This is a genomic window from Micromonospora sp. MW-13 (assembly GCF_003434305.1).
Lineage (GTDB): Bacteria > Actinomycetota > Actinomycetes > Mycobacteriales > Micromonosporaceae > Micromonospora.
The window spans coordinates 56,555-113,117 of record NZ_QKKX01000002.1; the positions used below are offsets into that span (position 1 = coordinate 56,555).

Annotated in this window: 52 protein-coding genes (2 of these 52 cut by a window edge); 36 read left to right on the plus strand and 16 right to left on the minus strand. The window is 74.7% G+C overall.

What is annotated here, in order from left to right; all coding sequences use genetic code 11:
* Window positions 1-103 carry the 5' end (the start) of a glycoside hydrolase family 10 protein gene (locus C5N14_RS01495; RefSeq protein WP_117664992.1) on the minus strand. It extends 1,562 nt beyond the left edge of the window, so 103 of the gene's 1,665 nt are visible here — the first part of the coding sequence; its start codon is at window positions 101-103; its stop codon lies off the left edge, out of view.
* 3 nt (window positions 104-106) lie between these two features.
* On the opposite strand from C5N14_RS01495, the gene C5N14_RS31640 reads away from it, so the two are divergent.
* Window positions 107-400: a hypothetical protein gene (locus tag C5N14_RS31640; protein WP_128763500.1), complete on the plus strand. Its 294-nt coding sequence runs from the start codon at window positions 107-109 to the stop codon at window positions 398-400.
* A 29-nt stretch (window positions 401-429) separates the two neighbouring features.
* Here C5N14_RS31640 and C5N14_RS01500 read toward each other — a convergent pair whose 3' ends face one another.
* The 3 genes from C5N14_RS01500 to C5N14_RS01510 all read right to left on the minus strand — a co-directional run bounded on the left by C5N14_RS01500 (window position 430) and on the right by C5N14_RS01510 (window position 3,223).
* Entirely contained in the window at window positions 430-1,155 is a 726-nt protein-coding gene (locus tag C5N14_RS01500; RefSeq protein WP_117664993.1) for a methyltransferase domain-containing protein, read from the minus strand.
* Window positions 1,156-1,228: 73 nt separating this feature from the next.
* Window positions 1,229-1,546, minus strand: a complete 318-nt coding sequence (locus C5N14_RS01505) for a hypothetical protein (RefSeq protein ID WP_117664994.1) — start codon at window positions 1,544-1,546, stop codon at window positions 1,229-1,231.
* Between the two features lie 39 nt (window positions 1,547-1,585).
* Complete coding sequence (locus tag C5N14_RS01510; RefSeq protein WP_117664995.1) at window positions 1,586-3,223, minus strand: ABC-F family ATP-binding cassette domain-containing protein; 1,638 nt, start codon at window positions 3,221-3,223, stop codon at window positions 1,586-1,588.
* 108 nt (window positions 3,224-3,331) lie between these two features.
* Here C5N14_RS01510 and C5N14_RS01515 point away from each other — a divergent pair, with 108 nt between their 5' ends.
* The 4 genes from C5N14_RS01515 (at window position 3,332) to C5N14_RS01530 (ending at window position 5,525) form a co-directional block, all read left to right on the plus strand.
* Window positions 3,332-4,096, plus strand: coding sequence for an ROK family protein (locus tag C5N14_RS01515; RefSeq protein ID WP_117664996.1), 765 nt, complete (start codon window positions 3,332-3,334; stop codon window positions 4,094-4,096).
* Between the two features lie 112 nt (window positions 4,097-4,208).
* On the plus strand, window positions 4,209-4,577 hold the full coding sequence (locus tag C5N14_RS01520; protein WP_117664997.1) for a M48 family metallopeptidase: 369 nt from the start codon (window positions 4,209-4,211) through the stop codon (window positions 4,575-4,577).
* Window positions 4,578-4,704: 127 nt separating this feature from the next.
* Window positions 4,705-4,959, plus strand: a complete 255-nt coding sequence (locus C5N14_RS01525; protein WP_117664998.1) for a Smr/MutS family protein — start codon at window positions 4,705-4,707, stop codon at window positions 4,957-4,959.
* A 71-nt stretch (window positions 4,960-5,030) separates the two neighbouring features.
* Window positions 5,031-5,525: a GNAT family N-acetyltransferase gene (locus tag C5N14_RS01530; RefSeq protein ID WP_117664999.1), complete on the plus strand. Its 495-nt coding sequence runs from the start codon at window positions 5,031-5,033 to the stop codon at window positions 5,523-5,525.
* Between the two features lie 117 nt (window positions 5,526-5,642).
* Here C5N14_RS01530 and C5N14_RS01535 read toward each other — a convergent pair whose 3' ends face one another.
* The gene (locus C5N14_RS01535) at window positions 5,643-8,027 is read right to left on the minus strand and encodes a M28 family peptidase (protein WP_117665000.1); all 2,385 of its coding nucleotides are present in this window, start codon (window positions 8,025-8,027) and stop codon (window positions 5,643-5,645) included.
* Window positions 8,028-8,299: 272 nt separating this feature from the next.
* Here C5N14_RS01535 and C5N14_RS01540 point away from each other — a divergent pair, with 272 nt between their 5' ends.
* The 7 genes from C5N14_RS01540 to C5N14_RS01570 all read left to right on the plus strand — a co-directional run bounded on the left by C5N14_RS01540 (window position 8,300) and on the right by C5N14_RS01570 (window position 17,071).
* Window positions 8,300-9,499, plus strand: coding sequence for a PP2C family protein-serine/threonine phosphatase (locus C5N14_RS01540; RefSeq protein ID WP_117665071.1), 1,200 nt, complete (start codon window positions 8,300-8,302; stop codon window positions 9,497-9,499).
* Complete coding sequence (locus tag C5N14_RS01545; protein ID WP_243639046.1) at window positions 9,496-11,247, plus strand: ATP-binding protein; 1,752 nt, start codon at window positions 9,496-9,498, stop codon at window positions 11,245-11,247. The genes C5N14_RS01540 and C5N14_RS01545 overlap by 4 nt, the downstream gene beginning before the upstream one ends.
* A complete protein-coding gene (locus tag C5N14_RS01550) occupies window positions 11,244-11,696 on the plus strand; it encodes a response regulator (RefSeq protein ID WP_117665002.1) in 453 nt (150 codons plus the stop codon). Before C5N14_RS01545 ends, C5N14_RS01550 begins: the two co-directional genes overlap by 4 nt.
* Entirely contained in the window at window positions 11,689-12,498 is an 810-nt protein-coding gene (locus tag C5N14_RS01555) for an inositol monophosphatase (protein ID WP_117665003.1), read from the plus strand. The genes C5N14_RS01550 and C5N14_RS01555 overlap by 8 nt, the downstream gene beginning before the upstream one ends.
* 279 nt (window positions 12,499-12,777) lie before the next feature.
* On the plus strand, window positions 12,778-13,740 hold the full coding sequence (locus C5N14_RS01560) for a hypothetical protein (protein WP_207892588.1): 963 nt from the start codon (window positions 12,778-12,780) through the stop codon (window positions 13,738-13,740).
* 36 nt (window positions 13,741-13,776) lie between these two features.
* Entirely contained in the window at window positions 13,777-15,330 is a 1,554-nt protein-coding gene (locus tag C5N14_RS01565; protein WP_117665004.1) for a fused MFS/spermidine synthase, read from the plus strand.
* A 70-nt stretch (window positions 15,331-15,400) separates the two neighbouring features.
* Window positions 15,401-17,071, plus strand: a complete 1,671-nt coding sequence (locus C5N14_RS01570; RefSeq protein ID WP_117665005.1) for a serine/threonine-protein kinase — start codon at window positions 15,401-15,403, stop codon at window positions 17,069-17,071.
* Window positions 17,072-17,087: 16 nt separating this feature from the next.
* On the opposite strand, the gene C5N14_RS01575 is transcribed toward C5N14_RS01570, so the two are convergent.
* Complete coding sequence (locus tag C5N14_RS01575; RefSeq protein WP_117665006.1) at window positions 17,088-17,756, minus strand: TrkA family potassium uptake protein; 669 nt, start codon at window positions 17,754-17,756, stop codon at window positions 17,088-17,090.
* Window positions 17,746-19,080 carry a TrkH family potassium uptake protein gene (locus C5N14_RS01580; protein WP_117665007.1) on the minus strand — a complete coding sequence of 445 codons (1,335 nt, stop codon included), beginning with the start codon at window positions 19,078-19,080 and terminating at the stop codon, window positions 17,746-17,748. Before C5N14_RS01580 ends, C5N14_RS01575 begins: the two co-directional genes overlap by 11 nt.
* A 140-nt stretch (window positions 19,081-19,220) precedes the next feature.
* On the opposite strand from C5N14_RS01580, the gene C5N14_RS01585 reads away from it, so the two are divergent.
* From C5N14_RS01585 to C5N14_RS01620, 8 genes are all read left to right on the plus strand, one after another.
* Window positions 19,221-19,952, plus strand: a complete 732-nt coding sequence (locus C5N14_RS01585) for a glycerophosphodiester phosphodiesterase family protein (RefSeq protein WP_371685782.1) — start codon at window positions 19,221-19,223, stop codon at window positions 19,950-19,952.
* An 867-nt stretch (window positions 19,953-20,819) separates the two neighbouring features.
* Window positions 20,820-22,025: a substrate-binding domain-containing protein gene (locus tag C5N14_RS01590; RefSeq protein WP_117665008.1), complete on the plus strand. Its 1,206-nt coding sequence runs from the start codon at window positions 20,820-20,822 to the stop codon at window positions 22,023-22,025.
* Between the two features lie 3 nt (window positions 22,026-22,028).
* Window positions 22,029-22,772, plus strand: coding sequence for an ABC transporter ATP-binding protein (locus tag C5N14_RS01595; RefSeq protein WP_117665009.1), 744 nt, complete (start codon window positions 22,029-22,031; stop codon window positions 22,770-22,772).
* On the plus strand, window positions 22,769-23,503 hold the full coding sequence (locus C5N14_RS01600; RefSeq protein WP_117665010.1) for an ABC transporter ATP-binding protein: 735 nt from the start codon (window positions 22,769-22,771) through the stop codon (window positions 23,501-23,503). Before C5N14_RS01595 ends, C5N14_RS01600 begins: the two co-directional genes overlap by 4 nt.
* Window positions 23,500-24,390 carry a branched-chain amino acid ABC transporter permease gene (locus C5N14_RS01605; RefSeq protein WP_117665011.1) on the plus strand — a complete coding sequence of 297 codons (891 nt, stop codon included), beginning with the start codon at window positions 23,500-23,502 and terminating at the stop codon, window positions 24,388-24,390. Before C5N14_RS01600 ends, C5N14_RS01605 begins: the two co-directional genes overlap by 4 nt.
* The gene (locus tag C5N14_RS01610) at window positions 24,387-25,523 is read left to right on the plus strand and encodes a branched-chain amino acid ABC transporter permease (protein WP_117665012.1); all 1,137 of its coding nucleotides are present in this window, start codon (window positions 24,387-24,389) and stop codon (window positions 25,521-25,523) included. The genes C5N14_RS01605 and C5N14_RS01610 overlap by 4 nt, the downstream gene beginning before the upstream one ends.
* A gap of 9 nt (window positions 25,524-25,532) precedes the next feature.
* Window positions 25,533-27,689 carry a RecQ family ATP-dependent DNA helicase gene (locus tag C5N14_RS01615; RefSeq protein WP_117665013.1) on the plus strand — a complete coding sequence of 719 codons (2,157 nt, stop codon included), beginning with the start codon at window positions 25,533-25,535 and terminating at the stop codon, window positions 27,687-27,689.
* Window positions 27,690-27,870: 181 nt separating this feature from the next.
* Window positions 27,871-28,905 carry a hypothetical protein gene (locus C5N14_RS01620; protein ID WP_243639049.1) on the plus strand — a complete coding sequence of 345 codons (1,035 nt, stop codon included), beginning with the start codon at window positions 27,871-27,873 and terminating at the stop codon, window positions 28,903-28,905.
* Between the two features lie 60 nt (window positions 28,906-28,965).
* Here C5N14_RS01620 and C5N14_RS01625 read toward each other — a convergent pair whose 3' ends face one another.
* Window positions 28,966-29,382, minus strand: a complete 417-nt coding sequence (locus C5N14_RS01625) for a helix-turn-helix domain-containing protein (protein ID WP_117665014.1) — start codon at window positions 29,380-29,382, stop codon at window positions 28,966-28,968.
* A gap of 287 nt (window positions 29,383-29,669) precedes the next feature.
* Here C5N14_RS01625 and C5N14_RS01630 point away from each other — a divergent pair, with 287 nt between their 5' ends.
* Window positions 29,670-30,128, plus strand: a complete 459-nt coding sequence (locus C5N14_RS01630) for a hypothetical protein (RefSeq protein WP_117665015.1) — start codon at window positions 29,670-29,672, stop codon at window positions 30,126-30,128.
* A gap of 27 nt (window positions 30,129-30,155) precedes the next feature.
* On the opposite strand, the gene C5N14_RS01635 is transcribed toward C5N14_RS01630, so the two are convergent.
* Together C5N14_RS01635 and C5N14_RS01640 are read right to left on the minus strand one after the other, a co-directional pair.
* Window positions 30,156-31,307, minus strand: coding sequence for an SAM-dependent methyltransferase (locus C5N14_RS01635; RefSeq protein WP_117665016.1), 1,152 nt, complete (start codon window positions 31,305-31,307; stop codon window positions 30,156-30,158).
* A 131-nt stretch (window positions 31,308-31,438) separates the two neighbouring features.
* A complete protein-coding gene (locus C5N14_RS01640; protein WP_117665017.1) occupies window positions 31,439-33,142 on the minus strand; it encodes a DEAD/DEAH box helicase in 1,704 nt (567 codons plus the stop codon).
* Between the two features lie 386 nt (window positions 33,143-33,528).
* On the opposite strand from C5N14_RS01640, the gene C5N14_RS01645 reads away from it, so the two are divergent.
* Window positions 33,529-33,756: a hypothetical protein gene (locus tag C5N14_RS01645; protein WP_117665018.1), complete on the plus strand. Its 228-nt coding sequence runs from the start codon at window positions 33,529-33,531 to the stop codon at window positions 33,754-33,756.
* A gap of 152 nt (window positions 33,757-33,908) precedes the next feature.
* On the opposite strand, the gene C5N14_RS01650 is transcribed toward C5N14_RS01645, so the two are convergent.
* A complete protein-coding gene (locus tag C5N14_RS01650; RefSeq protein ID WP_117665019.1) occupies window positions 33,909-34,136 on the minus strand; it encodes a DUF3107 domain-containing protein in 228 nt (75 codons plus the stop codon).
* A gap of 65 nt (window positions 34,137-34,201) precedes the next feature.
* On the minus strand, window positions 34,202-34,840 hold the full coding sequence (locus C5N14_RS01655) for a TetR/AcrR family transcriptional regulator (protein ID WP_117665020.1): 639 nt from the start codon (window positions 34,838-34,840) through the stop codon (window positions 34,202-34,204).
* 932 nt (window positions 34,841-35,772) lie between these two features.
* Between C5N14_RS01655 and C5N14_RS01660 the strand changes: the two genes are divergently transcribed.
* The 6 genes from C5N14_RS01660 (at window position 35,773) to C5N14_RS01690 (ending at window position 43,338) form a co-directional block, all read left to right on the plus strand.
* The gene (locus C5N14_RS01660; RefSeq protein ID WP_371685786.1) at window positions 35,773-37,953 is read left to right on the plus strand and encodes a hypothetical protein; all 2,181 of its coding nucleotides are present in this window, start codon (window positions 35,773-35,775) and stop codon (window positions 37,951-37,953) included.
* A gap of 172 nt (window positions 37,954-38,125) precedes the next feature.
* On the plus strand, window positions 38,126-39,100 hold the full coding sequence (locus tag C5N14_RS01665; RefSeq protein WP_117665022.1) for an alpha/beta fold hydrolase: 975 nt from the start codon (window positions 38,126-38,128) through the stop codon (window positions 39,098-39,100).
* Window positions 39,101-39,162: 62 nt separating this feature from the next.
* Entirely contained in the window at window positions 39,163-40,062 is a 900-nt protein-coding gene (locus tag C5N14_RS01670) for a DUF3152 domain-containing protein (protein WP_243639051.1), read from the plus strand.
* 212 nt (window positions 40,063-40,274) lie between these two features.
* Window positions 40,275-41,099, plus strand: a complete 825-nt coding sequence (locus C5N14_RS01680) for a DUF3152 domain-containing protein (protein ID WP_117665025.1) — start codon at window positions 40,275-40,277, stop codon at window positions 41,097-41,099.
* A gap of 108 nt (window positions 41,100-41,207) precedes the next feature.
* Window positions 41,208-42,389, plus strand: a complete 1,182-nt coding sequence (moeZ, locus tag C5N14_RS01685) for an adenylyltransferase/sulfurtransferase MoeZ (RefSeq protein ID WP_117665026.1) — start codon at window positions 41,208-41,210, stop codon at window positions 42,387-42,389.
* A 127-nt stretch (window positions 42,390-42,516) separates the two neighbouring features.
* A complete protein-coding gene (locus C5N14_RS01690; RefSeq protein ID WP_117665074.1) occupies window positions 42,517-43,338 on the plus strand; it encodes a prenyltransferase/squalene oxidase repeat-containing protein in 822 nt (273 codons plus the stop codon).
* Window positions 43,339-43,353: 15 nt separating this feature from the next.
* On the opposite strand, the gene C5N14_RS01695 is transcribed toward C5N14_RS01690, so the two are convergent.
* On the minus strand, window positions 43,354-44,598 hold the full coding sequence (locus C5N14_RS01695) for a glutamate-5-semialdehyde dehydrogenase (protein ID WP_117665027.1): 1,245 nt from the start codon (window positions 44,596-44,598) through the stop codon (window positions 43,354-43,356).
* A 36-nt stretch (window positions 44,599-44,634) separates the two neighbouring features.
* Window positions 44,635-45,792 (minus strand): glutamate 5-kinase, encoded by a 1,158-nt coding sequence (proB, locus tag C5N14_RS01700; protein WP_117665028.1) that lies wholly within the window; start codon window positions 45,790-45,792, stop codon window positions 44,635-44,637.
* A 37-nt stretch (window positions 45,793-45,829) separates the two neighbouring features.
* On the opposite strand from proB, the gene C5N14_RS01705 reads away from it, so the two are divergent.
* The 5 genes from C5N14_RS01705 (at window position 45,830) to C5N14_RS01725 (ending at window position 51,913) form a co-directional block, all read left to right on the plus strand.
* Complete coding sequence (locus tag C5N14_RS01705) at window positions 45,830-46,144, plus strand: MGMT family protein (protein ID WP_117665075.1); 315 nt, start codon at window positions 45,830-45,832, stop codon at window positions 46,142-46,144.
* Window positions 46,145-46,176: 32 nt separating this feature from the next.
* The gene (locus C5N14_RS01710; protein ID WP_117665029.1) at window positions 46,177-47,586 is read left to right on the plus strand and encodes an MFS transporter; all 1,410 of its coding nucleotides are present in this window, start codon (window positions 46,177-46,179) and stop codon (window positions 47,584-47,586) included.
* Window positions 47,587-47,613: 27 nt separating this feature from the next.
* Window positions 47,614-49,161: an aminotransferase class V-fold PLP-dependent enzyme gene (locus C5N14_RS01715; RefSeq protein WP_117665030.1), complete on the plus strand. Its 1,548-nt coding sequence runs from the start codon at window positions 47,614-47,616 to the stop codon at window positions 49,159-49,161.
* A 566-nt stretch (window positions 49,162-49,727) separates the two neighbouring features.
* Window positions 49,728-50,312, plus strand: coding sequence for an NADH-quinone oxidoreductase subunit B (locus tag C5N14_RS01720; protein WP_117665031.1), 585 nt, complete (start codon window positions 49,728-49,730; stop codon window positions 50,310-50,312).
* 284 nt (window positions 50,313-50,596) lie between these two features.
* Window positions 50,597-51,913 (plus strand): DUF2252 domain-containing protein, encoded by a 1,317-nt coding sequence (locus tag C5N14_RS01725; RefSeq protein ID WP_117665032.1) that lies wholly within the window; start codon window positions 50,597-50,599, stop codon window positions 51,911-51,913.
* A 47-nt stretch (window positions 51,914-51,960) separates the two neighbouring features.
* Here C5N14_RS01725 and C5N14_RS01730 read toward each other — a convergent pair whose 3' ends face one another.
* Window positions 51,961-53,007 carry a glucose 1-dehydrogenase gene (locus tag C5N14_RS01730; RefSeq protein ID WP_207892585.1) on the minus strand — a complete coding sequence of 349 codons (1,047 nt, stop codon included), beginning with the start codon at window positions 53,005-53,007 and terminating at the stop codon, window positions 51,961-51,963.
* Between the two features lie 136 nt (window positions 53,008-53,143).
* On the opposite strand from C5N14_RS01730, the gene C5N14_RS01735 reads away from it, so the two are divergent.
* Window positions 53,144-53,905, plus strand: a complete 762-nt coding sequence (locus C5N14_RS01735; RefSeq protein ID WP_117665034.1) for an NADH-quinone oxidoreductase subunit C — start codon at window positions 53,144-53,146, stop codon at window positions 53,903-53,905.
* Window positions 53,905-54,867: a complex I subunit 1 family protein gene (locus C5N14_RS01740; RefSeq protein ID WP_117665035.1), complete on the plus strand. Its 963-nt coding sequence runs from the start codon at window positions 53,905-53,907 to the stop codon at window positions 54,865-54,867. The genes C5N14_RS01735 and C5N14_RS01740 overlap by 1 nt, the downstream gene beginning before the upstream one ends.
* A gap of 117 nt (window positions 54,868-54,984) precedes the next feature.
* On the opposite strand, the gene C5N14_RS01745 is transcribed toward C5N14_RS01740, so the two are convergent.
* On the minus strand, window positions 54,985-56,022 hold the full coding sequence (locus C5N14_RS01745; protein WP_117665036.1) for a glutathione S-transferase family protein: 1,038 nt from the start codon (window positions 56,020-56,022) through the stop codon (window positions 54,985-54,987).
* A 180-nt stretch (window positions 56,023-56,202) separates the two neighbouring features.
* On the opposite strand from C5N14_RS01745, the gene C5N14_RS01750 reads away from it, so the two are divergent.
* Window positions 56,203-56,563, plus strand: partial view of an ester cyclase gene (locus C5N14_RS01750; RefSeq protein WP_117665037.1) — the 5' portion only. 62 nt of this gene lie beyond the right edge of the window; 361 of the gene's 423 nt are visible here — the first part of the coding sequence; it begins with the start codon at window positions 56,203-56,205; its stop codon lies off the right edge, out of view.

Sequence of the window (56,563 nt, forward strand, 5' to 3'; positions counted from 1 at the left end):
TCGCGTCGGTCCCCGCCGCGCTGGCGGCCGTGGGGGAGACGGCGACGAGCGCCCCGAGCAGGGCTACGGCCAGCCCGGCGGCTCTGAGCCGAGTTGCCTTCATCCGGTGCGTCCCTTCGTTGGGCTCGGCGTGGCGGGGTCGGGTGGCGACGGACGCCGCGCGGCCGACCCCGGCCGCTCCGCGTGGCACGCGCTCTCGGCAAGATTCGCCGAGGGCTATCTGTCGCTGGTAGGAAATTTTCACACCGGGTGGGGGTGGCGCAAGACCTCCGGCCAGATCCGCACCGACCGGCCGCGCGAATCGTTCCGGCGTGACCCGTCCCACCCGCCGGACCGTGACCGCACCGACACCGATGGTCGTGGCTCGCCGCCCGGCCGGCTGATCAGCATCGGCCCGTGAGGGGGTGGGGGAGGGGGTGGGGGTGGAGGTTAGGTGAAGAAGCGGGCCAGGTGGGGGGTGGGCGGTGGGGTGGTGTTCGGGGGGAGGGGGGTGAGGTCGGCGAAGATGCTGGCGCCGTCGCAGCCCGCGTGCAGGGGGTACCAGCGCGGGGTGCCCGGTGGGCGCTGGAGGCAGATGCCCTTGAATGTCTGCACGTCGAGCAGCCGGACGTGGGTCGGGTCGGCCACCGCGTTCACGTGCCCCCACCAGGGGCTCATCACGTGCAGCACGCCGCCCGGCCGGAGCACCCGGTGACACTCGTCCACCAGGGGCAGGAAGTCGATCAGGTGCTCCAGGATGTGCACCGCGAAGAGCACGTCCACCGAGTTGTCGGCCAGCGGCAGCGAACCGGAGAGGTCGGCCAACGCGTCCACCCCCGGGGCGGGGAAGAGATCCAGCCCCAGGTTGCCCGGGTACTGCTTGGTGCCGCCGCAGCCCAGGTCGACCACGACCGGGTCCCGGCCGGCCACCCGGACCCGGCACCAGACCCCGAACACCCCGGCGAGCCGGCCGACCAGGTCCCGGACCAGCCGTAGCCGCGCCGCGTCGTCGACCTCGCCGGTCAGGTGGGCCACCCCCCGGTCGAAGCGCACCCGCACCGCGAGGTCGCGCAGCCGGTCGTCGTGGGACGACTGATCCGCCCATGCCTCGGCGAGGAAGTCGTCGACCGCCCGCAGCCGCTCGGCCGAGGGCGGGGTCAGGGCCAGCGCGACCATGGGCCACCTCCGCCGGGCGCGTTACCCGGATCCGCCGGCGGTATGCCCGCCGAGGCGGACCGATCCGGGCGGGTCAGCCGGAGATGCGGCGGGCCGGCCGGCCGGGGCCCCGGATGCGCTGCCGGGGCGACAGGGAGGCCGCCTTCGGCCGCTTGAGGTGGTACCGGTGCAGTTCGCTGCTGCCCGGCATGGACGGGTCCTCGCTCATCGCCACCAGTTCCCAGCCCTGGTCGCCGGCCCGGTTCAGGTGGGCCAGCGCGGTGTCGCCGTACGGGGTGACGTCGACCATCGAGCCGTCCGGGCCGTACCAGACGAAGACGATCTCCCAACCGGTGTCGGTGCTGGCTGCCTGGCGGCGGCGGACCAACAGCGCGTACTCCCACTTGAGCATGGAGTCATTGTCACCCCGGAACCGCCGGTCGGCACGCCGTCAGTCCTCGGCGATCCGTCCCGCGTCCACCCGTACCCGGCGGTTGACGGCCACCGCGTCGAGCATCCGACGGTCGTGGGTGACCAGCAGCAGCGTACCCGGGTAGGTGGCCAGCGCCGACTCCAGCTGCTCGATGGCCGCCAGGTCGAGGTGGTTGGTCGGCTCGTCGAGCACCAGCAGGTTCACCCCGCGCCCCTGGAGCAGCGCCAGCGCGGCCCGGGTCCGCTCGCCGGGTGACAGCGACGCCGCCGGCCGCAGCACGTGCTCGGCCCGCAGGCCGAACTTGGCCAGCAGCGTCCGCGCGTCCGCCGGCGCCAGCTCCGGTACGGCCAGCCGGAACGCGTCCAGCAGGGGCTGGCCGCCGAGGAACAGCCCCCGGGCCTGGTCGACCTCGCCGACCACCACGCCGGGGCCCAGCGCGGCGTGCCCGGCGTCCAGCGGAAGCCGGCCCAGCAACGCGCCGAGCAGGGTGGTCTTGCCGGACCCGTTCGCCCCGGTGATCGCCATCCGGTCGGCCCAGTCGACCTGGAGGGTCACCGGGCCGAGGGTGAAGTCTCCCCGGCGTACCACGGCGTCGCGGAGCGAGGCCACGACGGCGCCGGCGCGGGGCGCGGCGGCGATCTCCATCCGCAGCTCCCACTCCCTGCGTGGCTCCTCCACCACGTCCAGCCGCTCGATCAGCCGCTCGGTCTGCTTGGCCTTCGCCGCCTGCTTCTCGGTCGCCTCGGAGCGGAACTTGCGGCCGATCTTGTCGTTGTCGGTGGCCTTGCGCCGGGCGTTCTTCACGCCCTTCTCCATCCAGGCCCGCTGGGTGCGGGCCCGGGCCTCCAGCCCGGCCCGGGTGTCGGCGTACTCCTCGTACTCGTCGCGGGCGTGCCGGCGGGCCACCTCCCGCTCCTCCAGGTACGCCGCGTAGCCGCCCCCGTAGTGCCGGACCTGCTGCTGGTGCAGGTCCAGCTCCAGCACCCGGGTCACCGTGCGGGTGAGGAACTCCCGGTCGTGGCTGACCAGCACCGTGCCGGCGCGCAGCCCGGTGACGAAGCGCTCCAACCGGTCCAGCCCGGCCAGGTCGAGGTCGTTGGTGGGCTCGTCGAGCAGGAAGACGTCGTACCGGCTGAGCAGCAGCGAGGCCAGCCCGGCGCGGGCCGCTTGCCCGCCGGAGAGGCCGGTCATCGGGTGGTCCAGGTCGACGGCGAGGCCCAGCTCGGCGGCCACCTGCTCGGCCCGCTCCTCCAGGTCCGCCCCGCCGAGGCCCAGCCAGCGCTCCAGCGCCTCGGCGTACGCGTCGTCGGCCCCCGCCGCCCCGGCGGTCAGCGCCTCGGCGGCGGCGTCCAGCGCCGCCTGGGCGACCGTCACCCCGGTCCGCCGGGCCAGGAAGTCCCGGACCGTCTCGTCCGGCCGGCGCTCCGGCTCCTGCGGCAGGTGCCCGACCGCCGCGGTGGGCGGGCTCAGCGTGACGCTGCCGGCCTCGACCGGCAGCAGCCCGGCAAGGGTACGCAGCAGCGTCGACTTGCCCGCCCCGTTCACCCCCACCAGGCCGACCACGTCGCCCGGGGCGACCACCAGGTCCAGCCCGGCGAAGAGCAGCCGCTCCCCGTGCCCGGCGGCGAGATCCTTGACCACCATCGTCGCGCTCATGAGGAAGCGAGCCTATCGGTCGCGTCACCAGGATCCGGTGGCCGGTCCGGCGGGCCGGTTCGGGCACCCGGCACGCGCGCCCGCAGTACGCGGGGCAGACTCACCGGCGTGGTGACGACTCTGGCGATCGACTGCGGCGGCGGCGGGATCAAGGCGTCGGTGCTCGACGGGGCCGGCACGATGCGGGCCCGGCCGCTGCGGGTGCCCACCCCGTACCCCCTGCCGCCCACGCTGTTCGTGAAGACGCTGCTCGACCTCGGTGGCCGGCTGCCCACGGCGGAGCGGGTGACCGTCGGGATGCCCGGCATGCTCCGGCACGGCGTGGTGGTAGCCACCCCGCACTACGTGACCCGCTCCGGCCCCCGCAGCCGGGTCGATCCCGACCTGCTGACCGAGTGGTCCGGCTTCGACGCGCGCACGGCGCTCGCCGACGCCTTCGGGGTGCCCGCCCTGGTGCTCAACGACGCCGAGGTGCACGGCGCCGGGGTGGTCGCCGGCACCGGCCTGGAACTGGTGCTGACCCTCGGCACCGGGCTGGGCAGCGCCGTCTTCGACGGCGGCGTGCTCGCCCCGCACCTGGAGCTGTCCCACGCCCCGGTGCGCTGGGGCACCACCTACGACACGTACGTGGGGGAGCCGGAGCGCCGTCGCCTCGGCGACGCGTTCTGGTCCCGCCGGATCCGGCAGGTGGTGGACGGGCTGCGCCCGGTGTTCCGCTGGGACCGGCTCTACCTGGGCGGGGGCAACTCCCGGCTGATCCGGCCCGAGCAGCTCGCCCGGATGGGCGAGGACGTGGTGGTGGTGCCGAACACCGCCGGCATCGTCGGCGGCGTCCGCGCCTGGGACCTGCAAAGGGGAAGAACTTCGGCCTGACCGTGCCCTCGTCGACCCGGTCCGGCGGGTTTTCGTCGCAGGAACACTCGCGGTCCGCGCGGTGTTGTGCCAGCGTCGGATCAGTGGCGGCGCGAGACGAGGAGGTGGGTCGATGGACCTTCTGGCGGAGTACCGACGGGCGACCATGTTCTTCGAGATGGGTGACGCTTCCGGAGCGGTCCGGCTGCTGGAGCCGATCGTCGAGGCAGAACCCGGCAACTCCTCCGTACGGCAGTTGCTGGCCCGGGCGTACTTCCAGACCGCCCAGCTCAACCGCGCCGAGGAGCAACTGCGCGAGCTGGTCGACCGGGACCCCAGCGATCACTACGCGCACCACGTGCTCGGCCGGACGCTGGAGCGGATGAACCGCCCCGCGGACGCGCTGCGGCACCTGCGCATCGCCGCCGCGATGCACTCGACGAACACCGACTACGCGACCGCGCTGCGCCGGGTGGAGAGCCGGGTCAACAGCGACCGCTGACCGAGCCGGGCAAGGGGAAGGGGAACTCACTCTTCCCCTTGCCCGGGGCCCGAAGCCCGAGGCCTCTCCCGGCGACTGCGGGCCTACCATGGGCTGCCATGGGACGTGCACAGGTGGTGGAGGCGGAATGAAGCTCAAGCTGGACCTGCACGACATCTTCAACAAGGGCCAGGACATCGACCGCGCGCTGCGCGGGATCATGGACGAGGCGGTGGCGAAGAAGGCCACCCTCGTCGAGATCATCCCCGGCAAGGGCTCCGGCCAGCTCAAGAAGCGGGTGCTGCGCTTCCTCGACCAGAAGGACGTCAAGCAGCTCTACCACCGCGTGGAGAAGGACTCGAAGAACTTCGGCCGCCTCTTCATCCACTTCCGCTGGAAGTAAGAGCCTCAGCCTCCCGACCTCCCGCGCGATACCGGGTTGCCCGCTGCCCAACCGTGCGCGACCCTTTCGGGATGATCCGGACGCGGGTGCTCACCGAGGGCGATTGGCAGTTGTGGCGGGAACTGCGGCTCGCCGCGCTGGCGGAGGCGGCGTACGCCTTCGGTTCCCGGCTGGCGGACTGGCAGGGCGACGGCGACCGGGAGGAACGCTGGCGCGGGCGGCTGGCCATCCCCGGCTCGTACAACATCCTGGCGCTGCGCGACGGGCAGCCCGTCGGGGTGGTCAGCGGGGTGCCGACCGATCGGGACGGCGTCGTGGAGTTGATCTCCATGTACGTGTCGCCGGTCGGACGGGGCCGGGGCGTGGGCGACCACCTTGTGCGGGCGGTCGAGCGGTGGGCCAGGCAGGTGGGCGCGGGGACGCTGCGGCTGGCCGTGACGGAGGGCAACGAGAACGCCTGGGCGCTCTACCGGCGCAACGGCTTCCGCGACACGGGCGAGCCGGGCGACCTCATGCCCGACAACGTGCGCCGGGAGCACGTCATGGCCAAGAGTCTCGTGGATTAACGGCCAACCGGCCCGGGTGAGAACCCCGTAGAAGGCGCCCCGCGCCAAATTCACGGAAAGAGTGGCCATTCCGCGCGGAATAGCCACTCTTTCCGTGAATTTGCGCGGCTGCCCAGGTTAGACGGGGTAGGTGCGGGCGACCGCCAGCATTTCCGAGCTGTGGGAGCCGACCACGCCGACGGTCGGGGGGCGGGGGCGGAATCCGGGGATACCGTCCAGGCCGTCGCTGGCGTCCATGGCCCGCAGCATGGTCGGCCGGGAGACCCCCGCGAGCACCAGCGTGATCTCGATGCCCTCGGGCGGCGGGGCGTGGAAGACCACCCCGAAGCCCCAGTCCGCGCCGTCGGCGGGTCGGCCGCCGGCCACCCGCCGCCCGTTCACGGTCGCCGACTCCACCACGGTCGCGCCGTCGACGTGCAGGGTGGCGAGCCGGACCGGCCGCTGCGGGGTGAGCCGCACCCGCAGGATGCGCTGCTCGCCGGAGCGGGTGTCGGCGAGGATCTCCAGCCTCGGCGCGGGCAGGTTCGCCGCCTGGGCCGGCCCGGTCCGCAGCTCGGTGTCGCCGAGGCCGGGGAAGTCTCCGACCCCGGTCACCCCGTCGACGTACCCCGCCGTCCACGGTTGGGGGGCGGTCTCGTGGCTGAGCCAGCGGGCCTGCCCGGTGCCGGCGTCCAGGGCGTACATCAGGTGGGTGGGCACGGGGTGGGCGGCGTCGAACCGGTCGACGGCGAGCCCGACCCCGGCGAACACCACCGCCGCGAGCCCGGCGGCGACGGCCGGCAGTGCGCCCGCCCGGCGGGCCCGGGCCGCGACCATGCCGCGCTGCCCGCCGGCCTCCGGGTGCAGCAGGTCCAGCACCGGCAGCGCGGCCAGCCCGAGCAGCACCGCGACCAGGGCCGCGACGCCGCCCATCGCCATGCCGAGCGCCGGGAAGAGCAGCACCACGGGTGGCAGCAGGATCACCACGGCGACCGCGCCGGCCAGGGTCACCGCGACCACCGGCCAGGGGCCGTCGATCCGGCTGGCCAGCGCGACCAGCCCGGCCGCCGCGCCGGCCAGGGCCGGCAGGGTCGTCAGGTACGCCCCGCCGGGCACCAGCACCGCGAGCACCACCCCGAGTACGGCCAGCCACCCCAGCCCGCCGATCGCCAGGGCGGCCGGGCCGACCCGGCGGCGGGTCAGCGCGTACCAGGCGACCAGGATCGCGGCGGCGAGCGCCACCACGGCGAGCCGGTACCAGGTTGGCCGGTACGGGTCGAGCAGCTCGGCGTAGCCGGGCCGCACGGCGGTGATCCCCGCCCAGAGCAGCTGCGCGGCCAGCGGGGCGGCGACGACCGGCACCAGCGCCAGCCCGAAGCCGGCGGCGAGCCGCCCGTACGTGGTCCGACCCCGCCGGCGGGCCAGCCAGCCGAGGGCCAGCACGGCGGCCAGGGCGGCCAGCGCCAGCGGCAGCACCAGCCAGCCGGGGTAGCGGGCCAGCCCGCCCGGGACCGGGAAGTACGTGGCGTCGTGCCCGGCGCCCAGGTCCTTCAGGTCGGAGCGGCCGAACTCGCGGGCCAGGCCGAGCGCGTTGTCGCCGTGCTGCTGGAGGCTGGCCCGGTCCATCGCGGCCGGGGTGTCCAGCGGGGTGTGGTAGATCGCCCCGCCGTCGATGTAGGCCGAGTTGAGCCCGACGAAACCGGCCCGGTCGAGGAACGCGGTGAAGTCGGTGTCGTTGGGCAGCGCGCGGTAGATCTCCACCGCGAACGAGGTGCCGACCGGGTGCGGGGCGGCCCGGCCGAAGACGTCCACCAGCCTCGCGTTGTCCCGGGACGTCTCGAACATGATCACCGGGCCGGTGGAGCCGCGCGCCTCCAGGTTGAGCACCACTCCGCCGTCGGCGGCGAGCGGGTGGTCCGCCGCGAACGCGGACGCCCCGCACAGGCACGCCTCCTCGGCGTCGGTGAGCACGAAGACCACGTCGTTGCGGGGCCGGGGGCCGGCGGTCAGCGCCCGGGCCACCTCCAGGATGGTGGAGGTGCCGGCCGCGTCGTCGTTGCCGCCCGGCCCGGACTGCACCGAGTCGTAGTGGGCGACCAGGAACACCTTCCCGGTCGGGTCGGTGCCGGGCAGCCGGGCGACCACGTTGCGGACCCGGGCCAGGGTCGCCCCGGCGGCGGCCCCGCTGAGCTGGCCGGCCTCCTCGGCGACGGTGTCCTGCACCGTGGTTTCCAGGCCGAGGCCGCGCAGCACGCTCTCCACGTGCGCGCGGACCTGGTCGTTGGCCGGGCTGCCGGCCGGGTGCGGCCGGGTCGCGATGGCCTGCACGTTCTGGTACGCCCGCCCGGCGCTGAACTCGTCGGCCGGGGCGTCGGCGGGGGCCGGTTCGGGGGTGTCCAGGTCGTACGCGACGGTGCCGCCGACCGCGAGCAGGGCGGCGAGCGCGGCCAGGGCGGCGAGCGTCCGGCGGCGGGGGCGGGTCAGCGCCCGGTCGGCGGCGCGGGTGGGGGGCGGTACGCCCACGGGGGTCTCCTCGGGGGTGGGGCCAGGGTGGGCACCATCCTGCACCGCCGGAGCCGGCGGCGGGACTCCCCGTCGGTCACTTGTTCCTATTGCCCGCCGGTTCGCGACGGAGGGCATGCCGCCTGTGCCGAGCCCGTCGTGTTGTGTGCGACCGTTGTGTAATACAGGATCAGCAGGGCAATCGGAAGGAGCCCGACATCACCAGCGATCTTCCGCGCCTCGCGGCGGTGACCCGGCCGCACCGGGGGTCCGGCCCTGCCGGTCCCCTCGCCGTGGCGTACCCGCACGGCGGCCTCGGGCGGCACCCCAACCTGCCGCCCGGCGAGCGGCTGCGGGTGCTGCTGGTCGAGGACGACGAGGGCGACGCCTTCCTGGTCGGCGAGCTGCTCGCCGAGACCAACTCGATGATCGACCTGTTGGTCGCCAGCAGCCTGAGCGAGGCCCGGCAGCGGGTGATGGGCGTGGACTGCGTCCTGCTCGACCTCGGCCTGCCCGACGCCCAGGGGCTGGACGGGCTGCGCCAGGTGCTGGAGATGTCCAGCGGCGCCGCGGTGTGCGTGCTGACCGGCCGCTCCGACGAGCACCTGGGCATCGTGGCGGTCGCCGAGGGCGCGCAGGACTACCTGGTCAAGGGCCAGGTCGACGGGGTGCTGCTGACCCGGGCGCTGCGCTACGCCGTGGAGCGCAAGCGGGCCGACGAGAACGCCCGGCGGCTGCGTGAGGTGGAGTTGCGCCAGGCCGAGTCGGCCCGGCTGGAGCGGGGCCTGTTGCCCCAGCCGCTGATGTCGACCGACCAGGTCGCGGTGCACACCTTCTACCGCCCCGGCCGGCACGCGGCACTGATCGGCGGCGACTTCTACGACGTGGTGCAGACCCGGCCGGACCGGGTCGACTTCATCGTCGGCGACGTCTGCGGGCACGGCGTGGACGAGGCGGCGCTCGGGGTGGAGCTCCGGGTCGCCTGGCGGGCGCTGGTGCTGGCCGGGGTGCCCGACGACGAGGTGCTGCCCGCCCTGGAACAGGTGCTGATGAGCGAGCGCCGGCTCCAGGAGATCTTCGCCACCGTGGCCAGCGCCAGGCTCGACCTGACCCGCAACGCGGTCACCGTGCGGCTCGCGGGGCACCCGCCGCCGCTGCTGCTGTCCGGGGGCAAGGTCGCGCCGGTGCCGGCACCGGGCGGCCTGCTGCTGGGCGTCCGACCGCGCCGGCCCATCGCCTTCGACCTGGAGTTCGACACCGATGACTGGTCCCTGCTGATGTACACCGACGGCCTCATCGAGGGCCGGGTGGGCGGCGGCGACGAACGGCTCGATGTCCCCGGCCTGACCGCCCTGCTCGGCGAGCCGGACAATCTCGCCATGCCGTTGGCCGAGCTGCCGGCCTGGCTGGTGGGGCGGGCGGAGCAGAACAACGGGGGGCCGCTCGCGGACGACGTCGCCATGCTCCTGGTCAGCCGGGGCGGTGGCCGGTGACGGCGCGGCAGCCGAGCTGGACCCTGCGCCGCCGGGTCGTCACGCTGCTCACCGTGGTCGGCGTGCTGCTCGGCGCCTCCGTCGCGGTGGAGATCGCGGTCGCGGCGAAGAACCGGGAGCACATCCACTCGATGCTGGACCGCACCGGCCCGCTGCGCGCCCAGTCCCAGGAGCTGCTGAACGCCCTGGTCGACCAGGAGACCGCGGTGCGCGGCTACGCGGTCACCGGCGACCGCAAGGACCTCGAACCGTACGCCGAGGGGGTCCGGCGGGAGCAGCAGCTCTACCAGTCGATGGAACCCCTGATCGATGTCTACCCGGTCCTGGCCAGGGAGCTGGAATCGGTCAAGGCCGAGGCCGCCGACTGGCGCCGCGCGGTCGCCGAGCCGGTGATCAGCACCACCGAGCGGTCCGGCACGACGGCCGGGCAGGCGTTGATCACCGAGCAGACGCGGCAGCGCTTCGACGTGATCCGTGCCTCGGTCGCCGACCTCCAGCAGGGCATCCTCGACGAGCGGGACAAGGACGCGGACGACATCTACCGCACCAGCACGACCCTGGTGGTGCTGCTGATCGCGGCGGCGCTGGTGGTGGTCGTGGCCGGCGCGGTGCTGCTGATCTCGCTGGACCGGATCGTGGTCCGGCCGCTGACCGGCCTCGCCGAGCAGGTCCGCGAGGTGGCCGAGGGCGACTACCAGCACCGCATCGCCGGGTCGGGCCCCCCGGAGTTCCAGCGGCTCGCCGACGACGTGGACGCGATGCGGCAGAAGATCGCCAAGGACCTGGCCGAGGTGCGCGAGGCCCGGGAACGCATCGAGTGGGTCAACAGCCAGCTCCAGAAGCAGGCCGAGGAACTGGTCCGCTCCAACCGGGACCTGGAGCAGTTCGCGTACGTCGCCTCGCACGACCTGCAGGAGCCGCTGCGCAAGGTGGCCAGCTTCTGCCAGCTCCTCCAGCGCCGGTACGCGGGGCAGCTCGACGAGCGGGCCGACCAGTACATCGTCTTCGCCGTGGACGGCGCGCAGCGGATGCAGCGCCTGATCAACGACCTGCTGGCGTTCTCCCGGATCGGCCGGCTCACCACCGGATTCACCGAGGTCGACCTCAACCGGGTGATGGGCGACGTGGCCGGGCAGACCGAGTCCGCCCTCCAGTACGCCGACGCCGAGCTGACCTGGGACGAGCTGCCGACGATCCGCGGCGAGGAGCCGCTGCTGACCAACCTGCTGGCCAACCTGGTCAGCAACTCGATCAAGTTCCGCCGCTCGGACGTGCCGCCGAGGGTGCACGTCTCCGCGCGGCTGGTCGACGACGAGTGGGAGATCAGCTGCCAGGACAACGGCATCGGGATCGAGCCGGAGTTCGCCGACAAGATCTTCGTGATCTTCCAGCGGCTGCACTCCAAGGACGCGTACCCCGGCACCGGCATCGGCCTGGCGATCGTCAAGAAGATCGTGGAGTACCACGGCGGCCGGGTCTGGGTGGACACGGACACCGCCGAGGGCACCGCCATCCGGTTCACCCTGCCGGCCCTGCCCGAGGACGTGGCGGTGGCGCGGGCGGCCGAGCAGCAGGCCACCGGCCCGGTTGACGAGGCGGCGACCGCCGAGGGCACGCCCGCCGAGGGCACGCCCGCCGAGGACCCGGCCGGGGCGGAGCCGCCTCGCCAGGGCGGGTCGCCGGCGGAGGGTTCCGACGCGGCCCCGCACAGCGACAGCACGGGTGGCGTTAAGGAGACGGTGACATGACCGCGCCAGCGGACGGCAGGAGCCCGATCGAGGTCCTGCTGGTCGAGGACGACCCGGGTGACGTGCTGATGACCCAGGAGGCGTTCGAGGAGCACAAGCTGCGCAACCGGCTGACCGTCGTCTCCGATGGCACCGAGGCGCTGGCCTACCTGCGCCGGGAGGGCCGGTACGCGGACGCCGTCGCGCCGGACCTGATCCTGCTCGACCTCAACCTGCCCCGCCGCGACGGCCGGGAGGTGCTGGAGGAGATCAAGCAGGACGAGCAGCTCTGCCGCATCCCGGTGGTGGTGTTGACCACGTCCCAGGCCGACGAGGACATCCTGCGCAGCTACCAGCTCCACGCGAACGCGTACGTCACCAAGCCGGTGGACTTCGAGCGGTTCATCTCGGTGGTCCGGCAGATCGACGAGTTCTTCGTCAGCGTGGTGAGGTTGCCGCCGCGTGGCTGACACCCTGCTGGACGACGTCGCGGAGCTGCTGCACCGGGCCGCCGCGGACGTCGTCCTGCCACTGTTCGGAGAGCTGGACGACGCCGACGTCGCCGAGAAGGCGCCCGGGGAGCTGGTCACCGTCGCCGACCAGCGGGCCGAGGAGCTGATCAGCGCCGGGCTGTGCCGGCTGCGCCCCGGCTCGACGGTGGTCGGCGAGGAGGCCGCGGCCGAGGACCCGGGCCTGCTCGACCACCTGTGCGGCGACGGGGACGTCTGGCTGGTCGACCCGGTCGACGGCACCTCGAACTTCGCCGCCGGGAAGCGGCCGTTCGCGCTGATGGTGGCGCTGCTGACCGACGGGGCGCCGGTCGCCGCGTGGGTGCTCGACCCGCTGGCGGAGACGCTGGCCGTCGCCCGGGCGGGCGAGGGGACCCTGGTGAACGGCGTCCCGGTGCGTACCGTCGAGGAGGTGCCGCCGCTCGGCAGCCTGCGCGGCACCGCGATGACCCGGTTCCTGCCACCGGAGGCCCGGCGGCGCGCCGAGGCCGGCGCGGAACGGATCGGCGAGCTGCTGCCCGGCCAGCACTGCGCCGGCCGGGAGTACCTCGACCTGCTCGTCGGCTCCCAGCAGTTCGTCCTCTTCTGGCGCACGCTGCCCTGGGACCACGCCCCGGGGGTGCTGCTGGTCCGTGAGGCCGGCGGGGTGGCCCGCCGGTTCGACGGCACCGAGTACCACCCGGCCGACGAGGGCCGGGGTCTGCTGGTCGCCGCGAACGAGCAGGTCTGGGTCGCGGCCCGCGACGCCCTGGACCTGACCTGACCGACCCGCTGCGCGACCGGCCGGCGACCCTGCGTCGACATCGACGTTCGGCGAGGTCTCGGGGCCTGGTGGCGGGCCGTCGGTCCGGTATCCTGACCGGCGGTCTCCGCCCAGCAGGCCGCCGCCCGGCGCCGGTGGGGGACGCCGCCGCGCCGAGGACGACCCCGGCGGTCAAGGGAAGGGACGCTGCCCGTGCCCAGTACCAGCCTCATCCGGCGTCACGGCACCGGGCCGCTGACCGCGCTGCCCGGCCGGCGCGGCCGGGGGGCGCTGACCGTGCTGCTGGTCGCCGTGGCGCTGCTGCTCGGCGTCGGGGCGGTGCCCGCCTCGGCCGAGCCCAACGAGGGCGGGACCAAGCAGCTGCGCGACTCGCTGGAGGCCGCCGCCAAGGGGCACATCGAGGCCAAGGCGAAGCTGGACAACTCCAAGCGCCGGCAGCAGTTGCTGACCGTCCAGTTCAAGGTCGTCGAGACCCGGCTGGTGGAGCTGACCGCGCAGGTCAACGAGGTGGCCGTGCAGTCGTACCGGCTGGGGCGGGTGAGTGCCCCGGCGCTGCTGTTGCAGAGCGCGTCGCCGGAGACGTTCCTGCGCCGTGCCGCCGAGCTGGACGTGATGGCCCAGCGGGACAGCCGCCGGCTGCGCGACCTGGCCCAGGCCCGCGACGAGGCGACCCGCGCCAAGATCGCCGTCGACACCGAGGTCCGCGAGCAGCGGAAGCAGCTCGTGGCGCTGGCGAAGAAGAAGCAGGAGGCCGAGAAGGCGCTGGCCGCCGTCAGCTCCGGCAGCGGCGCCGGGTTCAGCGGCGGCTCCTCCTCGGCCAAGCCGGCCCCGCGCAACTCCGACGGGTCCTGGCCGTCGGAGTCCTGTTCGGTCAACGACCCGACCACCTCCGGCTGCATCACCCCGCGCACCCTGCACGCCATGCAACAGGCCAAGGCCGCCGGCTACAAGCGGTACGTCTCCTGCTTCCGCAGCGGCGGCAGCGGCGAGCACCCCAAGGGACGGGCCTGCGACTTCTCCGCCGCCACCAGCGGCTTCAAGGACGAGACGGCCACCGGCGGCGACAAGGCGTACGGCGACAGCCTGGCCAACTACTACAAGAACAACGCCAGCCGGCTCGGGGTGCTCTACGTGATCTGGTACCGCCAGATCTGGATGCCGAACACCGGGTGGCGGGCGTACAGCGGCAGCGGCAGCCCCGCCGCCGATCACACGAACCATGTTCATCTCTCGATGTACTGACCCGGGCTGCCAGCTTCGCTGCGTACCATCGCGACGGTGAGCAGCTCATCGTCCGACGTCGCGACCGAGCCGGCGCGGCCCGCGCCGCCCGCCGACCGCGCCCTGCCCAACGGGCTCGCCGCGTTCCTGGTCTTCGCATCCAGCGGCGCGGTGCTGGTGCTGGAGACCGTCTCCCTGCGCCTGGTCGGCCCGTACGTGGGGGTCACCCTCCAGGTCACCAGCTCGGTCATCGGCATCGCGCTGGCCGCGATCGCGTACGGGGCGTGGACCGGCGGCTGGCTGGCCGACCGGCGGGACCCGCGCACCCTGATCGCCCCGGCGCTGGTGCTCGCCGGCATCGCCACCGCGGTCACCCTGCCGGTCGTCCGGTACGCCGGCGAGCTGCTGCGCGGCGGGGCGGCCAGCGCCGTCCTGCTGCTCACCGCGCTCGCCGTGTTCGTGCCGGCGGCGCTGCTCTCGGCGGTCACCCCGCTGGTGGTCAAGCTCCAGCTCGCCGACCTGCGGCGCACCGGTCAGGTGGTCGGCCGGCTCTCCGGCATCGGCACGCTCGGCGGCATCACGGCCACCCTGCTGACCGGGTTCGTGCTGGTGGCCGCGCTGCCCAGCACCGCCATCGTGCTCGCCCTGGCGGTGCTGCTCGGGGGCACCGGGCTGGGCCTGGGGGCGTACCTGCACCGGCGGGCGCGCGCGGGGCTGCCCGGTCCCGGCCGGGCGAAGGTCGCCGTGGCGGTGCTGGGGCTGGTCGGGGCCGGGCTGACCACGGTCGCCCCGAACCCGTGCGACGTGGAGACGGCGTACCACTGCGCGTCGGTGCAGACCGATCCCGATCGCCCGTCCGGGCGGACGCTGCTGCTGAACTCCGCCCAGCACTCGTACGTCGACCTGAACGACCCGACCCACCTTGAGTACGCGTACACGCGGTGGATCGGCGCGGCGGCCGACGTGGCCGCGCCGGCCGGGCAGCGGCTGGACGCCCTGCACCTGGGCGGCGGCGGCTTCACGGTGCCGCGCTACCTGACCGCCACCCGGCCGGGCACCGACAACCTGGTCTTCGAGATCGACGGCGGCCTGGTCGAGCTGGACCGGGCGAAGCTCGGCGTACGCGCCGGCCCGGACCTGCGCACGGAGATCGGTGACGCCCGGATGCTGGTCGGCCGGGCGGCCACCGACAGCCGGGACCTGGTGGTCGGCGACGCCTTCGGGCACCTCGTGGTGCCCTGGCACCTGGCCACCCGGGAGATGGCCGACGAGGTCAACCGGGTGCTGCGCCCCGGCGGGATCTACGTGCAGAACGTCATCGACTACCCGCCCGGCCGGTTCGTCCGCAGCGAGCTGGCCACCGTCGCCGCCGCGTTCCGGCACGTCGCCCTGGTGGCCCCGCCCGACGCGGTCGCCGGCCTGGTGGGGTCCAACTTCCTCATCGTCGCCTCCGACGCGCCGCTGCCGCTGGCCCCGCTGCGGCAGCGGGTGTCCGGGTTGCCCGAGACGGCGGGCGTGCTCTCCGGCGAGGTGCTGGACGCGTTCGTCGGCGACGCGCTGGTGCTCACCGACGACTACGCCCCGGTGGACCAACTGCTGGCGACCGCCTGATCGGGTGATTGGCTGACCGATTCTGACCGTCGAGGGTTAGGAACGCCCAGCTCGGGCAACAACTCCGACCATGGGTGGAGCGGTCCGTAACGGCGCACAGCTGCTCGGTGAGCGGTACCGGCTGATCGAGCAGCTCGGCGCGGGCGGCATGTCCGTCGTCTGGCGGGGGTACGACGAGGTGCTGGGCCGGCAGGTGGCGGTGAAGGTGCTCGCCTCCCGGCTGGCCAGCGACCGGGCGTTCCGGCACCGGATCCGGATCGAGGCGCAGGCCGCCGCCCGGCTCTGCCACCCCAACATCACGAACGTCTACGACTACGGCGAGTCCGAGCAGGTCGGGCTGACCGTGCCGTACGTCGTCATGGAGCTGGTCGACGGCGGCCCGCTGAGCGCCCGGCTCGGCCGGGGCGGGACGCTGCCCTGGCGGGAGGCGGTGACGATCGGCGCGGAGGTCACCTCGGCGCTGGCCACCGCGCACGCCCGGGGCGTGGTGCACCGGGACGTCACCCCGGGTAACGTCATGCTCACCTCGACCGGGGTGAAGGTGGTCGACTTCGGCATCTCGGCGCTGGCCGGGGAAAGCGAGAAGGGGCCGGACGGCACCCTGCTCGGCACCCCCGCGTACCTGGCGCCGGAGCGGCTGGACAACGGCCAGGTCTCCCCGGCCACCGACGTGTACGCCGTCGGCCTGCTGCTGTACCGGATGCTCACCGGCCGGCTGCCCTGGCAGGCGAGCACCACCACCCAGATGCTCCGCGCCCACATGTACGCCGACCCGAAGCCGATGCCCGGGGTGCCGGGGCTGCCCGACGAGGTCGCCGAGCTGGTGCGCCGCTGCCTGGCCAAGCGCCCCGCCGACCGCCCGGCCACCGCCGAGGTGGCCCGCACGCTCGCGGAGGCCGCCGGGATGCTGGCCGCGGTGCCGGTGTCGCCGGCCCCGGGCCCGGGCGACGAGACCCAGCTCGACCCGGCCGTGCTGGCCAACGCCGGCACCACGATCCTGCCCTGGTCGACCGACACCGACGCGTTGCCGTTCTCCGGCCGGACCCGCGGCCGGAAGGCCGTCGCCCGGCGGCGCAGGGTCGAGGCGGGGGTCGCGGCGGCGGGCCTGGTCGCGGTGACCGCGACGATGTGGGGGGTGACCTCCCGCAGCCCGGCCAGCGGCGGCGTGGAGCAACCCACCGAGGCCCGGATGGGGCTGACCGGTCCGCCCCCCTGCGCCGTCGACTACTCGCTGCGCAAGGACTCCGGCAAGGACTTCTCGGCCGAGCTGACCCTGACCAACACCGGCGACCGCGAGCTGCGGAACTGGACGATGAGCTTCACGTTCCCCGGCCAGCAGACGGTGACGAAGGCCGACCCGTCCGTCCACCAGCAGGGCCGCACCGTCGAGGTCCGGCCCGCCGCGACGCAGGTCGCGCTGGCTCCTGGCGCGGCCCGCAAGGTCGCCCTCACCGGCCGGTACACCGGGGCGAACCCGCTGCCGGTGGAGTTCCGCCTCGGCGACACCACCTGCCGGGTGCAGGTCTCCGGGGTGGCCGGGTCGGTGCCGAAGGCCGCCCCGACGCCCAAGGCCCCGGTGAAGACCACCACGAAGAAGGCGACGGTCGCCAGGGCCGGCTCCGGCTCCTCGGGCGGGGGTGGCTCGGCGAGCGGCTCTGGCAGCAAATCGAAGGCGAAGGCCGAGAAGCCCGCGAAGCCCGGCAAGGCCAAGAAGCCCGTGCAGCCAGGCAAGGGGAAGTGACCGGTCGGGCGGCCGGTCAGGTCAGCGCGGCGAAGCGCTGTAGCTGGGCGATGCTGCCCTCCACGATCAGCATGCTTCCGGCGGTGAGCACGGTGCCCGGGTCCGCGTACCGGAACCGCTCCCCAGGCCGCTTCGCCCCGACCACCATCACCCCGTAGCGGTCGGCCGGGGCCAGCTCGCGCAGCGGCCGGCCGACCAGCGCGTCCGGCACCCGGACCCTGGCGATGGCGAAGTCGTCGCCGAACTCGATGAAGTCCAGCATCCTGCTGACGATCAGGTGCGCCACCCGCTCCCCGGTCTCCGCCTCCGGGAAGATCACGTGGTGGGCGCCGACGGAGCCGAGAATCTTCGCGTGCTTCTCCGAGGTCGCGCGGGCCCAGATCTGCGGTATCCCCAGCTCGGCCAACGCGAGGACGGTCAGCACGCTGGCGTCCAGCGAGGCGCCGATCGCCACCACCACCCGCCGGAAGTCGGTCACCCCGATCTGGCGCAGCGCGCCCTCCTCGGTGGCGTCCGCCTGCACCACCCGGTCCAGCGACCGGGACCACTTCTGTACCCGGTCGGCGCTGTGGTCGATGGCGAGCACTTCGTGGCCGAGTTGGGTCAGCGACGTGGCCAGGTGACAGCCGAACCGCCCCAGGCCGATCACCACGACGCCGGTGTCGTCCGTGTTCCTAGCCGACAATGGGTTGCTCCTCGGGGTAGCGGTACAGGCGCCGTCGGGTGTTCAACGCGATTGCGGACCCGAGGGTGAGCGGGCCGACCCGTCCGATGTACATCAGGGCGGTCAGCAGGTACACGCCGGGAGCGGGCAGTCGCGTGGTGAGCCCGACCGTGAGGCCGGTGGTGCTGAACGCCGACGTCACCTCGAACAGCGACTGGTAGTAGCGCACTCCGGTGGTCACCAGGACCACGCCCAGCGTGCCGACGGCGACCAGCGCCACGCTGAGCAGCGCCACGGTGAGCGCCTGGCGCTGGCTGGCCTCGGCCACCCGCCGGCGGCCCACCGTGACGTCCGGCTCGCCGCGCAGCTCCGCCCAGATGACGAAGGCGAGCAGGAAGAAGGTGGAGACCTTGATGCCGCCGGCCGTGCTGGCCGCGCCGCCGCCGATGAACATCAGCGCGATCAGCAGGGGGTAGCTCTCCTCGCTCAGCTGTCTGACGTTGATCACGTCGAAGCCGCCGGTGCGGCTCAGCGCGATCTGGGTGAACGAGGCCAGCACCTTGCCGGGCGGGTCGTACCCGCCGATGGTGTGGGGGTTGTTCCATTCGGCGAGCAACAGGCAGCCGAAGCCGCCCACCACCAGCACCACGCTGCCCCAGATCGTCAGCTTGGTGGCGATCTGCCACCCGGCCGGCCGCCGCCACTTGCGTACCGCCTCGAACAGCGCGGGGAAGCCCAGCCCGCCGACGATCGCCCCGAACGCCAGCGGCAGTGACACCCAGGGGTCGCGGGAGAAGGCGAGCAGCCCGTCGGAGTAGAGGGTGAAGCCTCCGTTGTTGAACGCCTGGACGGCGTGGAAGACCCCGTACCAGAGTGCCCGGCCGGGTGGGTAGTCGTACGTCAGCCACAGCCGCCCGGTGACGATCGCTGTCATCAACGCCTCGCAGGCCAGCACGGTGCCCGCGATCCGGGCCAGCAGCCAACCGACATCGCCGATGCCGTACTCGGCGGTCTCCGCCTGCACCAGCAGCCGGTTGGCCAGCCCCAGCCGCCGGGACACCGCCAGGCTGACCAGGGCCGCCCCGGTCAGGATGCCCAGGCCGCCGACCTGGGTGAGCACGGTGATCATCACCAGCCCGAAGCCGTTCCAGTAGTGCGGGGTGTCGGTGACCGCCAGGCCGGTCACCGAGACCGCCGACGTCGCGGTGAACAGGGCGGTAGCCAGCGGGGTGTGCCTCTCTTCGCTGGTCGCGGCGGGCAGCATCAGCAGGCCGGTGCCGAGCAGGATCGCCGCCAGGAACCCGAACGGCACCAGCCGGATGGGGTGACGGAGTAACCGGCGCACCAGACAATCTTCCTGTTCCGGCCGGTCGCCGGTGCCGAAACGCCCATCCCGGAGACTCACCTTCCGGCCAGTCCTCGACCAACTTCCCGTCAACCGGACCCGGTCTGCTGAGCGCCATCCCTCGACGACAGGAGACGGCGTTGCGACGTGCCCTTTCCGCCCTCGGCGTGGCCGGCGCGTTGCTCGCGGCGGCCGTGGTGGTGCCGGCCGTGGTGGTGCCGGCCGTGACGGCCTCGGCCGACCCGCGGCCCGGCCCGGAGCAGTCCTGGGCCGCCGACCGGCCGATCGTGGTCGGCCACCGGGGCGCCAGCGGCTACCGGCCCGAGCACACCCTGGAGGCGTACCGGCTGGCGATCCGGATGGGCGCCGACTACATCGAGCCGGACCTGGTCTCGACGAAGGACGGCCAGCTCGTCGCCCGGCACGAGAACGAGATATCCGGTACGACCGACGTGGCGGCCCGCCCCGAGTTCGCCGTCCGCAAGGCGACGAAGACCATCGACGGGGTGGCGGTGACCGGCTGGTTCACCGAGGACTTCACCCTGGCCGAGCTGAGGACGCTGCGGGCCAAGGAGCGGCTGCCCCTGGTGCGGGTGGCGAACACCGCGTTCGACGGCCGGTTCCCGGTGCCCACCCTCCAGGAGGTCATCGACCTGGAGGAGCCGCTGGTCAAGGTGCTCAGGGCCAACCGACTGACCCACCGCGACGACCCGGTGATCATCCAGTCCTTCGAGACGGCGAACCTGCGCAAGCTGAACGGGATGATCGACATCCCGCTCGCCCAACTCCTCGCGCGGCCGGCCGCCCGTACGACTTCACCGTCAACGGTGACCCGCGCACCTACGCCGACCTGGCCTCGGCCGCCGGCCTGAAGTGGATCGCCGGATACGCGAACGGGGTCGGCGCGCACAAGAACCTGATCGTTCCCCGGGACGCCGCCGGCGGGCTGCTGGCCCCCACCACCCCCGCCGCTGAACCCCGCGCCGGCCTACCCCGCCGCTGAACCCCGCTCCCAGTCTCGCCGCTCCCAGTCTCGCCGCTCCCAGTCTCCCCGCTCCCGTGTCCCCGTCTTCTTGTTCCGTCGTTCGGCCCGCCACTCCAGGCCCGGGGTCGGCGGGCCGATGCCGTCCGGACAGGACCGGCCGGTGCTCGCAGTCACCATTCGGTTGCCTATGGAGCTGATGTCGTGAACGACTCAAGCGCTGCTGCCCCTCGCGCCGCCGCGCGTCGTGTTTCGCGGTGTCAGTGACACCGGGTGGTCCCGCCGGCCCTGGTCCAGGTCGTCAGTGACCTTGCGGCGCGAGGGAGACGGGACCTGCCCGGGTTCACCGACACGGAGTCGACCAGCCCGCCAGAGCCCTCGGCTCGGCCCCCCGTGCCCGGCGCCCGGAACGGGTGTCGCGGCGGGGCTGAGTCGTTGAGGACATCAGCTCCAAAGGCGGCGAGTTAACTAACTGGTGAACCGGCCGGCGGTACCGGTGCGCGATCGACCGGCGACCGGCGACCGGCGACCGGCGGGTGGCGGGTGGTGGCGGGTGGCGACACATGGGCGCGGTGGGCGGTGGGTAGGCGGACCGCCGCACGTCGGGGGCGATGTCACGCGCAGCGGGTGGTTGTCCCGGTCGGCCACCCCACCAGCGTTACTTATGTGTTTCCGCCACATGGCCCGTGGGTGACGTCACTTCTAGCGTGAGCCGACACATGACGTTCCTTCCTCCGAGTCCTCACGTGGAGTCGCAATGACGGTCCGGACGACGCGGCGGGTGTTCCTCTCCGCCGCCACGATGATGGCTGCGGCGCTCGCCGCCACGGCCTGTGGCAGCCCGCAGGACACCGCCTCCGGCGGCGGTGACGGCGCCGCCCCGGTCAAGGTCGGCCTGGTCTACTCCCAGTCGGGAGCCCTGGCCAGCTACGGCAAGCAGTACGTCGAGGGGTTCAGGGCGGGCCTCGACTTCGCCACCAGGGGCACCGGCAAGGTCGGCGACCGGACGATCGAGGTCACCGAGGTCGACGACGCGGGCGACCCGGCGAAGGCGGTCTCCGCGGCCAAGGACCTGATCGGCAAGGGTACGAAGATCATCGCCGGCTCGACCTCGTCCGGCGTGGCCCTCCAGGTGGCCCCGATCGCCGCCCAGAACAAGGCGCTGTTCATCTCCGGCCCGGCCGCCACCGACGCCGTGACCGGGGCGAACAGGTACACGTTCCGGTCCGGGCGGCAGTCGTACCAGGACGTGGTGACCGCGAAGTCGTTCATCGGCGACCCGGCCGGCAAGAAGGTGGTCGTCTTCGCTCAGGACGGCGCGTTCGGCGACGCCAACGAGGCCGCCGTGAAGGCCGTGATCGGCGGCGCCGGGGCGAGCGTGACCAGCGTCCGCGCGCCGGCCAGCGCCACCGAGTTCACCCCGTTCGCCAGCCAGATCAAGGCCGGCAAGCCCGATCTGCTCTTCGTGGCCTGGGCCGGCACCACCGCCCCCGCCATGTGGCAGACCCTCGACCAGCAGGGCGTGCTCTCCTCCACCACGGTGGTCACCGGCCTGGACATCCGCGCGTCCTGGCCGACCTTCGGCGCGGCCGGCAGCAAGATCTCGTTCCTGTCGCACTGGTTCGACGGGGCCGCCGACACCGAGGCCGCGAAGGCCGCCAAGGCCAAGGTCCCCGGCGGCACCCTCGACCTGTTCCACCCGGACGGCTTCGCCGCCGCGCAGATGGTCGTCCGCGCGGTCGAGCAGGGCGGCGACGACGTGGACAAGATGGTCACGGGCCTGGAGGGCTGGAGCTTCGAGGGCGTCAAGGGCACGATGAAGATCCGCGCCGAGGACCACGCCCTGCTCCAGCCGATGTTCCAGGCCAAGCTGGCCGGCAGCGGCACCGCGTACACGGCGACCGCCCAGAAGAGCCTGACCGGCGACGAGACCGCGCCGCCGGTCGGCCAGATGAAGGGCTGACCCGTGCTCGCCACCCGTGGTCTGACCTGGCGGATCGGTGAGGTCGCCATCGTCGACAGCGTCTACCTCGACCTGGCACCCGGGGAGTTCCTCGGGGTCATCGGGCCGAACGGCGCCGGCAAAACCTCACTGTTCAACCTGATCACCGGCCTGCGCCCGCCGACCGCGGGTCAGGTCCTGCTGGACGGCGAGGACGTCACCGCTCTCCCGCCGCACCGGCGGGCCCGACGCGGGTTGGGGCGCACCTTCCAGTCGTCCTCGGTCTTCGGCTCGCTGAGCGTGCGGGAGAACGTCCGGCTCGCCGTACAGGCGCACCGGGGTGGCTCGATGAAGCTGTGGCGGCGGGCGGCGGCCGACCGGGAGGTGGCCGCCGCCGCCGACGCGGCGCTCGACCGGGTCGGCCTGCACCACCGGGGTACGGCCCTCGCCGGCACCCTCGCCCACGGCGAGAAGCGCAAGCTGGAGATCGCCCTGCTGCTCGCCGGGGAGCCCCGGGTGATGCTGCTCGACGAGCCGATGGCCGGGGTCAGCGCCGAGGACGTGCCCGAGCTGGTCGCGGTCATCAAGTCGTTGACCGACGACAGCGGCCGGGCGGTGCTCATGGTGGAGCACCACATGGACGTGATCCTGGAGCTGGCCGACCGGATCGCCGTGATGCACCACGGGGCGCTGCTGGCCTGCGACACCCCGGAGACCGTGATGGCCAACACCACGGTCCAGGAGGCGTACCTGGGGGAATCGCTGTGAGCGCGACGGGTGAGCCGGTCCTGACCGTGGCGGACCTGTCCGTGCGGATCGCCGGGTTGCACATCCTCCAGGGGGTGTCGTTCACCGTCGCGCCGACCGGCGTCACGGTGCTGCTCGGACGCAACGGCGTCGGCAAGACCACCACGCTGCGCGCGATCGTCGGTCTGACCCCGCGGAACGGCGAGGTGCGCGGCACGGTCCGGATGGGCGCGCAGACCCTGCTCGCCCGACCCACCCACCGGCTGGTCCGCGACGGGCTCGGGTACGTGCCGGAGGACCGCTGCGTGTTCGCCGGGCTCACCGTCGCGGAGAACCTGCGGCTCGCCGAGCGGCGGGGCACCACCCCGGCGTACGACCGGGTCTTCGCGCTCTTCCCCGAGCTGGACCGGCGCGGACGGCAACGGGCCGGCTCGCTCTCCGGCGGGCAGCAGCAGATGCTCGCCATCGGCCGGGTGCTGCTCAACGACAACCGGCTGCTGCTGGTCGACGAGCCGACCAAGGGGTTGGCGCCGAAGGTGGTGACCGAGGTGGCCGAGGTGCTGGAACGGGTCGCGGAGTCGGTCCCGGTGCTGCTGGTCGAGCAGAACCTGGCCGTGGTCCGCCGGTTGGCCCGGGACGCGGTGGTGCTCTCCGCCGGCCGGGTCGCGTGGCACGGGAACGCCCACGAACTGCTGCTGGAGACGGCCCTGACGAAGTCCCTGCTCGGCGTCGGCCCGGAGGTGCGCGCGTGAACACCGTCGTGCTGCTGGCGCTGACCGGGCTGGGCCTGGCGGCGCTGTACTTCCTCGTCGCGTCCGGGCTGTCGCTGGTGTTCGGCCTCGCCGACGTGCTCAACTTCGCGCACGGGCTGTTCCTCGGCGTGGGGGCGTACGCGACCTGGTGGGCGGCGGGCAACCTGCCCGGCGCCGGCGCGGAGGGGCTCGGCTTCGTGCTCGCGGTCGCCTTCGGGGTGGCCGCCGGCACGCTGGTCGCGGTGCTGGTCGAGCTGGTGCTGATCCGGCCGCTGTACTCGCGCACCATCGAGCAGGTGCTGGTCACCGTCGGCCTGTCGCTGGCCGGGGTGGCGCTGCTCCAGGCCACCTGGGGCGCCGACGCCCGGCCGTTCCCCCGCCCCGAGTGGACCCGGCGGGTCACCGGGATCCTCGGCGCGCAGGTGCCCAACGGCGGCCTGCTGCTGATCGGCGCGGCCGTGCTGGTGCTGGGCGGGCTGCTGGCGTTCCTGCACTGGACCCGGTACGGCCTGATCATCCGGGCCGGGGTGGAGAACCGGGAGATGGTCACCGCGCTCGGCATCGACGTGCGCAAGGCGTTCACCCTGGTCTTCGCGATCGGCGGGGCCGCCGCCGCGCTGGCCGGCGCGCTCGGCGGCGTCTACCTCGGCACCGTCTCGCCGGGCCAGGGCGGTTCACTGCTGATCTTCGCGTTCATCGTGGTGGTGATCGGCGGGATGGGCTCGGTGGTCGGCTCCGCCTACGCGGCGGTCGCCGTCGGCCTGCTGCAACAGTTCGTCAACTACTACGGCGCGTCCGGCGTCGGCGACCTGTGCGTCGTCGCGCTGCTGGCCGTGGTGTTGCTGCTGCGTCCCCAGGGCATCGCCGGAAAGGTGGCTCACGCATGACCGAGTCCGTGGTGGAGGTGCCCCCGGCGCGGGTGCCGGACGAGTTGACCCCGCACCGGCGGGCCTGGCACGGGCTGCGGCCGTACCTGCCGCTGCTGGCGCTGGCGGTCGCGGCGGTCCTGCCGTACTCGACGGTGCGGTTGCCCGGAATCTTCGAGGGGCCGCTGAACTCGCCCGGCACCCTGCAACTGCTCGCCGTCTGCCTGGTCTTCGGCGGCCTGGCCGCCGGCTACGACCTGCTGTTCGGCCGCACCGGGATGCTCTCCTTCGGGCACGCCCTGTACTTCGCCGCCGGGGTGTACGGCACTGACATCCTGATCACCCGGGCCGGGCTGCCGCTGTGGCAGGCCGCGCTGCTGACCGTCACCGGCGGGACGATCCTGGCCGGCCTGCTCGGCGCGGTGGCGCTGCGTACCGCCGGGATCGCGTTCGCCATGGTCACCCTCGCCTTCGCCCAGGTCGGGGCGATCCTGGTGGCCCGGGACTTCGGCGGGCTGACCGGCGGCGAGGAGGGGCTGCCGCTGGACGTGTCGGGGCTGCCCGCCGGGCTGGTCGGGGTGGCGAACACGGTCAACCTGTACTGGCTGGCGCTGGCGTACCTGGCCCTGGTGGTCTTCGTGGTGCACCGGGTCGCCGGCTCGCCGACCGGGCGGGTGCTCGCCGGGCTGCGCGACGACGAGCGGCGGATCGGGGTGCTCGGGCTCGACCCGTACCGGTTCAAGCTGGTCGCGTTCACGCTGGCCGGCGGGCTCGCGGCCAGCGGGGGAGCGGTCTACTGCCTGATCGTCGGCGGCGCGTCCCCGCACATCACCTCCAGCGAGCTGACCCTGTCGCTGCTGGTCATGGTGGTGCTGGGCGGTCCCGGCACCCGCTGGGGCCCGGTCCTGGGCGGCATCCTCTACATGTACCTGGACCACCGCCTGACCGCCTTCGGCACCAGCGACGCGGTCGAGGCCCTCCCGGCGTTCCTCAGCCGCCCCCTGAGCCAGCCCCTGTTCGTCCTGGGCACGGTCTTCATCCTGGCCGTCTACTTCTTCCCCGGCGGCCTGGCCAGCCTGAGATCCCGCCTGGCCCCCCTCGTGAAGGCGGGGCGGGCGGAGCCGGAAGGGAGCCGGGTGGGGCGGCGCTGGTAGAAATGCCGGATGAGCCAGGATCGGGCGGCGGTACGGGAGCGGGCCGAGGCGGTGCTGCGGCGGTTGGCCGGGGAGCACGCCCGGCTGCGGGAGGACCAGTGGCGGGCCATCGAGGCGCTGGTCGTCGACCGGCGGCGGGTGCTCTGCGTGCAGCGCACCGGGTGGGGCAAGTCGGCGGTCTACTTCGTGGCCACCGCCCTGCTGCGGGAGCCCCCCGCCGCCGCCGGCCCGACGGTGATCGTGTCGCCGCTGCTGGCGCTCATGCGCAACCAGGTCGAGGCGGCGGCCCGGGCCGGCATCCGGGCCCGCACCATCAACTCGGCCAACCTCGACGAGTGGGACGAGATCACCGCCGAGATCCACGCCGGCACGGTCGACGTGCTGCTGATCAGCCCGGAACGGCTCAACAACCCGGACTTCCGGGACACCGTGCTGCCGAGGCTGGCGGCCACCACCGGCCTGCTGGTGGTCGACGAGGCGCACTGCGTCTCCGACTGGGGGCACGACTTCCGGCCCGACTACCGGCGGCTGCGTACGTTCCTCGGCAACCTGCCCGAGCGCACGCCCGTGCTCGCCACCACGGCCACCGCCAACGCCCGGGTCACCGCCGACGTCGCCGAGCAGCTCGGCACCGAACTGGCCGCCCCGGCCGCCGAGCGCCCGGACGTGCTGGTGCTGCGCGGGACCCTGGACCGGGAGTCGCTGCGGCTGGGCGTGCTGGACCTGCCCAGCCCGGCGCACCGGCTCGGCTGGCTCGCCGACCACCTGGACCGGCTCCCCGGGTCGGGGATCATCTACACGCTGACCGTGGCGGCGGCCGGCGAGACGGCGGAGTTCCTGCGCTCGCGGGGGTACCCGGTGGCCTCGTACACGGGGCAGACCGAGGACGCCGACCGGCGGGCCGCCGAGCAGGACCTGCTGGACAACAAGATCAAGGCGCTCGTCGCCACGAGCGCGCTGGGCATGGGCTTCGACAAGCCCGACCTCGGCTTCGTGGCGCACCTCGGCGCCCCGCCGTCGCCGATCGCGTACTACCAGCAGGTCGGCCGCGCCGGCCGGGCCGTCGAGCACGCCGAGGTGCTGCTGCTGCCCGGCGTCGAGGACGCGGCCATCTGGCGGTACTTCGCCTCGCTCGCGTTCCCGCCCGAGGAGCAGGTCCGGGCCGTGCTGGCCGCCCTGCACACCGACCGGCCGCTGTCCACCCAGGCCCTGGAGCCGATCGTCGACCTGCGCCGGGCCCGGCTGGAGCTGATGCTCAAGGTGCTCGACGTGGACGGCGCGGTCCGCCGGGTGCGCGGCGGCTGGCTCGCCACCGGCGAGCCCTGGGTCTACGACGAGGCCCGGTTGCGCCGCGTCGCCCAGGCCCGCACCGCCGAGCAGCAGGCCATGCGGGAGTACGCGACCACGCCCGGCTGCCGGATGCGGTATCTGCGCGAGTGCCTGGACGACGTCGGGGCGGGCGACTGCGGCCGGTGCGACCGGTGCGCCGGGCCGCTGTTCACAGCCGAGGTGTCCGGGCCGGCGCAGGGCGCCGCGCAGGCGTACCTCGGGCGTCCCGGGGTGGAGATCGCGCCGAAGAAGCTGTGGCCGACCGGGCTGGACGCGGTGGGCGTACCGCTGAAGGGCCGGATCCCCCCGGCGGAGCAGGCGCTGCCGGGGCGGGCCGTGGGGCGGCTGTCCGACCTGGGCTGGGGCGGTCGGCTGCGCGAGCTGGTCGGGCCGGACGCGGCCGACCGGCCGGTCCCCGACGACGTGGCCGGCGCGGTGGTCGAGGTGCTGAAGGCGTGGGCGCACGGCGACGACCCGTGGCCCCGCCGCCCGGTCGGCGTGGTCGCGGTCGGCTCCCGGCGGCGGCCCGCGCTGGTCGGCTCGCTCGCCGAGCGGATCGCCACGGTGGGCCGGCTGCCGCTGCTCGGCCAGGTGGTTCCCGCCGGGTCCGCCGGCCCGGACGGGCCGCGCGGCAACAGCGCCCAGCGGGTACGCGCCCTGCACGACGCCTTCGCCGTGCCGGACGAACTGGCCGGCGCGCTCGCCGGGCTGGACGGCCCGGTGCTGCTCGTCGACGACCTGGTGGACACGGGCTGGACCCTGACCATGGTGACCCGGCTGCTGCGCCGGGCCGGCGCGCCCGACGTGCTCCCCCTCGCCCTCGCCGTCGCCGGCTGACGCGCGGGCGGCCCTCGGGCGGGTGCGCCGGAGGCCGCCGGGTTCCCGCGTCGGGCGGCAGCCAGGGCGGCGACCCGGAAGCGGCCGGGACGGAAAGTTCCCGGGCGGGGCGGATTGCGACCGGTGCCACGCCACGCGGTCGTTGGCCGGCCGGTCGGGAACCCGGCGGTACCGTGGGCCCATGAGCGATCAGCGACCCGGCCCGGCCGAGGCGCCGCCGTCGTCGCCCGCGCCGGGCGCCGGCCCGGCCGAGGTGTCCGCGTCGCCGTCCGCCCCGCCCGGGGGCGGCGTGCCGGAGACGGCGGGGGCGCTGGTGGACCGGGACACGCTGCGGCTCGCGCTGGTGGTGGGCGGGCTGGTGCTCGCGGTGCTGCTCGGTTTCGGCCTCGGGCGGCTCAACCCGCCACCCGCCGACGCGACCGGGCGGACCTCGACGGCCGCCACGGACCACCCCCACGCGCCCGGCACCGGGGCGCACGAGCACGGCACCGGCACCGACACCGGCGGCGCGACCGAGGTCGGCGGCCTCGCGGTCGGCTCCGGGGGCTGGACGCTGGCCCCGCTGTCCACCGCCTTCGCCGCCGGGCGGCCGGGCGAGTTCCGGTTCCAGGTCCGGGACGTCCAGGGCCGACCGGTGACCCGGTTCGCGGTCGTGCACGACAAGCCGATGCACCTGATCGTGGTGCGCCGGGATCTCAGCGGCTACCAGCACCTGCACCCGACCATGGCCGCCGACGGCACCTGGTCGGTCCCACTGACCCTGCCGCAGGCCGGGGCGTGGCGGGCGTACGCGGACTTCACCCTCGTCACCGACGACGGCGGGCAGAGCGTCCGCACCCTCGGCGTCGACCTCTCCGTCCCCGGCGACTACGCGCCCCGGCCGCTGCCGGCCCCGACCCGCACCGCCACCGTGGACGGGTTCACGGTGAGCTGGTCCGGCGAGCCCCGGATCGGCGCGACCCGGCCGCTCCGGTTCGCGGTCCGCGCCGGGGACGTCACCCCGACGCTGGAGCGCTACCTGGGCGCGTACGGCCACCTGGTGGCCCTGCGCGAGGGGGACCTGGGCTACCTGCACGTGCACCCGGAACCGGGGCCGGCCCCGGACGGGGTCACCTTCCAGCTGACCGTGCCGGGGCCGGGGCGTTACCGCCTGTACTTCGACTTCCAGGTGGCCGGCGAGGTGCGGACCGCCGAGTTCACCCTCACGGCGCCCTGACCGCCGGCGGCACCCCGGCAGCCGCCACGGCGCCCCGGCGGACCATCCTGGCGGTGCTGCTCAGCCGGCCCGGCGGACGGGCCGGCGGGCCAGGTAGCGCAGCAGGTCGCGGATGTGGTGCTTCTCCTCGGCCGGCACCGCCGGGTCGGCCAGCCGCTGGAGGATGACCCGGACGTCGGCCTCGACCGGCCCCTCGTCGCCGCGCCGGCGCGGGGCGGGGCCCGAGTCGGGCAGTCCGAGAGCCCGGAAGGCCGCCGCCACGGGAAGGTCGAGGGCTGCGCAGAAGCCGCGCACCTTCGCCAGCTCGGGATAGTCGTGCCAGTCGCCGGCCAGCCAGCGGAAGACGGTGGAGCGGCCGACCCCGGTGTGCCCCGCGAGGTCGCTGACGGTCCAGCCGCGCTCTTCCCGAGCGTCGTCGATGGCCCGGCGCACGAAGCGTGCGAAAGCCATCTGTGGCGAAACCTCTGACGCGACCATCCCTGCGGGGTCTTCCTTCCGGCCGGAGCACCGGACGGTGCCCTTCGAGCGTAATGCCCCCGGCGGCGGACGCAAGCCATCGCCCGCCCCTTGATCGTCGTCCGTGCCGCCGGCCCCGGATGACCTGCGAAGATCGCTCACCTCGTCCTGGACCGACGTGCCGGGGCTGGTTCTCGACGGTCGGGATCGCGACTGTCGGTGTTTGTCGAACGTCAACTAAGATTGATGCTCGTCCACCTGGCGTCCGCGGTCGCCCGTCCCCACCGACCGCGTCGATGAGGAGCAGCATGGCCGATCCGAGCCGTCCCCCGCCGTACCGTCCGGGTGCGGTCAGCCTCTTCTTCGTGGCCAAGGCCGGCGTCTTCGCCGCCGGCTTCTGGATCTGGCTCCTGGTCCTCGTGCTCGACACCGACCAGGCCAACGGGGCCCACGTCCTGGCCGCCGCCGGCGCGGTCACCACGACGCTCGTCGGCGTGGTGCTCGGCGCCCGGCTGGCCCTGCAACGCAACGCGGCCGTGCGGCACGCGGAACTCAAGCGGCTGCTGGTCGACATCTCCTGGAACGCGTTCGCCGCCGCCGGCAACGCCGAGACCCCGGGCAAGGTGGTGCCCTTCCCGACGGTGTCGTCCGACGGCGAGCGCTCCGGCCGGGGAGCCGGGGACCGGGTGTCGATGTTCGACCGCGGCTCCACCAACGAACGGGCGCCGGGCCGGGACCGGGGCGGCAACGGCGAACGCCGCCGCTGAGCGCCCGGCCGGCCGGATCGGCGGGGGTCAACCCTCTCGGGCGGCGAGCAGTGTCTCCAGGCGCGGGGTCACCTGCCACTGGTCGAGCAGGGCGCGGTACTCCGCCCGTTGCTCGGGGCCGGGCGCGGCGTCGACCCGGCGGGCCCGGATCAGCAGGTTGCGGGGGGTGTGCCGGGAGTCGACGAACTCCACCACCTCGGTCCGGTACCCGTGCATCCGCAACAGGGCGGCCCGCAGCGAGTCGGTCAGCACGTCCGCGAAGCGCTCGCGCAGGATCCCCTGCCGGGTCAGCAGGTCGTACGGGGCCGGGGCTGGCCGGGCGCGTAGCTGGGCGGCGAGGTCGTGGTGGCAACACGGCGCGGCGAGCACCCACCGGGCGTCCCACCGCACGGCGCGGGCCAGCGCCTCGTCGGTGGCGGTGTCGCAGGCGTGCAGCGCCAGCACCAGGTCGGGCGCGGGCTCGACCGCCGCGTCGGCGATCGTGCCGGCCACGAAGCTCACCCGGTCGGCCCAGCCCAGCCGCTCGGCCAACTCGGTGTTGCGCCGCCGCTGGTCCTCCCGCACGTCGACGCCGACCAGCCGCACGTCCAGGCCCCGCTGGGAGAGGTAGCGGTACGCGGCGAAGGTCAGGTACGCGTTGCCGCAGCCCAGGTCGACCACCCGCAGCCGGCCGGTGAGGTCGTCCGGCAGGGTGGCGGCGAGTGCCCGCAGGAACGCGTCCACCTGCCGGCGCTTCGCCGCCGAGCCGCCGATCTCGGCGAAGATCTCGTCGCCCGGGTCGAGCAGCCACTCCTTGGCCCGGTCGTGGCCGCCCGGTTCCGGCGCGGGACGCGCGGCGGCGACCCGGTGCACCTGCGCCGCACCGGACTTGGTCACCCGGAGCTGGAGCGTCACGTCGGCGGTCTCCACGTGCCAGTTGCCGAACGGCTCGGCCAGCAGGGCGTCCACGGCCGCGCCGGCCTCCGCCCCGGGCGCGACGTTGCGGGTGTACGGGCGGGCCCCGTCGGAGGTGGCGATCTGCAACCGGGGCCCGGCCTTGAGGGCGACCGGGCGCAGTTCGGCGCGGACCACCGAGGGGCGGTGCCCGCGTCGGCGGCCGGCGGCGACCGCCCGGGTCAGCGCGGGGTCGAGCAGCAGCGCCCGGACCTCGGTCAGGGCGGCGTCCAGCGGTTCGGGCATCTCTCCATCTTCCTCGTCGCCCGAGCGGTCCCGTCGGGCGGCCGGTCCCGCCGAACGGCGGCTCGGCCGGAACGCGACATCCCCCGCGCCGGGCGGACCGGCGCGGGGGATGTCGACGTCTGGGACGTGGGTCAGTCGGCGGTCGCCTCGGCGGGCATACCCGCGCCGGAGCCGCCCCGCCGGCGCCGGCGCCGGCGCGGCTTGCCCGGCTCGCCCTCGGCGGCGGCCGTGGCCGGTTCGGCGGCGGCCGACTCGGCGGAGATCACCGCGGTCGGCTCGCCGACCACCACCTCGCCGGCCCGGCGGCGCCGGCGGCGGCGCGCGGTCCGGGCGCCCTCCTCGGCGGCCTGGTCGACCGGGACCTCGGCGGCGTCCGGCCCGGCGGCCGGGCCGGAGCGGCCCCGGCGGCGCTCGCCACGACCGTGCCCTTCGTCGCGACCGCGTGCCTCGTCGCGCCCGCGGCCCTCGCCGCGCCGGGAGCCCCGGCCGCCACCGGTGCCCTCACCGCGCCGGGGCCGGCCGCCGAGGTCCTCCTCGACCTCGGCCGACAGCCCGGCCCGGGTCCGTTCCGCCGTCGGCAGGGTGCCGGTGACGTCGCGGGAGATGTCCAGGTCGGTGTAGAGGTGCGCCGAGGTGTGGTACGTCTCCGGCGGCTCCGGCATGTCCAGCCCGAGCGTCTTGTCGATGATCCGCCAGCGGGGCATGTCGTCCCAGTCGACGAAGGTCACCGCGACGCCGGTGGCGCCGGCCCGGCCGGTACGACCGATCCGGTGGGTGTAGGTGTCCTGGTCCTCGGGGCAGTCGTAGTTGATGACGTGGGTGACGCCGGTGACGTCCAGCCCCCGGGCGGCCACGTCGGTCGCGACCAGGATGTCGATCTTCCCGGCCCGGAACGCGCGCAGCGCCCGCTCCCGGGCGCCCTGGCCCAGGTCGCCGTGCACGGCCGCCACGGCGAAGCCGCGGAAGTCGAGGTCCTCGGCGACCCGGTCGGCGGCCCGCTTGGTGCGGGTGAAGATCATGGTGAGCCCGCGCCCCTCCGCCTGGAGGATGCGCGCCACGATCTCGACCTTGTTCATCGAGTGGGTGCGGTAGACCAGCTGCTGGGTCTGCGGCGACGGCCCGGTCTCGGCGGTGTGCCCGGCGTGGATCGTCACCGGGCGGCGCAGGAAGCGCCGGGACAGCGCGACGATCGGGTCCGGCATGGTGGCCGAGAAGAGCATCGTCTGCCGGTCCTCCGGCAGCATCGCGAGGATCTTCTCGACGTCGTCGAGGAAGCCCAGGTCCAGCATCCGGTCGGCCTCGTCGAGGACCAGCGCGTGTACCCGGTCGAGCCGCAGGTGCTTCTGCTTGGCCAGGTCCAGCAGCCGGCCCGGCGTGCCGACCAGGATCTCGACGCCCTTGCGCAGCGTGTCGATCTGCGGCTCGTACGCGACGCCGCCGTAGATCGGCAGCACCCGCACGCCGCGGGTCCGGCCCGCCGCATCGAGGTCCTTGGCGACCTGGATGCCCAGCTCGCGGGTGGGGACGACGACCAGGGCCTGCGGCACGCCGTCGCCGCCCTCGGCCGGGGCGAAGACCCGCTCCAGCAGCGGTACGCCGAAGCCGAGGGTCTTGCCGGTGCCGGTGGGCGCCTGGCCGATCAGGTCGGTGCCGCGCAGCCCGATCGGGAGCGCGTACTCCTGGATGGCGAAGGCCCGGGTGATGCCGGCCGCAGCCAGCGCCTCGACGGTCTCCGGCCGGGCGCCGAGCTCGGCGAACGTGGGGGCCTCCGGGCGGACCGGGGCGGTCGGGGCCAGCTCGTGGCCGCCTGTGAGATCGGAAATCTGCTCGCTCATATGGATTTGGGGGTGCCCTCTCGTGGTGCGCCCCTCATGTCCTCAGGGCGCGGTCGGTAGGTGGCGCGGGCCACACGGTCGGGGGCGGAGTCGCCGAGCCGGACCGGGCCGCACGCGCGCCGTGGGCAGGACTTCGGGTCAGACCGGACCTCGGTCAGATCGAACCTGGGTCAGATCGAACCTGGGTCAGATCGGTGCCCACGGCAACTGCTCCATACTACCTGAGCCGCCGCCGTGTCGTCCCTGTTCAGGGATGCGGCCCGACAGTCGGGGGTGTTAAGTGTGATCTGAGTCACGTCCGGTGGCTCTGGCGTCCGGTCACCCGGGGCGATACCGGGCATCCCGCCGCCCGACCGGCTCGCCGCCCTCGGCCGCCTGAGGAGGCGATGGCGCCGTACGAGGAGGCGATGGTGCCGTACGTCGAGCCGTCGCAGGCGTACCACGACTCGACCGGGCCGAAGGACCGGCTGGAGGCGGTCCCGAGGGCGTACGTGGGCTACGCGGCCCGGCGACCCGTCGGGGAGACGGTCTTCCAGGGCGGCGGACCGGGGCGCGCTCACCGCGCTGGTCGCTGGGGAGCAGGTGGACGCGTCGACGCTGTTCCCACCGGCTGACGGCCGGGTACTCCGACCGGATGACGGCGGTCGGTGTCAACGACTGACGCCACGGCCCGCCGGGCAGGGGCGCTGCCAGCACCGGACCGCGCGACGGCGCCCGTGGCGGACGGTGGGCGGCGCGCCGCACCCCGCCACGGACGCCGGCCGGATCAGCGGACGGTGAAGCCGACTGCCCGCGGCGACGCCTCGGCGATCTCGACGTAGGCGACCTTGCTGACCGGCACGATGACCCGCCGGCCCTTCTCGTCGGTCAGGGAGAGCGTCCCCTCGCCCTTGGCGATGGCGTCGGTCACGATCTGCTCGATCTCGGCCGGCGACTGCGCGCTCTCCAGAACCAGCTCGCGCGGCGCGTACTGCACGCCGATCTTGACCTCCACGGTGCCTCCTCAACTGGGGCGAAAAAGCCGCCGTGGGAAGGCTATCCGATCTCGCGACCGGATGTTCAGGCTGACTCACCTTGCAGCGGGAAGCTGGCGATGCCCCGCCAGGACAGCGCGGCGACGAGCGCCTCGGCCTCCGCCTTGGGCACCTGCCGGCCATCGGCGAGCCAGAACTGCGCCGCCGTCTCCGCCGCGCCGACCAGCCCGGAGGCGAGCAGCTCGGCGTGCGCCCGGCTGACCCCGGTGTCGGAGATGATCGTGTCGGTAATCGCCGCGATGCAGCCCTGCTCCACCCGTTCCACCCGTTGCCGCACGGCCGGGTCGTTGCGCAGGTCGGACTCGAAGACGAGGCGGAACGCCTCGCTCTCGTGGTCGACGAAGTCGAAGTAGGCGCGCACCGACGCGCCGACCCGCTCCTTGTTGTCGTTGGTGCCGCGCATGGCGTCGTGCACCTTTGCCACGATCGCGTCGCAGTGCGTGTCCAGCAGCGCCAGGTAGAGCTCCATCTTGCCCGGGAAGTGCTGGTAGAGCACCGGCTTGGAGACCCCCGCCCGTTCGGCGATGTCGTCCATCGCGGCGGCGTGGTAGCCCTGCGCGACGAACACCTCCTGCGCCGCCGCGAGCAGCTGCTTGCGGCGCGCCGAGCGGGGCAGGCGCGTGGGCCGGCCGGCGGTCTGGGCGCCGTTCCCGACAGCCGTCATGGGAACCTCCGAAACTGTTCGTACGAGCCGGCACTTATCGCCCGAACCGGTCGAGGCTCGTGAGCCCCTCGCGGAATTGGCCCGCCGCTGTAACTTATCGCCACTGTCACCACACGGTAGCCTCAGCGGGGGCGACCAAGGAGCGCGCGGTGACTGAAACAGGGCAACCCGGTGCCGCCACCCCGGGAGAGCACGGCGACGGGACGGGTCAGCAGGATGACCTGGCCCGTTCCGTCAACGGATGGGCGCCCTCGGCGGTCGGCTGGTCCACCGGCGGCGAGGGGACGCGGGAGCCGCAGCCCCCCTGGCGCCGGTCCGAGCCCGTCTCCGGTTGGGGTGCCTCGTCACCGCGCCACGGGGACCTTCCGGCGCCGCTGCCCGGCCTGCCCCCCGAGCCGGGGCCGCCGGCCCGGATCAACGGCCACCCGCGCGTCAACGGCGTGAGCCACGGCGGGGAGGAGGCACCGGTGGGCCGCCAGGCGCCGGTCAGCGCGCCGCCGCTGGGCGGGGAGCCCGGCCGGGACGGCGACGGCGAGCGGCTGGCCGTCCCCGCGCAGCGCCCCGCCCCGAGGCGGGAACGGTCGACCGGCCCGCAGCACGGCGGCGAGGCGGACGCCGCCGCCCGGCACGCCTCCGGGGAGGACCCGGCGGCCCGCGCCGGTCGCTGGTCGGACGGGAACGTTCCGTCGTCCGCGCCGCCCGCCGTGCAGGTGCCGCCGCCGGGCACGGCCGCCTCCGGCTTCGAGGTGCCACCCGGGCTGCACGCCCCCACTCCCGAGCGCTCCGTGCCCGAGCCGACCGCGTCCGCCGGCGGGGCGTCCGACTGGGTCGACCGGCCGTCCGACTGGGCCGACCGGTTCCCGCCCGACGTCGATCCGCGCGGCTATCCGCAGGCCGACCCGCCCGGCGCTGACCGGGTGACCCGCCCGCCGGTGGCGGAACAGGGCGGTCGCCCGGCAGCCGAGCCGGGGTCGGCGCAGGCCGCCGGCCCGTCCGCCGCCGACCAGCCCGCCCGGTCGCCTGCCGCCGACCAGCCCCCCCGGCCGCCGGCCGCCGACCGGGCCGGTCAGCCGCCGGCCGCCGCCGACCGTCCGGATGCCGACGACCGCCGGGCTGCCTGGGAGCGCGCCGCCGAGCGCGCGGCGGCCCCCGAGCCGGGCTGGGCCGGCCCCGACTGGAACCGGCCGAGCTGGGGCGGCGGCTGGGCACCGCCGTGGCCCCCGGAGCAGGGCGGGGGGCCCGGCCGTCGGGCCCGCGAGGAGGAGGAACCCGCCGGTCGCCGGCCCCGCGAGGACGAGGACCCGGCCGGCCACCGGTCCCACGGGGAGCGCGAACCGTCCGGCCGCCGGTCCCGCGAGGACCGGGCCGTAGACTGGGCCCCGGACCCGAGCCGCGGCTACCAGCCCGAGGCGGGCCGCACCCACGCGGCGGATGCCGATCGCCCGTACGCCGCCGAGCCCGGCCACCCCCACGCCGCCGAGCCGGCTAGCCCCCACGCCGCCGAGCCGGCCCGGCCGTACGAGCCCGCCCGGCCCTACCAGCCGCTGCGCCCCGAGGCCGCCCGGCCGTACGAGTTTCCCCGGTCCGAGTCGCGTCCCGGGTACGAGCCGGCGGCCCGGCCGGCCCCGGAGCCGGTCGAGCGTCCCGGCTGGGCAGGTGGGCGTCCCGCGTCCGCCCCCCCCGGGCCATCCGCGTCCGGTCCCGAGGACGCGGCCGTCGATCCCGCCGAGGCGCGGGCCGCCCGGCCGTTCCGGCTGCGACCCGTCTCCGATGACACCCTGCCCGTTGAGCCCCCCGGCCAACCGCCGGCCCCCACCAGCGCCGGGCCGGCCGTCGTACCCGCCACGAGCGGGATCGGACGGCTCATCCGGACCCCGTCCGCGCCCGTCCCGACGAGCGCACCCCCGTACGCGGCCCGCCGATCCGCACCCGACCCGGTATCCCCGGCCACCCCGGTCGACGACGACCGGCGGCCGGACCGCACCTCGGCGGTGCTGCCGCAGCGCGTCCCCGCCGAGCCGGACGTGCCCGTCGTGCCGGAGCCGCCAGCCGTGGAGCCCCCCGCCGAAACCCCGGAACTCGCCCGCATCGCCACCCACCTACGCCGCGACGACGAGCCCGCGCCGCCGCAGGAGCGGCCCGAGGGGTTCGACGTCAACGCGATCCTCGACGCCGTCCGGGGGGTCGCCGGGGTGCGGGACGCGGCGTTGCGCCGTACCCCGGCCGGGGCGCACAGCCTCCGCCTCGACCTCGCCGACGGCGCGGACCCGGCCGAGGTGAGCCGGCACGTCGCCCGCCTGCTCCAGGAGCGGATGGGGCTGGCCGCCGCGCCGCAGAACGTTCCCGGGTTCCCCAACACCCCGCCTCCCCCACCGGTGCGACGCCGCTCGGTGGACCCGCTGCCCGACGCCCGGGTCCCCGAGGCCCGCAGCGGCGGGCCGCGGACGCCCGAGGGTCGCGCGCCGGCCGAGGCCCCGCCGCACCGGGGCGAGCGCCGCACCGAGCCGGCGGGCGAGCCGCCGCGCCGACGCCGCCAGCCGACCGGGCACCGCGGCCGGGCCGCCGTGGAGGAGCCGGGCCAGGTGACGACCGCCGCGCCCGGCGCCGCGACCGGCAGCCCGGCGACGCTCGGCGCCTCGTACTCGGGCGGGCAGATGACCACGACGGAGACCGCGCCGTCGCGCCCGCTGGACACCGGCGGGTTGCCGGGCCCCCGGGTGGTGATCGACCACGTCCAGGTCAGCACGTTCGGCCTCGACGCCACCGTCGAGGTCCGGCTCCTCGCCGGCGCGGAGAGCGCGGCGGGGTACGCCACCGGGCCCGCCGTGGACGGCTACGTGCTGCGGCTCTGCGCGGTCGCCGCCGCCGCGGCGATCGACAGGCTGCTGCGCGGCGGGGAGCAGGAGGCCGACCGGAGGCGGTGTTTCGTCGAGCACACGGCGGTGGTGCCGTTCGGCAACTGCGAGGTGGCCACGGTCGTGGTGCTGCTGGTCTGCGACGGCTGGGTCGAGCAGCTCGCCGGGTCGGCGCTGGTCGCCGGCGATCCGCGGCAGGCCGTGGTCCGGGCGACCCTGGCGGCGGTCAACCGGCGGATCGAGGCGCTGCTGGCCTGACCGGTCGCGTGCCGGCCCGCCGGCCGGACCCGACCGGGTGCGGCGGCGGCCCGACCCGGGTGGCGGCCCGACCCGGGCCTGGCTCGCCGGGCCCGCGCCGGGCCCGCGCCGGGCCGGCACCGGCCGCGGGGGGTGGACACCCGCGCGGGGCCGATCCGGGCAGACTTGAGCCATGAGACGAGCCACCCTCGGGCCGGACCACCTGCTACCCGGGCCCGAGGCCCCGCCGCCGTGGCCCGGCCGGGAGGTACGCCTCGACGACTCGGTCACCTACGTCCGGGACACCCCGGCCAGCGCGCCCGGCGCGGAGCCGGCGCTCTACGTGCACGGCCTCGGCGGTTCGTCGCAGAACTGGACGGACCTGGCCGGGCTGCTCGCCGACCGCCTCGACGGCCAGGCCGTCGACCTGCCCGGGTTCGGGCTCAGCGAGCCGGGGCACCGGTACACGGTCCGCAGCTTCGCCGACCGGGTGGTCCGGCTGATCGAGCACGCCGGGCGGGGGCCGGTGCACCTGTTCGGCAACTCGCTGGGCGGGACGATCTCGGTGCGGGTCGCGGCGCTGCGTCCCGATCTGGTGCGCACTCTGACGCTGATCTCCCCGGCGCTGCCGTTCCTCGACTTCCGCCGGTCGTTGCAGGGCCGGATGCTGCCGGTGCTGGCCGTCCCCCGGGGCGAACGCCTCGTCGGCTGGCAGTTGGCCCGGGTGGCCCCCGAGGTGATGGCGCAGCAGGTGATGGAGTCCTGTGTGGCCGACCTGACCCGGATCAGCGAGCAGCGCCGGCGCGAGGCGCTGGAGGAGATCCGGACGCGCTACCACGCCGAGCACCACGCCGCCGCGTACGTGCGCACCTTCCGGGGGCTGGTCGCCAGTTTCCTGCGCTCGTACCTGCGCGGGTCGGAGTCGCTGTGGCGGATGGCCGCCGCGGTGTCCGCGCCGACGCTGGTGATCGGCGGCACCCATGACCGGCTGGTCGACGTGCGGGTGGCGCCGCAGGCCGCCCGGGTGATCCCGGACAGCCGGCTGCTGATGCTCGACGGGGTGGGGCACGTGGCCCAGATGGAGGTGCCCCGCACGGTGGCCCGGGCGGTGCTCGGGCTCCTCGCCGAAACGGAGGACGCGGCGGCCCGCCGCGACATGGCAGGCTGACCGGGATGCCCCGATTCCTCTCCCGCCGGGCTCCTCGCACGGGCCCCCCGGCGGCTCCCCTCGTGCGCCCCGCCCGCCGGTGGTGGCGGACCGTTCTCCCGCTGGTCACGCTCGCCGTGTGCGTGCTGGCCGGGGTGGCCGTGCTGGCCGGCCGGCCCTCGGCCGGCGAGGTGTGGCGGTCGCCGGCCGGGGTGGCGGAGGCGGCGCTGGACCAGCCCGCGCCGCCCCTGGCGTCCGCCCCGGCCGGCCCGGCCGCCCTGGCCGATCCCGCCGGCCCGATCGGCCCTGCCGTCGCGGCTCCCGGGTCGGTGTCCCACCCGGCCGCGCCGGCCCCCGGCGGGTCCGCGTCGCCAATGCTGCGGCTGCCCGGCCCGGTGCCCTCGGCCGGCCGGGGCGGTTTCCGGTACGACGACCGGGCCGGCGAGGTACTCGGCACGTCCGGTCGGCTGCGCCGCTACCGGGTGGCGGTGGAGCCGGAGACGGGCGAGGACGTGCGGGCGTTCGGCACGGCGGTGCAGGAGGCGCTGGCCGGGCCGGGGAGCTGGGTGGACGGCGGCCGGCTGCGGTTGCAGCGGGTGCCGGGCGGGGCCGGGCACGACTTCACGGTCTACCTGGCCACGGCGCGCACCGCGGGCCGGATGTGCGCGGCCGGCGGTGTCGACATCCGGGTGGGCGGCCGGCCGTACACCTCCTGCCGGGCACCCGGGAAGGTGATCATCAACCTGGACCGGTGGCGGAGTTCGGTGCCGCACTTCGTGTCGGCCGGCGTGCCGCTGGCGGTCTATCGGACGTACGTGGTGAACCACGAGGTCGGGCACCAGCTCGGGCACCACCACGAGCGCTGCCCGAAGCCGGGCCGGCCCGCGCCGGTGATGATGCAGCAGACCCTGTTCCTGCGGGGGTGCGTGGCCAACCCGTGGCCCTACCTGGACGGCCGCCGGTACTCCGGCCCGTCGCTCTGACCGGCGGCGACCCGGTCCGGTGGCCGGGCCGGGCGGGGGGCCGGCTTGCCGCCGACGGTCTTGCGGGCGATGAACTCCGGGCCACCCGCGAACGGCGACGGGACCGGCGGGGCCGGTTCCGGATGGCGCGCCGGGGCGGGCAACGCGAAGGCTTTTCGCGGTAGTTGAGGCAAAGGCGCGGAAATGCCCGTTTGGTCTGGCAGGCTGGGGCCGTGACTTCGGCGTCCCCTTCCGTCCCGTCCCGCCCCGCCGGTCCGCGTCCCGGCAGGGCCGGGCAGCGGGCGCGGCGACCCCGCCCGCGTACCCTGCTCGGTGGCCTCGCCGGGCTGGTGGCGCTCGTCGCGGCGGCAACCCTGGTCCTCGGCGGCCCGCCGACGGCCGGCCCTGGCGGGAGCTGGGTCGTGCCCGGCGGTGGCCCGGTCGGCCGGGTCGTGCCGACCGGCCCGGCCGCGGCGACCGGCTGGCCGAGCAGCGGCCCCGGCCGGTTCACCCCGGCGGCGGGCGAGAGCCCGGTCCGGGGCGCGGACGGCCCGGTGCGCCACTACCGGGTGCTCGTCGAGCAGGGCACCGACCAGGACGCGGACGCCTTCGCGGCCACCGTCGACGAGGTGCTCGGCGACCCGCGGAGCTGGATCGCCTCCGGGGAACTGCGGGTGCAGCGGGTGGCCGCGGCGGCCGACGCCGACTTCACCGTCTACCTGGCCACCCCGGTCACCTCCGAGCGGCTGTGCGCGCTCGGCGGGCTGAGCACCGAGCGGTACACCTCCTGCCGGCTCCCCGGCCAGGTGATCATCAACCTGGCCCGCTGGATGACGGCGGTCCCGGACTACGGGGCGCCGCTGGACGTGTACCGGACGTACGTGGTCAACCACGAGGTCGGGCACGAGTTCGGCGAGCTGCACGAGGCCTGCCCGGGGCCCGGCGAGCCCGCGCCGGTCATGCAGCAGCAGACGTACGGCCTGGACGGCTGCCTGGCCAACCCCTGGCCCTACCTCGACGGTGCCCGGTACGCCGGGGAGCTGATCCCGGGCGTCTGAGATATTCCCGCTCCCGCATGTCGGGCGACGTGGCCCTGCTCATGGCCGAACCCCGCTGCGGCGAGCAACAATGGCGCGGTTCCCACCGCCGATCCCGGGGAGTCCACCGTGTCGTTGCCCCCGCTCGTCGAGCCCGCCGCCGAGCTGACCGTTGACGAGATCCGTCGCTACTCCCGCCATCTGATCATCCCAGACGTCGGGGTCGAGGGGCAGAAGCGGCTGAAGAACGCCCGGGTGCTCTGCGTGGGCGCCGGGGGCCTCGGCTCGCCGGCCCTGCTGTACCTGGCCGCCGCAGGCGTCGGCACGCTCGGCATCATCGACTTCGACACCGTCGACGAGTCGAACCTCCAGCGGCAGATCATCCACGGGGTCTCCGACGTCGGCCGGTCCAAGGCCGAGTCCGCCGCCGCGTCGGTCCGCGAGATCAACCCGCTGGTCAACATCGAGATCCACAACACCGCGCTGGACCGGGACAACGTCCGCGAGATCTTCTCCGGCTACGACCTGATCGTCGACGGCACCGACAACTTCGCCACCCGGTACATGGTCAACGACGCGGCGGTGCTGCTCGGCAAGCCGTACGTCTGGGGGTCGATCTACCGGTTCGACGGCCAGGCGTCGGTGTTCTGGGCCGAGCACGGTCCCTGCTACCGCTGCCTCTACCCGGAGCCCCCGCCGCCCGGCATGGTCCCCTCCTGCGCCGAGGGCGGCGTGCTCGGCGTGCTCTGCGCGTCGATCGGCTCGATCCAGGTCAACGAGGCGATCAAGCTGCTCGCCGGCATCGGGGAGCCGCTGGTCGGCCGGCTGATGGTCTACGACGCCCTGGAGATGGAGTACCGCAAGATCAAGGTTCGGAAGGACCCGAACTGCGTGCTCTGCGGCGAGAACCCGACGGTCACCGACCTGCTGGAGGACTACGAGGACTTCTGCGGCGCGGTCTCCGAGGAGGCCCAGGAGGCGGTCGTCGACTCGACCATCACCGCCGCCGAGCTCAAGGAGTGGCAGGACACCGGCAAGGACGTCTTCCTGGTCGACGTCCGCGAGCCCGCCGAGTACGAGATCGTCCGGATCCCCGGGTCGACCCTGATCCCCAAGGGCGAGATCATCTCCGGAGAGGCGCTGGCGAAGCTGCCCCAGGACAAACAGATCGTGCTGCACTGCAAGTCCGGCGTCCGGTCCGCCGAGGCGCTCGCCGCGCTCAAGGCGGCCGGCTTCCGCGACGCGGTGCACGTCCAGGGCGGCGTGCTGTCCTGGATCAAGCAGATCGATCCGTCCCTCCCCGCGTACTGAGCCGAAAGGAAGGGCCCCTTCTCCACCGAGGTGTGGAGAAGGGGCCCTTCTTCGCACCTGCTCGCCCAGCTGTCGCTCGGCCGACCATCCGAGGCGTGATCGCGTTTGCGCCGGTAGCGTGGCTGCCGTGGTCGACTTGGACGCCGCGATCGGCTTCGTGGTGGCGCACGGTGACGCGGTGGACCGCGCCCGGCTCTCCTGGCTGCGCGCCGGCGCCGCGCCCGCGCCGGAGCTGCTCGACAGCGCCGAGGTCGGCCAGACCCCGGAGGGCGGCTGGCCGGCGGTCTGGGGCGGCGACGTCGCCTCGGTCGACGCCACCTGCTTCCGCCTCGCGGAGCTGGACGACCTGGGCGCCCTCGGCCGTCCCGCCGCCCGCCGGGCGCTGGACTGGCTGGCCACCCGCCAGCAGGCCGACGGCTGCTGGGAGGAGGCCCCCGCGTTGGCGGACGCCGCCCCGGCGTGGGCCCGGCCGGGCGACCCCGAGGCCCGCCTCTACCTGACCGCCAACGCCGCCTTCTGGCTGACCGTGGCCGGCCTGGACGCCCGCGCCGCCGGCCCGCTCGACCACCGGGTCGGCGGCGCGTACGCCGGGGTGGTGCACGCCGCCGCCCAGGCGCTCGTCGTCGAGCTGAAGCCGGACGGCACCTGGCCGTCGTACCTGGCCGTCGGTTGGCTGAGCGCGGCGGTGTTCCACCGGCAGGAGCTGTTCTACGAGTCGGCCCGGATCCAGGTGGTGCTGGCCGACCGGATGCCGCGGATCTCCCCGGCCAACGCCGCGTGGCTGGCCGCCGCCCTGCGCCGGGTCGGCGTCGACGAGCAGCACTGGACCCTGGTCGCGGCGCGCCGCCGGCTGGCCGAGACCCAGCGCAGCGACGGCGGCTGGGAGAGCGACGACGGCCACCAGTTCGACGTGCACACCACGCTGGCGGCCATCCGCGCCTGCCGCTGACCCGCCGTTGCCCGCCTACCCGCGCAGGTGGCCGTCGCCGGTGACGACGTACTTGGTGCTGGTCAGCTCGGGCAGGCCCATCGGGCCCCGGGCGTGCAGCTTCTGCGTCGAGATGCCGATCTCCGCGCCGAAGCCGAACTCGCCGCCGTCGGTGAACCGGGTCGAGGCGTTCACCATCACCGCCGCCGAGTCCACCCGGGCCACGAACTCCCGGGCCGCCGACTGGGAGTCCGTGACGATCGCCTCCGTGTGGCCGCTGCCGTACCGGCGGATGTGCGCGACCGCCGCGTCAAGCGAGTCGACGACGGCGACCGAGATGTCGGCCGACAGGTACTCGGTGGCGTAGTCGTCCTCGGTGGCCGGCACCACCGCGGCGGAGTGCGCGGCGACCTCGGGGGAGCCGTGCACGGTCACCCCGGCCTCGGCGAACGCGGCCAGCACGGCCGGCAGGAAGGCGTCCGCGACGGCGGCGTGCACCAGCAGCGACTCGGCGGTGTTGCAGGTGGACAGCCGCTGGGTCTTGGCGTTCAGGGTGATCGCCACGGCCTTGGCCAGGTCGGCGGCGGCGTCGACGTACACGTGGCAGTTGCCCACCCCGGTCTCGATCACCGGCACCGTCGACTCCTCGACCACGGTGCGGATCAGCGACGCGCCGCCGCGCGGGATCAGCACGTCGACCAGGCCCCGGGCGCGCATCAGCTCCTTGACCGAGTCGCGGCTGGAGGCGTCGAGCAGTTGCACCGCGTCCGCCGGCAGGCCGGCCCCGGCGACCGCGTCGCGCAGCACCGCGACCAGGGCGGCGTTCGACCGCGCCGCCGAGGAGGAGCCACGCAGCAGCGCCGCGTTGCCGGACTTCAGGCAGATCCCGGCGGCGTCCACGGTCACGTTCGGGCGGGCCTCGTAGATGATCCCCACCACCCCGAACGGCACCCGGACCTGGCGCAGCTCCAGGCCGTTGGGCAGGGTCGAGCCGCGGACCACCTCGCCCACCGGGTCGGGCAGCGCGGCCATCTCGCGCAGCGCGTCGGCGATGCCGGCCACCCGGCCCGCGTCGAGGGCGAGCCGGTCCAGCACCGCCGCGCTCAGCCCGGCCGCGCGCCCGGCCGCCAGGTCCGCCGCGTTCGCGGTCAGGATCTCGGGGGTACGCGCCACCAGCGCGTCGGCCATCGCGGCCAGCGCGCCGTCCTTGACCGTACGGGTGGCGACGGCCAGCGCCTCCGCCGCGTCCCGGGCCCGCCGGGCCTGCTCGTCGACGCTCATCCTGCACTCCTCACGGTGTTGGGAAGGGTCCCTTGGCTACAGCAGCACCAGGTCGTCGCGGTGGACGACCTCACGTTCGTACGCCGGGCCGAGCGCCGCGGCCAACTCGCCGGTGGAGCGGCCGAGCAGGCCGGGCAGCTCGACGGCGTCGTAGTTGACCAGCCCCCGGGCGACCGGGGCACCCCCGGTGTCGACCAGGTCGACCGGGTCGCCCGCGGTGAACGCCCCGTCGACGGCCGTGATCCCGGCCGGCAGCAGCGACTTGCGCCGGCCCACCACGGCCGCGACCGCACCCTCGTCCAGGTGCAGCCGGCCGCGCGGGCTGGTGGCGTGGGCCAGCCAGAACAGCCGGGCGGCGGGCCGCCGCCGCCCGGCGTGGAACAGGGTGCCGACCTCCTCGCCGGCCAGCGCCCCGGTGGCCAGCGGCGCGGCGGTGAGCACCACGGGGATTCCGAAGCCGGTGGCGATCCGGGCCGCCTCGACCTTGGTGACCATGCCGCCGGTGCCGACCCCGGCCCGGCCAACCCCGCCGACCTGTACGCCGGCCAGGTCCCGCTCGTCGCGGACCTCGGTGATCCGGGTCGACTCCGGCCGGGCCGGGTCGCCGGTCCACAGCGCGTCGACGTCGGAGAGGAGGACCAGCAGCTCGGCGTGGACCAGCGCGGCGACCAGGGCGGCCAGCCGGTCGTTGTCGCCGAACCGGATCTCCTCGGTGGCCACCGTGTCGTTCTCGTTGACGATCGGCACGGCCCGCAGGTCGAGCAGCTTGCGCAGGGTCCGGTACGCGTTGCGGTAGTGCGCCCGCCGGGTCACGTCGTCGACGGTGAGCAGCACCTGCCCGACGGTCAGGCCGTGCCGGGCGAAACCGGCCGCGTACCGGCCGATCAGCAGGCCCTGGCCGACGCTGGCGGCGGCCTGCTGGGTGGCCAGGTCGCGCGGGCGCCGGGTGAGCCCGAGCGGGGCGAGCCCGGCGGCGATCGCGCCGGAGGAGACCAGCACCACCTCGCGGCCGGCGGCGGTGAGCGCGGCGAGGGTGTCGACCAGCGCGTCGACCCGGGCGTCGTCGAGGCCGCCGGACGCCGTGGTCAGCGAGGACGAGCCGATCTTGACGACGACCCGCCGGGCCGAGGTGACTGCTTCGCGCACCCGCCCATTCTGCGTGGTCGGTCCCGTGCCCCCGGCCGCGGTTCCCATACTCTGGCCGGTCGGGACAGGCTGGGGGGTGGCGGACGTGACACCTGAGGAGTACGTCGAGGCGGTGCTGGAACTGGTCGAGCGCATCCCGCCGGGCCGGGTGATGTCGTACGGCGCGGTCGCCGACGCGCTCGCCGAGCGCTCGGGACGGGCGTCGGCGCGGCTGGTCGGGTCGATCATGGCCCGGCACGGGGGCGGGGTGCCGTGGCACCGGGTGGTCAACTCGACCGGCCGGCTGCCGCCCGGCCACGAGGTCGAGGCGCGGGCCCGGCTGCGCGCCGAGGGTGCCCCGCTGCGCCCGTCGGGCGTCGACGTGGCGGCGGCGAGCTGGTCGCCGGAAGAGGGGATGTGACCCCGGCCATAACGTGAGTAACATTCGGCGTCATGACGCTGCCGCCGGTCGGATCCGGTACGCCGCCCGGCGGGCTACCCCGTCGGGTGCACCTCGGCTACGCCCTGGGTTCGCTGGCCACCGGGGCCTTCGGCACGGTGCCCGGGCTGTTGCTGCTGCCGTACCTGACCGACACCCTGGGCGTCGCCGCCGGAGTGGCCGCCCTGCTGGTGCTCCTGCCGAAGGCGTGGGACGTGCTGGTCAACCCGGTCGTCGGCCGGATCTCCGACCGGACCAGGTCGCGCTGGGGGGCCCGCCGGCCGTACCTGCTGCTCGGCGGGCTCGCCCTCGCCGCGCTGTTCGCCGCGATCTTCGCCGCCCCGTTCGGCTCCGGCCCGGCCGCCGCCGGGTACGTCGCCGTCGCCTTCCTGGCCACCGCGACGGCGTTCGCCTTCTTCCAGGTCCCGTACGTGGCGATGCCGGCCGAGCTGACCGCCGACTACGCGGAACGTACCCGGCTGATGAGCTGGCGGATCGCGGTGCTGGCGGTGGCCATCCTGGTCTCCGGCGCGGTGGCCCCGGCCGTGGTGACCGCCGGCGGGGACGGCGTCCCCGGGCACCGCTGGATGGGCCTGTTCGTCGCCGCGCTGATCGTGCTCGGCGCGGTCGGGGCGTTCCTCGGCACCCGGGGCGCGCCCACCGGCACGGCCGGCGAGAGCGAGCCGACCCTGCGCGCCCAGCTCGCCGTCGCCGGCCGCAACCGGCCGTTCCGGGCGTTGCTGGTCTGCTTCGTGATCCAGTCCGCCGGGGTGGCCACCATCCTGGCCGGGGTCAGCTACTTCGCCGACCAGGTGCTGCGCGACCCGGACACCGGCCCGACCGTGCTGTTCGCCTGCTTCGTCGGGCCAGCGCTGCTGGTGATGCCGGTGTGGACCCGGGTCGGCGCCCGGGTCGGCAAGCGGGCCGCCCTGGTCGCCGCGTCGGTGCTGCTGGCGGGCGGCGCGGTCATCCTGGTCGCCGCGCCGGCGCTGCCGGCCGTCGCGGTCTACCTGGTGGTCGCCGTGATCGGCGTCGGGTACGCCGGCCAGCAGGTCTTCGCGCTGGCCATGCTGCCCGACTGCATCGCGTACGACACCGCGCGTACCGGCCGGCGGCAGGCCGGCGTGTTCACCGGCCTCTGGACGGCGGGCGAGACTTTCGGCCTAGCCCTCGGACCGGGCATCTACGGCCTGGTCCTCCAGCTCAGCGGCTACGTCTCGTCCGACACCGGCGCGGCGGCGGCCCAGTCCGACACCGCCCGCCTCGGCGTCCTGCTCGGCTTCACGATCCTGCCGGCCCTCCTGGTGGCCCCGCCCCTGCTCCTGCTCCGCCACTACACCCTCACCCCGGCCGACCTGACCGCCGCCGTCCCCCACCACCGCTCCGCCGATCATGGAGTTGTGCTGGGAGAGAAAAGCCGCTGACCGCCACGAGAAGGGCACCACTACTCCATGATCGACGACCAGGACACCGGCCGGGCGCTGCCGGAGCGCGGGGTGCCGGCCGACCGGGTGCTCCGGGAGCTGCGGGGGCTGCGCGAGGGGGACCGGCCGACGCACGGGGGGCGGCTGTTCGCGTACGTGTACGACCCCGCCGTTCCCGGGCTGGACGAGCTTGCCGCCGCCGCCCACGCCGGCAGCGCGCACGTCAACGGGCTCGACCCGACCGCCTTCCCGTCCCTGCTGGCGATGGAGAACGCGCTGGTCGGGGCGGCGGCCCGGCTGCTCGGCGGCGGCCCCGGCACGACCGCCCCGGACGTCGTCGGCAGCGTCACCAGCGGCGGCACCGAGTCGCTGATCCTCGCCGTCAAGGCGGCCCGGGACGCCCGGCCCGACGTCGCCGCGCCCCGGATCGCGGTGCCGGTGACCGCGCACGCGGCGTTCGCCAAGGCGGCCCGCTACCTGCGGGTGGCCCTCGACCCGGTGCCCGTCGACCCGGCCACGCTGCGCCCGTCGGCCGCCGACGTCGCCGCCGCGATCCGCCCCGACACCGTGCTGGTGGCCTGCTCCGCCCCCTCGTACGCGCACGGCGTCGTCGACCCGGTCGCCGAGATCGCCGGGGTGGCCGCCACGGCCGGGGTGCGGTGCCACGTGGACGCCTGCTTCGGCGGCTGGACCCTGCCCTGGCTGCGCCGGCTGGGCGCCCCGGTGCCGCCGTTCGACTTCGCCGTCGACGGGGTCACCTCGATCTCGGTCGACCTGCACAAGTACGCGTACGCCCCGAAGGGCGTCTCGGTGCTGCTGCACCGCGACCCGGGGCTGCGCGCCCCGCAGTACTTCGCGTACGCCGACTGGCCCGGGTACACCATGGTCAACCCGGTGATCGCCTCCACCCGCTCCGGCGGCCCGATCGCCGCCGCGTACGCCACCCTGCGCCACCTCGGCGAGGACGGCTACCTGCGGCTGGCCGCCGCGACCCGGGACGCGGTGGCCGGGCTCGCCGACGCGGTGCGGGGCACCGACGGGCTCCGGCTGATGGCCGAGCCCGAGTCGACGGTGGTCTGCTTCACCTCGGCCGACCCGGGGCTGGACCTGTTCGTGCTGGTGGACGAGCTGACCGTGCGCGGCTGGCACACCCAGCCCCAGCTCGCGTACGGCGAACTGCCGGCGAGCGTGCACCTCACGGTGACCGCCTCGGTGGCCCCCCGGGTGGCGGAGTTCGGCCCGGACCTGGCCGACGCGGTGGCGGCGGCCCGGGCCGCCGGACCGGTCGAGCTGCCCGCCGAACTGACCGCGCTCGCCGCGACCCTGACCCCGGACGCGCTGACCCCGGAGCTGGTCGCCGGCCTGGCCGCCGGGCTCGGCCTCGGCGGCCCGGTTTCGGGCGGCCCGGTTTCGGGCGGCCCTGGCGTTCCGGGCGCTGACGGAGGAGCGGGCGCGGGCGGGGCGGTTCCGGACCGGACGGCCATGGTCAACGCGCTGCTGAACGCCGCGCCGCCGGCCCTGCGGGAGCGCCTGCTGGTCGAGTTCGTCGGGCTGCTGCAACGTCCGACGTACTGAGCCGAACCGGGGGTGCGACCGTCGGCTGCACCCCCGGCCCGCTCACCGGAACCTGATCGTCACCTCGTTGTTGTCGGGCTCGGGCTCCAGCAGGTGGTGCAGTCCCGGCCCGAGCGGGCGGACGTCCAACCGGGCCGTGCCGGCCGGCAGGGTGACGCCCTCGGGCAGCCGTACCCCGAGCTCCAGCAGTACCTGCCCGCGCGGGCCGATCCGGCCGAGCTGGCAGGTGAGCGGGGGTTTGTAAGCGTCCGGCTTCCCGGCGCAGGCCGACCAGCCGCACGCCGGTCGACGGGCAGTCCGACCCGGCCCGCCAGGCGGGCAGCGTGACCGGCGTGGCGAGCAGCTCGGCCCGGCTGATCCGGCCGTCCGGGGCCGTCCGGGCGGGGCTGGGACCGGTCGTGGTCGGCGCCGGGGCGGGGCTGTCCGGTGTCGGGCCGGCGACAGGCTGCCCCCGGCCCGGCGGTCCACGGCCAGCGGCCGGCTCGCTCGCGCGCCGTGGCGTCGGAGCGACCGGTCGGCCGGGGCGGCGGCTGTGGTTGACTGGCGCAGGAAGAGAGGGGGCGGTCGTGCAGCTGCCGGCAGTGCTGGGAGAGCCGATCCGGTTCGTGCTGAACTGGGGCCGCCGCTACTCGCTCTGGGTGTTCAACTTCGGCCTCGCCTGCTGCGCGATCGAGTTCATCGCCACCAGCATGGGCCGGCACGACTTCATGCGGCTCGGGGTGATCCCGTTCGCCCACGGCCCGCGCCAGGCCGACCTGATGGTGGTCTCCGGCACGGTCACCGACAAGATGGCCCCGGCGATCAAGCGGCTCTACGACCAGATGCCCGAGCCGAAGTACGTCATCTCGTTCGGCGCCTGCTCCAACTGCGGCGGCCCGTACTGGGACTCGTACTCGGTGACCAAGGGCGTCGACCAGCTCATCCCGGTCGACGTCTACGTGCCCGGCTGCCCGCCCCGCCCCGAGGCGCTGCTGCACGGCATCCTGCGACTCCAGGAGAAGATCGCCGCCGAGCAGTCCGGCATCGGCGGGGTCCCCCGCCCCGACTTGCTCGCCTCGCCGGCCGACGCCGCCGCCCCACCGGCCGGCGGGCAGCCGCCACGCTCGGTGGACTCGCTGACAGCGCCACCGGTCCGCCCGCCGGCCGGCTAGGGCCTGTATCGACATCCGCCGTCGTGGTGCGGTAGCTGCGGGGCGGGACTTCACGATCGTCTGCTGATTTTGGAGAACTCGCCCGGCGTGTCGTCTCACAAATCAGCAAACGATCACGCCACGACACGCCGCCTGCTGGTCTACCTCGCCACCCTTCAGGTGGAGGCCGCCGCGGAACTGGCTCAGGGGGGGTCCCGCCCGTCAGGCTGGCCGAACGCTTCACCGGTTGGGCCCGCCCCCGTAGGTAGGCCGCCTCGTGGCGGCCGGGGGCTAGCCTGCGGTCCATGACCCAGTCCGCGGACCAGCGTTCCGCCTTCATCGTCGACGTGCTCACCGAGGAGTTCGGCGCGTCGATCACGCTCGACCCGGCGGCGTTCCGCCGCAAGTTCCGCAAGATGGCCGCCTCACCGTTCGCCTTCTACCGGGGCAGCGCCTCGCTCTTCTACGCCGACCAGCGCGGCGACTTCGCCGACGACGCCTTCCTGGACGAGCGCACCAGCCGGGTGTGGATCCACGGCGACCTGCATGCGGAGAACTTCGGCACCTACATGAACGCCTCCGGGCAGCTCGTGTTCAACGTCAACGACTTCGACGAGGCGTACGTCGGGCCGTTCTCCTGGGACCTGAGGCGTCTCGCCGCCAGCGTGGCCCTGCTCGGGTACGCCAAGGCGCTCTCCGACCGGGCGATCAGCGACCTGGTCACCGGCTTCGCCCGGTCGTACCTGACCGAGCTGAGGGCGATCGCCGCCGGTGGGGACGACGCGATCGGCTCGATCACCCTGGACAACGCCGACGGGGTGCTGCGCCGGGTGCTCCAGCAGGCCCGGCTCAACACCCGGGTCGACCTGCTCGCCGCGCAGACCACCATCGACAACTACGAGCGCCGGTTCTCCCTCGGCGACGGGGTCTTCGAGATCGACGGCGACACCCGGGACAGGGTCTGCGCCGCCTTCCAGGACTACCTGGGCACCCTGCCCGAGTCCTCGGCCCGGCTGCGCCCGGTCGCCGCACACATCAAGGACGTGGTGCTGCGCAAGGGGGTGGGCATCGGCTCGGCCGGGCTGCCGTCGTACAACCTGCTGTTGGAGGGGCACACCCAGGCGCTGGAGAACGACGTGGTCATCTACATGAAGCAGGCCCAGGTGCCGGCGGTGGCCCGGCACATCGACGACGAGCGGGTGCGCTCCTACTTCCGGCACCAGGGGCACCGGACGGCGGAGTCGCAGCGGGCGCTCCAGGCACACGCCGACCCGTGGGTGGGCTACACCGAGCTGGACGGGGCCGGTCAGCTCGTCGCCGAGGTCTCCCCGTACGCGGCCGACCTGGACTGGGCGGACGTCAACGAGCCGGAGGAGCTGGCCGGGGTGCTGGCCGACCTGGGCCGGGCGGTGGCCCGGATGCACTCGGTGGCCGACGACGAGTCCAGTCACGACCTGGTCGACTACTCCACCGAGGAGGCCATCGTCGCCGCGGTGGACGCCGATTCCGACGGGTTCGTCACGGGGTTGGTGGAGTTCGCCCACGCGTACGGGCTGCGGGCCCGCGAGGACCACCAGCTCTTCGTCGACCTGTTCCGCAACGGCCGCCTGCCCGGCGTCTGACCGGCCGTGCCACCTCGCCTGCCCCGGCCGGTCGCCCGGTCGCCCGGTCAGGCGGTGAAGTCCAGCACCACCTTGATGTCGTCGGGGGTGGGGGTGTACGCCTCGGTGTACGCCTCCACCGGCACCCGGCGGGTGATCAGCGAATCCAGCCAGGACCGGTCGGCCCGGGCGAGGGCCTCGGCGGCCAGGTCCCAGTGCCGGCGGTTGGCGTTCACCGAGCCGAACACCACGTTGTTCTCCAGCACCAGTTCCCGGTTGAGCGCCCCGGCGTCGAAGTCGATGCGCCGGCCGCCGCTGGACACCCCGGTCAGGCAGACGATCCCGGTCGGTCCGGCCTTGCACATCGCGTCCAGCACGACCACCGGCGCTCCGGTGCACTCGACGATCACGTCCGGGTCGAAGTCGAGCTGCGCCACCGGCTCCGTGTGGTACGTCGCGCCGAGCGCCCGCACCAGGTCCGGCTTCGGCCCGGTGGTGGCCCGGTCGAGCACGTGCACGGAGAACCCGCGCTGGGTGGCCAGCAGCGCCGCCAGCAGGCCGATCGGCCCGGCCCCGGTGACCAGCACCGTCTGCGGCTGCCACTCGGCGCGGGCGCCGACCCGTTCGATGTGGTCCCACGCCTTGGCCACCACGCTGACCGGCTCCAGCAGCACGCCGACCGGGGCGAGGGCCGGGTCCAGGCCGACCGCGAATTTCGGCTGCACCCGCCACCGGTCCCGGGCGAAGCCGGGCAGCGCCTTGATCCCGTGCTCGGTGTACTCGCCGTTGCGGCACATGTCCCACTCGCCGACCGCGCAGTTGGCGCAGGGCACCGGGTCCGGGTGCCGGACGACGCCGGCCACCAGGTCGCCGGGTTGCAGCGTGCCGGTTGGGTCCTCCAGCACCCGGCCCAGCGACTCGTGGCCGAGCACCAGGGTCGACGCGCCGGGCGGGGCCTCGCCGTAGTCCCCGGCGACGATCTCGTGGTCGGTGCCGCAGATCCCCACCGCGAGCGCCTCGACCAGGATCGCGCCCTCCTCGGCGGGCGGCTCGGGATGGTCGTGCGCCAGGCGCAGCGAGTTCGGGACCCCGGGGTTGACAGTCACGGCGCGCACGACCCTCATCCTTCCCTGCCGGGCCGGCCGCCGTCGGCCAAAGCGGCCATCCGGTCGGCCGGGCCGCCCTGCGCCGGGGACCCGGAGCCGGGGCGGGCCACCGCGTGCGGCCGGCGTCGGCCATAGGATCAGCGGCATGACTCCGGAAGAGGTCGGCCAGCGGCTGGTGGCGCTGCTCGCCCCCGTCGAGGCCATCGCGTCGGTCTCCGGCGGCCAGGCGTACGCCCGGGCCACCGTCGACGTACCCCCGGCGAGCTGGCGGGACGCGCTGGCCGCCGCCCGGGACGACGCGGACCTGGCCTGCGACTTCTTCGACTGGCTCTCCGCCGTCGACCAGCTCGCCGACGGCTGCGAGGTGGTGGCCCACCTCTGGTCGACCGGCCACCGGCACGGCCTGTTGCTGCGCACCCGGGTGCCGTGGGACGAGCCGCAGGTGGCCTCGGTCGTCGACCTCTACCCGGGCGCGGCCTGGCACGAGCGGGAGACGTACGAGATGTTCGGCGTCGACTTCCCCGGGCACGGCGAGCTGAGGCCGCTGCTGCTGCCGCCGGAGTTCGAGGGGCACCCGCTGCGTAAGGAGTTCGTCCTCGCCTCCCGGGTGGCCAAGCCCTGGCCGGGCGCGAAGGAACCCGGCGAGTCCGAGGCCGGCGGCGGCCGGCGCCCGGTCCGCCCGCCGGGCGTACCGGCCCCGGGGGAGTGGGGGACGACGCCGACGCCCGCCGGCGCGGCCGGGGCCGGCGAGGGCCCGCGCGGCGGCCCGCCCGCCCGGCCGGCCCGGGAACGCCCGGCGCGTCCCGCCCCCGCCGAGCGCCCCGCCCCGGCCGAGCCACCGGGCCACTCGGGTTCGGGTTCGGGTGCGGCGGGCGACGACGCCGGCGGGAACGGAGGTACGGCCTGATGCCCGACTGGTTGGAGGCCGTCCTGCGGGTGGTCGGAGTGCTGGCCGCCTTCCTCATCCTGCCGCTGGTGGTCGGGCAGGCCGAGCACAAGGTGATGGCGCACATGCAGGGCCGGCTCGGCCCGATGTACGCCGGCGGCTTCCACGGCTGGGCCCAACTCGTCGCCGACGGGGTCAAGTTCGTGCAGAAGGAGGACGTCACCCCGCGCGAGGCGGACCGGGCGGTGTTCCGGCTGGCCCCGATGGTGGCCCTGGTGCCGTACCTGCTCGCCCTGCTGGTGATCCCGCTCGGCCCCGGCGACCTGGTCGGGCAGCCGCTGGACATCGGCCTGTTCTTCGTGCTGGCCGTGGTCGGCGTGGGCGTGCTGGCGGTGCTGATGTCGGCGTGGGCGTCGGCCAACAAGTACAGCCTGCTCGGCGGGCTGCGCGGGGCGGCCCAGCTACTCGGCTACGAGCTGCCGCTGGTGCTGGCCGCCGCGTCGGTGGCCATGGCGGCCGGCACGCTGAGCCTGCCCGGGATCGTCGAGGCGTGGCGGCCCTGGTGGCTGCTCTGGCAGGCGCCCGCGATGATCATCTTCTTCGTCGCCGGGCTGGCCGAGATCCGACGGCCCCCGTTCGACATGCCGGTCGCCGACTCCGAGCTGGTCTTCGGGTACATGACGGAGTACACCGGCCTGCGCTTCGCGTTCTTCCTGCTCGCCGAGTACGTCGGCATCGTGGTGATCGCGGCGCTGACCACTGTGCTGTTCCTCGGTGGCTGGCAGGGCCCGTTCGCCGACGAGCAGCTCGGCTGGCTGTGGACGCTGCTCAAGGTCTTCGCCGTCGCGTTCGTGATCATCTGGCTCCGGGTGGCGTACCCCCGGCTGCGCGAGGACCAGCTCCAGCGCCTGTGCTGGCTGGTCCTGGTCCCCGCCGCGCTGGCCCAGCTCGTCCTGACAGCCACCGTCCGCGTCGCCCTCTAACCCCTACCCCCGCACCCCGCCCCCGCGATCTTGCGGTTGCGGCCCCGGCACAAGGTGCGAAAGGTGCATCGCGGGGGCCCGAAGTGCAAGATCGCGGGGGACAGCGGAGGTGGTTGGTCAGCGCAGCGGGGTGTGGGGTGGGGCGACTCGCTCGGCGGGCGGTGGGGGCGGGGGCGGGGTGCCGTCGCCGAAGGGCCGGCCGCCGAGTTGCTCGCGGCCGTGCGGAGTGAGCCAGTTGGACAGGTCGGGGCCGAGCGGAACGATCCCGGTCGGGTTGATGTCCCGGTGCACCTCGTAGTAGTGCCGCTTGATGTGGTCGAAGTCGATCGTGTCGCCGAACCCGGGCGTGGCGAACAGGTCCCGGGCGTACGCCCATAGCACCGGCAGTTCGGTGAGCTTCTGCCGGTTGCACTTGAAGTGGCCGTGGTAGACCGGGTCGAACCGGACCAGCGTGGTGAACAGCCGCACGTCCGCCTCGGTGATCGCGTCGCCGACCAGGTACCGCTGCCCGGCCAGCCGCTCGCTCAGCCAGTCCAGCCGGTCGAACAGCCGGTGGTACGCCCTTTCGTACGCCCCCTGGCTGCCGGCGAAGCCGCACCGGTACACGCCGTTGTTGACGTCGGCGAAGACCGCCGCGTTGACCTCGTCGATCTCGTCGCGCAGCCGCTCCGGGTACAGCTCCGGCGCGCCCTCGCGGTGGTACGCAGTCCACTCGGTCGACAGGTCCAGGCTCATCTGGGCGTAGTCGTTGGTGACCACCTGCCCGCTCGGTACGTCCACGAGCGCCGGCACGGTGATGCCCCGCTCGTACCCGAGGAACCGGGCGAAGTACGCCTCGGCCAGCCGCTCGATGCCGAGCACCGGGTCCCGTCCGCCCGGGTCCAGGTCGAACGTCCAGCTCCGGGCGTCGTGGGTGGGCCCCGCGACGGCCATCGAGATGGCGTCCTCAAGGCCCAGCAGCCGGCGCACGATGATCAACCGGTTGGCCCAGGGACAGGCGCGGCTGACCGCGAGCCGGTACCGGCCCGGCTCGACCGGCCAGCCGTCCCGCCCGTCCGCGGTGATCCGGGTGGCGATGTACCGCTGGTCGCGGGTGAACTCCCCGCCGGGCTCGACGTACTTCCCGCCGGTCGTCGCGCCTGTTTCGCCGCCCACGTCGCCCCCTCGGGTCCGCCTGCCGTCTCCGTCCCATCTTGGCCGATCTTCCGCCGGTTGGCAGGCCCAGTGGTTCCCATCCGCGCCGAGCGCCACGCCCGGCCGCTCCTGCCGGCCACCGGACGGGGGTGGCGGCCGGCGTGGGTCGGCCGTGGGCGGCGCGGTGGCTAGGCTTCGCCGGTGAACGACGTGGAGACGGCGGCCCGGCGGTTCGTCGCCGACGTGTGGAACGCCCGGCGCGAGGAGTCGGTGTACGAGCTGGTCGCGGACGGGTGCCCGGGGCTGGGCGGGACCGGGCCGGCGGCGGCCCTGGCCTGGCACCGGGATCGGCGGGCGGCCTTCCCCGACCTGCGCTACAAGATCGTGGACGTGGTGGCGTCCGACGCCCGGGTGGCCGTGCACTGGCGGGCCGCCGGCACCCAGGCCGGGGCGTTCGGGCCGGTGCCGGCCACCGGGCAGGTGGTCAGCTTCTCCGGGGCGACGTTCCTGCGCTTCGACCCGGCGGGGCGGATCGTCGACGTGTGGCACTGCACCGAGCTGT

What these genes read in the sequence shown, in the direction of transcription:
- C5N14_RS01655 (WP_117665020.1), bottom strand. Translation starts at nt 34,840, where the DNA reads ATGACGGCTGTCGGGAACGGCGCCCAGACCGCCGGCCGGCCCACGCGC.
- C5N14_RS01530 (WP_117664999.1), top strand. Translation starts at nt 5,031, where the DNA reads ATGATCCGGACGCGGGTGCTCACCGAGGGCGATTGGCAGTTGTGGCGG.
- C5N14_RS01735 (WP_117665034.1), top strand. Translation starts at nt 53,144, where the DNA reads ATGACTCCGGAAGAGGTCGGCCAGCGGCTGGTGGCGCTGCTCGCCCCC.
- C5N14_RS01645 (WP_117665018.1), top strand. Translation starts at nt 33,529, where the DNA reads ATGGCGCCGTACGAGGAGGCGATGGTGCCGTACGTCGAGCCGTCGCAG.
- C5N14_RS01500 (WP_117664993.1), bottom strand. Translation starts at nt 1,155, where the DNA reads ATGGTCGCGCTGGCCCTGACCCCGCCCTCGGCCGAGCGGCTGCGGGCG.
- C5N14_RS01550 (WP_117665002.1), top strand. Translation starts at nt 11,244, where the DNA reads ATGACCGCGCCAGCGGACGGCAGGAGCCCGATCGAGGTCCTGCTGGTC.
- C5N14_RS01740 (WP_117665035.1), top strand. Translation starts at nt 53,905, where the DNA reads ATGCCCGACTGGTTGGAGGCCGTCCTGCGGGTGGTCGGAGTGCTGGCC.
- C5N14_RS01590 (WP_117665008.1), top strand. Translation starts at nt 20,820, where the DNA reads ATGACGGTCCGGACGACGCGGCGGGTGTTCCTCTCCGCCGCCACGATG.
- C5N14_RS01620 (WP_243639049.1), top strand. Translation starts at nt 27,871, where the DNA reads ATGAGCGATCAGCGACCCGGCCCGGCCGAGGCGCCGCCGTCGTCGCCC.
- C5N14_RS01725 (WP_117665032.1), top strand. Translation starts at nt 50,597, where the DNA reads ATGACCCAGTCCGCGGACCAGCGTTCCGCCTTCATCGTCGACGTGCTC.
- C5N14_RS01715 (WP_117665030.1), top strand. Translation starts at nt 47,614, where the DNA reads ATGATCGACGACCAGGACACCGGCCGGGCGCTGCCGGAGCGCGGGGTG.
- C5N14_RS01630 (WP_117665015.1), top strand. Translation starts at nt 29,670, where the DNA reads ATGGCCGATCCGAGCCGTCCCCCGCCGTACCGTCCGGGTGCGGTCAGC.
- C5N14_RS01635 (WP_117665016.1), bottom strand. Translation starts at nt 31,307, where the DNA reads ATGCCCGAACCGCTGGACGCCGCCCTGACCGAGGTCCGGGCGCTGCTG.
- C5N14_RS01665 (WP_117665022.1), top strand. Translation starts at nt 38,126, where the DNA reads ATGAGACGAGCCACCCTCGGGCCGGACCACCTGCTACCCGGGCCCGAG.
- C5N14_RS01710 (WP_117665029.1), top strand. Translation starts at nt 46,177, where the DNA reads ATGACGCTGCCGCCGGTCGGATCCGGTACGCCGCCCGGCGGGCTACCC.
- C5N14_RS01610 (WP_117665012.1), top strand. Translation starts at nt 24,387, where the DNA reads ATGACCGAGTCCGTGGTGGAGGTGCCCCCGGCGCGGGTGCCGGACGAG.
- C5N14_RS01510 (WP_117664995.1), bottom strand. Translation starts at nt 3,223, where the DNA reads ATGAGCGCGACGATGGTGGTCAAGGATCTCGCCGCCGGGCACGGGGAG.
- proB (WP_117665028.1), bottom strand. Translation starts at nt 45,792, where the DNA reads ATGGGAACCGCGGCCGGGGGCACGGGACCGACCACGCAGAATGGGCGG.
- C5N14_RS01520 (WP_117664997.1), top strand. Translation starts at nt 4,209, where the DNA reads ATGGACCTTCTGGCGGAGTACCGACGGGCGACCATGTTCTTCGAGATG.
- C5N14_RS01640 (WP_117665017.1), bottom strand. Translation starts at nt 33,142, where the DNA reads ATGAGCGAGCAGATTTCCGATCTCACAGGCGGCCACGAGCTGGCCCCG.
- C5N14_RS01625 (WP_117665014.1), bottom strand. Translation starts at nt 29,382, where the DNA reads ATGGTCGCGTCAGAGGTTTCGCCACAGATGGCTTTCGCACGCTTCGTG.
- C5N14_RS01525 (WP_117664998.1), top strand. Translation starts at nt 4,705, where the DNA reads ATGAAGCTCAAGCTGGACCTGCACGACATCTTCAACAAGGGCCAGGAC.
- C5N14_RS01505 (WP_117664994.1), bottom strand. Translation starts at nt 1,546, where the DNA reads ATGCTCAAGTGGGAGTACGCGCTGTTGGTCCGCCGCCGCCAGGCAGCC.
- C5N14_RS01695 (WP_117665027.1), bottom strand. Translation starts at nt 44,598, where the DNA reads ATGAGCGTCGACGAGCAGGCCCGGCGGGCCCGGGACGCGGCGGAGGCG.
- C5N14_RS01615 (WP_117665013.1), top strand. Translation starts at nt 25,533, where the DNA reads ATGAGCCAGGATCGGGCGGCGGTACGGGAGCGGGCCGAGGCGGTGCTG.
- C5N14_RS01570 (WP_117665005.1), top strand. Translation starts at nt 15,401, where the DNA reads ATGGGTGGAGCGGTCCGTAACGGCGCACAGCTGCTCGGTGAGCGGTAC.